The sequence below is a fragment of the Caulobacter sp. Root655 genome, assembly GCF_001427665.1.
GTDB lineage: Bacteria > Pseudomonadota > Alphaproteobacteria > Caulobacterales > Caulobacteraceae > Caulobacter.
Genome location: NZ_LMHC01000026.1, coordinates 56,186 through 111,627, shown reverse-complemented (window position 1 = coordinate 111,627; position 55,442 = coordinate 56,186). Strand labels below are relative to the sequence as shown.

Here is a 55,442-nt window from a genome sequence, read left to right as displayed (position 1 = left end):
TCGGCCCCAGGTCGGTGACCATCCGCACCCTCACCTGGACTTGGGCCGGAGCCTGGGCCGAGGCCGGCGCCGCGGCGGCCAGCGGCAGGGCGGCCAGCAGGCCCAGCAGGGTTCGGCGCGCCAGCATCGTCATCGTCGTTCTCCTCGCTCGCCAGGGCACGGCCCGCGAATCCAAGCAACTTAGCTTGTCGATGGCTGCGTTCCGAGGCATGATCGTTCAACCTTAGCGGGAGGCCTTCGATGGCCGAGATCACCGATCCGCCGCCCCAGGCCGTCCTCGACGACCTGGCCGCGCTCTCGCCCGTTCTCGACGCCATCCCGCGCAAGGTCGATGGCGACAACCTGCTGATCGGCACCTGGAACATCCGCGCCTTCGGCGACCTGACCAAGGCCTGGGCCAGCCAGCCGGGCGACACGCCGCGCCGCGACTTCCACGCCTGCGTGCTGATCGCCGAGGTCCTGTCCCGCTTCGACATCGTCGCGGTGCAGGAGGTCAAGGCCAATCTGCGCGCCCTGCGCCACACGCTCAAGAAGCTGGGTCCCGACTACGGTTTCGTCATGACCGACGTCACCCAGGGCGCGCCCGGCAACGGCGAGCGGCTGGCCTACATCTTCGACAGCCGGCGGGTGAAGCTGTCGGGCCTGGCCTGCGAACTGGTGGTGCCCGAGGACATCGACACGCCGTTCGCCACGCCGGTCAACGCCTTCCAGCGCCAGTTCGTCCGCACGCCCTACGCCGTCAGCTTCCAGGCCGGCGGTCAGACCGTGGTGCTGGTCACCCTGCACGTCATCTATGGCGACGCCAGCCAGGACCGGGTGGCGGAACTGACCGGCATCGCCAAATGGCTGCGCCGCTGGGCCGAGCAGGAGGACGATTTCGGCCACAACCTGATCTGCATGGGCGACTTCAACATCGACCGCCACGGCGACCCGCTCTGGCAGGCCTTCACCTCCACGGGCCTGACTCCCGCCCCCGACCTGCTGACCGTGCCGCGCACCCTGTCGTCGTCGCTCGAACACCCCGACCTCAAGAGCTTCTTCGACCAGATCGCCTGGTTCGAGACGGTGAAGAACAAGCCCTACCTGTCGCTGAACTACCGCCACGCCGGAGGGATCAACTTCCAGGGCGTGGTGCTGAAGTCCCTGAACCGCACCGAACTGTCCTGGCGGATGTCGGACCACTATCCGCTGTGGGTCGAGTTCGGGCTGTAGGGGTCCGTGACGGCCAGAGACTAAGAGGCGACGCGCTTCACGTCGGTGTGGATGAAGTCGTTTCCCTTGAACAGCAGGGGCTCTTCCAGGCTCTTGGCCAGGGCGTAGACGAAGACATCGCCGAAATTCAGCTCGGCGCGATGGCGCCCCTTACCGTAGATATTGCGAGCCTGACTGGCCAGCACCGCCTGTTCCGCGGAAACGGCGATAATGGAGACTCCCAACGCAGCAACATTCCGCTGCGCGGCAGACAACGGATCTGATGTTTCCATTCGCCGGGCGAAAACCTCGACCAACTCGACGAACGAGACAGCGGACAATTTCGGAGCCACGGCCGCCTTGATGAGATCGTAGAAGCGTTCGGCTTCAGGCTCGTCCAACGCGATAGCCGCCAGCGCGGAGGTATCGACAATCATCCAATCGGATTGCCATGGGCGTCGTAAAGCTCTTCGTCTTCAACCTGCTTCCAAGGCCTTGGATCATCCGTCTTTCGCCGAGCATCGAGCTCCTCGAAGAAAGCGCGCTTCTCGGCCTCGTATTCCTTGGATCCGATCAACGGACGCTCAAGTCGGGCGTGACGATCGACAACCAACTGATGAATGACCTCATCCACCGTTTCGCCGGTGGCTTCGGAAATTTCACGAGCGAGGCGCACGGTCTCCGCGCGATTGATCTCAATGCCCATTACGGCGTCCTTCTGGTCGCTTGAATATAGCGGAATCCCCCGGCGCAGGCTAGAAGGCCGCTCCATGAGCACCTCGCCCGCCCCCCAGAAGTCCATGGCCGACACGGCCCGCGAATTTGGCCTCAACGCCGAGGAGTACGCCGTCGTGCTCGACCGCCTGGGCCGCGAGCCCAACCTGGTCGAGCTGGGGGTGTTCTCGGTGATGTGGTCCGAGCACTGCTCGTACAAATCCTCGAAGAACCAGCTGAAGAAGTTCCCGATCACCGGTCCCCGGGTGATCTGCGGCCCCGGCGAGAACGCCGGCGTCATCGACATCAACGACGGCGACGCCATCATCTTCAAGATGGAGAGCCACAACCACCCCTCCTATATCGAACCCTACCAGGGCGCGGCGACGGGCGTGGGCGGCATCATGCGCGACGTCTTCACCATGGGCGCGCGGCCGATCGCCCTGCTCAACGCCCTGCGGTTCGGCGATCCCAGCCATCCCAAGACCAAGCGCCTGGTCGATGGCGTGGTGGCCGGCATCGCCGGCTACGGCAACTGCGTCGGCGTGCCCACCGTGGCCGGCGAGACCAATTTCCATCCCGGCTACAACGGCAACATCCTGGTCAACGCCATGTGCGTGGGCCTGGCCGACGCCGACAAGATCTTCTACTCGGCCGCCCCCGGGGCCGGCTTGTCGGTGGTGTATTTCGGCTCCAAGACCGGCCGCGACGGCATCCACGGCGCCACCATGTCGTCGGCCGAGTTCTCGGAGGATTCCGAGGAGAAGCGCCCCACCGTCCAGGTCGGCGACCCCTTCGCCGAGAAGCTGCTGATCGAGGCCACCCTGGAACTGATGGCCACCGGCGCCGTCGCCGCCATCCAGGACATGGGCGCGGCCGGCCTGACCTCGTCGTCGGTCGAGATGGCCGGCAAGGGCGGGGTCGGCATCGAGCTGAACATGGACATGGTCCCGCAGCGCGAAACCGGCATGACCGCCTATGAGATGATGCTGTCGGAAAGCCAGGAGCGCATGCTGGCCGTGCTGAAGCCCGGCCGCGAGCGCGACGGCCATGCGATCTTCGAAAAGTGGGGCCTGGACGCGGCGATCATCGGCGTCACCACCGACACCGGTCACCTGGTGCTGAAGCATCACGGCGAAACGGTCTGCGACGTGCCGCTGGCCCCGTTGTTCGACGACGCCCCGCTGTATGACCGCCCGTGGGTGCAGCCGACGCTGCATCCGCGCCTCGACCCCGGCAAGATCGCCGGCCCGGTCGACTGGAACGCCGCCGTGCTCAAGGTGGTGGGCAGCCCCGACATGGCCTCCAAGCGCTGGCTGTGGGAGCAGTACGACCGCCACGTGATGGCCGACACCCTGGAAGACAGCGCCACCGGCTGCGACGCCGGCATCGTGCGCATCCACGGCAAGGGCAAGGCCATCGCCGTGACCAGCGACGTCACCCCGCGCTATGTGCAGAACGACCCCTACGAGGGCGGCAAGCAGGCCGTGGCCGAGGCCTGGCGCAACCTGACGGCCGCCGGCTCGCTGCCGATCGCCATCACCGACAACCTCAACTTCGGCAGCCCCGAAAAGCCCGAGACCATGGGTCAGATCGTCCGCGCCACCGACGGCATGGCCGAGGCCTGCCGGGCGCTCGACTTCCCGGTCGTGAGCGGCAATGTCAGCCTCTACAACGAGACCAACGGCGTCGCCATTCCGCCGACCCCGACCGTCGGGGCGGTGGGCCTGATCGAGGATTACGACCTGCGCATGGGCTTCGGCAACGTGGCCGAAGGCGACAGCCTGGTCCTGATCGGCGAGTGCCACGGCGAACTGGGGGCCTCGATCTATCTGCGCGAGATCCTGGGTCGCGAGGACGGCGCTCCGCCGCCGGTCGACCTGGCCGTGGAGCGCAAGAACGGCGACTTCGTGCGCGGCCTGATCCCCACCGGCCTGGTGGCCGGCCTGCACGACCTGTCGGACGGCGGCCTGCTGATCGCGGCGGCCGACATCGCGCTGGCGTCCAAGGTGGGGATCACCCTGAACGCCAACAGCCATGCCCACGCCCACCCCTATCTGTTCGGCGAAGACCAGGCCCGCTACCTGGTCGCCACCCCCGACCCCGACGGCGTGCTGGCGGCGGCCAAGGAGGCCGGCGTCCACGCCAACCTGGCGGGCGTGGCGGGCGGCGACGACTTCGCCTCCTCGGGCCTGTTCAGCATTCCCCTGGAAACCCTGCGCGCGGCCCACGAGGCCTGGATGCCTGGCTTCATGAACGCCCCGGCCCAAGGACAATGACCATGCGCAAGACCTCGATCCTGGCGACCGCCAGCCTGGCCCTCGCGCTGCTGACGGCCTGCGCCCCGACCGCGCCCGGCCCGGCCCCCACGGCCCAGACCGCCGACGCCACCTGCGCGGCCCGTGGCGGGACGATGCAGCCGGTCGGCCGCCTGCAACGCCCGACCTGCGTCGTGCCCTATGCCGACGCCGACAAGATCTGCCGCGACAAGGCCGACTGCCAGGGCGCCTGCATCCTGGACGGCAATGTCGAGACCACCGGCGCGGTGGCCGGCACGTGCCAGAAGACCAACGTCCAGTTCGGCTGCTTCGCCAAGGTGGTGGACGGCAAGGCGACCGGCGCGATCTGTATCGACTGAGGCGCTGGGCTCAATTGATCGCACGAACCGATCAAGCTCATAAATCAGGTTGTCATCCCGGCCGCAGCGAAGCGGAGAGCCGGGACCCAGGGGCCGGCGCGTCGCGGTGGCCCTGGGTCCCGGACAGCCTCTACGAGGCTTCCGGGATGACAACGATGGGATTGGAGATCAATCGGGCGCGCCCCCGTCACCGCCCCGGTGACGCGGGCGGCGGCCCGTCGTCGTCGCCGAAGACCACGACCTCCGAATTGTTCGCGTCGGTCGACTCGTTGATGAAGCTGGGCGGCGTGTAGGCCTCCGCCCGCGACTTCGGAGGGACCGGCGCCGCGAGGACCGGCGGCTCGCCGCGCCGCCTGAACGCCAGCAGCAGCTTCCATAGCCAGGTCAAGATCATCGTTCCCTCCCCCAAGAGGCGTCGATCGTTTCGCCTTCAGGCGAAGGTGACGTTCTGCAGCGAGAACTGGAACGGCGTCGATTCCGCGCCCGGGCCGCCGCCGGTCATCACGATGTCGGCGCTGGCGACGCCGAGCAGCGAGATCTCGTTGTTGATCTCCGACACGATGGCCGTGTTCATCACCTCGCCCTGGACCACCTGCGAGGCCACGCCGATCCAGATCGTCGGCTTGAACTGGAACACCGCCTTCTGCTGCGGCGCGATCGTGGTCTCCTGGGCGTAGAGCTTGCCGCTCTTGTAGATCCCGGCGTTGATCGCTCCCTTCGGCAGGTTGTTGAGCACCTCGATCTCATTGGGACTCGCGGCCGGTCCGCTCTCGCGCAGGACATCGCCCGACGACTCCAGGACCATCGAGAACTGCTGGCCGTCGGCCGCGTCCTGCGGCGGCGTGAAATTGCCCCAGCTGTCGCTGGCCCCGACCTGGGTCGTCATCGGGTAGGTGAACGGATGGTTGTCGCCCTGGCCGCAGTTCTGGATGACCGTCCAGGCCACCGCCGTCTCACCGACACTGGTCGCCACGTTCTTGGCGAAGATCACGACCTCGCTGTTGTTGGCGTCGTTCGAGTGGTTGATGAAGTTCAGTTTGATGTCCATGCGCCCGCCCCCATGGCCCGGCGTCCTGCCGGGCGGCGGGAAAACCTACACTCAAAAGCCGAAACTTGGCCATGCACAATTGAAGGTGGATGCGGGTGGAGAACTGACGCTCAAGCCTCACACGGCGTCGAGGCGCACCCGCCGTCGCGCCTCGATCAGCGCCATCCGCTCGCGTGCCGGCGCCTGGGCGGCCGGTCCGGCGGCGACGGTGAAGCGGGTGTCGTCGATCTCCAGGCCCGTGCGCCGGTCGACCACCACCGGATCGGCCGGCAGGCCGCTGGCGACCTCGACCATCTGGCTGGCCAGCCCTTCGACGGCGAAGTGCCGGTTGCCGAACGCCATCAGGGCCGTCAGCACCGGTACGAAGTCGCGGCCCAGCGCCGTCAGCACGTACTCGTGACGCACGGGCCGCGCCTGATAGGGCTTACGCTCCAGGAACCCCGCCTCGACCAGGGCGGCCAGGCGTTTGCTGAGGATGTTGGGCGCCACGCCCAGGCTCTGCTCGAACTGGTCGAACCGGGACAGGCCGTGGAAGGCGTCGCGCAGGATCATCAGGCTCCAGGTGTCGCCCACGCGCTCCAGCGTGCGGCCCACCGGGCACTGTCCGGGATCGAAGGTGCGTCGGGTCATGAGCCCAATATAGGAGGCCGGCTAGCAAATCGAAAGTTAGTAACTTGCTATTTGCAAGCGACATACCATTTCTGCTCCACGACGGACCACGGGGCCCGCCAGCAAGGACGAGAAGACGATGAGCAAGCACAACATTCCCGGCGCGGCCCTGATCACCGGCGCCTCCTCCGGCATCGGCGCGACCTATGCCGACCGCCTGGCCCGGCGCGGCCACGACCTGGTGCTGGTGGCGCGCGACACCGCCCGCCTGGAAGCCCTGGCCGCCAAGCTGAAGGCCGAGACCGGCGTCAAGATCGACATCATCACCGCCGACCTGACCCAGAAGGCCGACCTGGCCCGGGTCGAGGCCCGCCTGCGCGACGACGCGACCATCGACATCCTGATCAACAACGCCGGGGTTTCCCTGGCGGGCGCCTTCGTCGATCAGGACGTGGAGCGGGTCGAGAGCATGATCCAGCTCAACATCGTCTCAGTGACCCGCCTGGCCCACGCCGCCGCCAAGGCCTTCGCGGCCCGCGACCGCGGCGCGATCGTCAACATCTCGTCGGTCGTCGGCCTGGCCCCCGAGCTGCAGATGGCCGTCTACGGCGCAACCAAGGCCTATGTCACCTATTTCACCCAGACCCTGCGCCTGCAGCTGAGCCCGAAGATCCATCTCCAGGCCGTGCTGCCGGGCGCGACCCGCACCGAGATCTGGGACCGTTCCGGCAGCGGCGGCGCCGAGGCGCTCGACCCCGGCATGCTGATGGAGGTCGACGACCTGGTCGACGCGGCCATCGCCGGCTTCGACCAGGGCGAACTGGTCACCATCCCGTCCCTGCCCGACCCGGCCGACTTCACCGCCTATGACGCAGCGCGGGCCAAGCTGCTGCCGAACATCTCGCGCAACCGCCCGGCCGAGCGCTACAAGGTGGGCGAGCCCGCCTAGAGCATTTTCGAGCGAAGTGGGTACCGGTTCGCGTGAAGAAAATGCGCGAAAACAAAGGACCTAGAGCGCCCGGCCTGGTGCAACCAGGTCGGGCGCTCTAGCCGAGAACGCGCATCGACGGGTTTGTCACGATACCGGCGCGCGGCGACACTATCTATCCGTTGAAGGGCAAGCGCCGAGGGGAACCCGCACCCCGCCTCGGCCGCTTGCCCGTCAGCCCGAGGAGACCGCCATGACCGCCATCGCCAACCTTGACGAATTCATCCTGGAAGAGACCGACGACGGGATCTTCCTCACCGTCACCGGTGACGACGAGAAGACGCTGAAGCTGCGGGTCACGCTGGATGACCTGGAGGAGATCGTCGAGGTGATCGACGAGGTGTTCGGACTGGAGGAGGACGAGGGCGAGGAGGCGGAGGAGAGCGCGGGCTAAACGTCCGCCTCGCGTCCACGGCAACGCGCGCCGGCGCCAAATGCAACTTGAATGCGCCCAGCCCCTGCCCATACGGTGAAGCCGTAGAGTAGGGGGCGACTGATCCGTGCGTGTTTCCAGACTTGTAGCGCGCCTGGGCGCGAAGGCGGGCCTGACCCTGGGCGTCCTCATGGCCGTCCTGGCGTTTCCCGCGGCGGCGCAGACGTCGTGGCAGAGGGCCGAGACGCCGCGCTTCACCATCTACAGCAGCAGCGACGAGAAGACGCTGCGCGAATACGCCGAGCGCATCGAGCTGCTCGACGCCGTCTTCTGGGAGGTCTACGGGCTGCAACGCCCCGCGCCGCCCGCCCGCAAGCTGCCGATCTACCTGGTCGGCGAGCCAAAGCAGCTGCGCCTGGTCTCACCCGGCCTGGCCGACAACGTGGTCGGCTTCTACTCGGCCGATCACTACGACATCTTCGCCATGGGGCTGTCGGACTCGGGCAACGACTACGTTCTGCTGCACGAATATATCCACCACCTGATGCTGCAGAACTTCCCGTTCGGCTATCCGGCATGGTTCGTCGAGGGCTATGCCGAGTACTTCATGAACTCGACGGTCAACGCGTCGTCGATCCAGGTGGGCCTGGTCACGGGCCGCCTGGGCAACCTTGTCGGCGACACCTGGCTTCCGATGGACGACGTGCTGTCCAAGCGGGTGAACGACATCCCGCAGGGCGCGCGCGGCGCCTTCTACGCCCAGTCGTGGCTGCTGACCCACTACATGATCAGCGACCCGCAACGCGCCGAACAGCTGAAGACCTATCTGACGGCGCTCGGCCAGGGCAAGGAGTCGGTCGACGCCATGCAGCAGGCGACCGGCCTGACCCCGGACGCCTGGAAGAAGCGGCTGCGGACCTATCTCAGCGGTCAGTTGCGCTACACCCAGCTCAAGCGCGCCGACTTCCCCAAGGCCAGCGTCGAGATCGTCAAGCTGCCACCGTCGGCGGACGACCTGCTGCTTGACGACCTGCACGTGAAGACGGGGGTGTCGCCGCAGTTCAAGGCGCCGCTGCTGGCCAAGATCCGGACCAAGAGCGCCCGCTACCCCGACGACGCGTTCGCGCAGATGGCGCTGGCGCGGGCCGAGGTGGCGCTGGGCGATCCCTTGATCGGCGCCGTGATCCTCAAGCGCCGCCTCGCCGCCAATCCCAAGGACGTCGAGGCCATGGCCCTGGAAGCCGACCGCCTGATGGCCCAGGGCGACGCCGCGCCCGCCCAGCGCCAGGCGCTGTACAATCAGGCGGGCGCCCTGCTGTCGACGGCCTACAAGCTTGATCCGGCGCGCTACCAGACCTTGCTCGACTTCGCGCGGAGCAAGTCAGGCGAGGCCAACTATCCGTCCGACAACACCCTACAGGCGCTGCTGATGGCCCTCAAGCTGGCGCCCCAGGTCGGCGAAATCCGCCTGCAGGCCGCCGACGGCCTGATGACCCGCGGTCGGAGCAAGGAGGCGGCCCAGGTCCTCATGCCGCTGGCCAACAGCCCGCACGGCGGCGCGGCGGCCAAGCAGGCGCAGGACATGCTGGTCAAGATCGCCGCCGCCAGCGGCGCCTCGGCGAAACCCTGACTACCGCCCCGCCCCCTTGCCGATCCCGTCCAGGTCGTCGTCCAGCGCCCGGGTCGCCGACACCACCGTGGCCACCGCCCGCTTGAAGAAGTCCTGCGGCATGGTGTCGAAGTCGTCGGTGGGCTGGTGGTATTCGGGGTGGTCCTCGACGCCGAAATAGACCCAAGGCACGCCGGCGGCGGCGAACGGGCCCTGGTCGGACTGCATCGTCCAATTGTTCTGCTGGCCGTCGGCGTCGGTGTCGTGGCCCAGCTTCAGGGTCACCAGGGCCGTCTTCGCCACGCCGTCCAGCACCGGCCTGAGATAGGGCTGCGGCCCCGCTCCGCTGACATAGAGTTCGCCCTTGGCGTTCTTGCTGATCATGTCGAAATTGACCGCCAGGCCGATCCTGGCCAGCGGAACGGGCGGGTCGGCGACGAAGGCCTTGGCGCCCCGCAACCCGCTCTCCTCGCCGTCGAAGGCGACGATCAGCACCGTGTGGCGGGGCGGGGCGGCCTTGAACGCCTCGGCCACCGCCAGCAGGCCCGCCACGCCCGAGGCGTTGTCGTCGGCCCCGTTATAGGTCTTGCCGTTCTTGACCCCCAGGTGGTCGTAGTGGGCGCAGACCACCAGCACCTTGTCGGAACTCGACGTGCCCTCGATGCGGGCCACCAGGTTGACGCCCTGGACCTGGGTCCCGTCCTTCCTGGCGAAGGTGAACGGCCGGTCGAACGTCGGGCCCTGCGGCTTCAGGCCGATCTGGATGAAGCGCTCCCGGATGTAGGCCCGCGCCTTGGCCCCGCCCGGGGTGGCGATGCCCCGCCCTTCCATGTCGTCGGCCGACAGCAGGCGGACGTCATCGACGGCGTGGACGCCGGGCGCGACGCCCTTCGTCGAGGCCGGGGCGGCGCAGGCCGCCGTCGAGCCAAGAAGGAGGATGGCGATGGGAACGAGAATCGAGCGCACGGGGACCTTTCACGAAAACACGGAGCGTTTTGTGCCGCGCCCCACGGTCGCCGGCAAGCGGAGCCGCCCCGCGAACCGTTTGGCGCGTATGCCCGTTCTTAAGGTTTACGCGGCATACCCAATGTCGAGAGATTCGGAGTCTTCCGCCGTGCCCATGTCCCCCGCCGACCTCGAAGCCCGCCTGCACGAGGCGTTTCCCGACGCCGAGATCGTGCTGACCGACCTGGCCGGCGACGGCGACCACTACAAGGCGCGCATCGTCTCGCCGGCCTTCCGGGGCCTGAGCCGGGTCAAGCAGCACCAGATGGTCAACCGGGCCCTGGCCGACGTGCTGGGCGGCACGCTGCACGCCCTGGCCCTCGAAACCGTCGCCCCCTCGGAATAGGCCCAATGCGCTATCGCCCCTTCGGCAACGCGGGCGTGGCGGTCTCGGCGATCTCGCTGAGGCTCGAGGACCAGCCGCGCCTGAAGGCGGGCGATTGGCGCAAGCTGGTCTATGCGGCGCTGGAAAACGGTATCAACAGCTTCGAATTCGACGGTGTGTCGCCGGCCCTGATGGAGGGCGCGGCCGAGGCCCTGGCCACCGTCGAGCGGCGGCTGCTGTTCATCGGCTGGCGGCTGCGCGCCCAGGGCGACCGCGCGCTGCGGGCCCAGGTCGTGCACGACATGATCGACCAGGCCCTGGACCGCACGGGCCTGGGCCATCTGGACATCGCCACCCTGGACGACCCCGACGGCGCCGACTTTCCGTCCGAGACCCTGGAACAGCTGACCGCCCTGCGCGGCGCGCGGCTGATCCGCCTGCTGGGCGTGTCCGGCGGGGGCGACAAGTTCGACGCCTATGCGGCCTCGGGTCTGTTCGACGCCATGGCCACGCCGTTCAACCTGGCGTCCGGCTGGATCGAGCGCAACCGGGTGCGCGCCGCCATGGGCCGCGAGATGGCGGTGGTCGGCCTGGATTTCTGGCCGCGGGCCCTGCGCGAGGAACGCCGCGGCTTCCTGCCCAGGCCGTCGCTGTGGCGTCGCCGCGCCGATCCGTTGGCCGATATCGGCGGCTACGACTTCCTGCACGACACCCACGGCTGGACCGCCCAGCAGATCTGCCTGGCCTACGCCCTGACCGAGCCGTCGCTGGCCACCGTGCAGATCACCGCCGAAACGCCCGCCGAACTGGAAGCCCTGGCCGCCATCGCCGAGCGCGACCTGCCGACCGGCTGCTCGGCCCAGATCGAAATGGCCCGCTTTTCGGCGCAGGAAGCCGAACGGAACAGGCGCCGGGCGTAGGCTCTCAAGTCGGCCGCTCCGACACCCCCTCACCGTTGTCATCCCGGAAAGCGCGTAGCGCTTGTCCGGGACCCAGGGGCGGCTGCACCGCGTCGGCCCAGTCACCTGGGTCCCGGACAGCCTCTACGAGGCTTCCGGGATGACAACGGTAAGGAGATGATCCCCCCATCCTCCCGCGTCCGCCGCACTTGACCCGGACCCCCATGGCGCCTAGCTGAGAGGCTACGCCAAGGATTTTCCCATGACCGCCCCCACCACCACCGACGTCGGCTCCTCCCCCGCGCTCGACTTCATCGCCAAGACCGTGGCCGACAACGCCGTGGTCCTGTTCATGAAGGGCGTGCCGGACCAGCCGCGTTGCGGCTTCTCGTCGATCAGCGTGCAGATCCTCGACCACCTGGGCGTCGAGTTCGTCGGCGTCGACGTGCTGCAGGACGACGAACTGCGCCAGGGCATCAAGACCTTCACCGACTGGCCGACCATTCCCCAGCTCTATGTGAAGGGCGAATTCATCGGCGGCAGCGACATCATCCGCGAGATGTTCCAGTCGGGCGAACTGAAGACCCTGCTGGCGGAGCAAGGCCTGATCGCGGCTTGAGCCGAGTCTTCCTTCCCGCTGCCGACGCGTTCCACCTGACCTTCGTCCCAACGGCGGCCGACATCGACGCCAACGGCCACGTCAACAACGTGGTCTATCTGGCCTGGGCCCAGGACCTGGCCATCGCCCATTGGGATGCCTGGGCTTCGCCCGAAGAGCGGGCCGGGTGGAGCTGGGTGGCCCGTCGCCACGAGATCGACTACCGCCGCGAACTGCTGCCGGGCGAGGTCGCCGTCGGCTACACCTGGGTGGGCCAGCTGAAGGGCCCGCGCTTCGAACGCTATGTCCGCATCGACGGCCCCGACGGCGAGATGTGCGCCCAGAGCCGCACCGACTGGGTGCTGATCGACGTCGCCGCCAAGCGCCCGGCCCGAGTGCCGGGGTGGATGATCGAACGGTTCACGCCGAAGGGTTGAACCGCTCGCCCCTAGCCCGCCGGCATCCTGTCGAATTTCGGGACGGCCGGATCCAGGTGATCCCAGGCATGGCCGCGCACGGCGTAGGTCACCGCCTGCGGCGTGTAGCGGCTGGGATCGTCCAGGCTGGCGGCATGCACCGTGAACAGCTCCGGCATGGCCGCGAACGTCAGATAGACCGGCGACCCGCAGGTGGGGCAGAAGGCGCGCGTCTTCACCGAGCCGCTGTCGCCGACGATGTCCCAATGCGTCGCCTCGCCTTCGAGCTTCACGCTCTCGCGGCTGGGAAAGCTCAGATAGGACCCGTGCCCCGTGCCGCTCTTGTGCTGGCAGTCGCGGCACTGGCAGTCGTTCATGAACATCGGTTCGGCGGAGATTTCGTAACGGATCGCGCCGCAGGCGCATCCGCCGGTAAAGGCCTCGCTCATGTCTTCTCTCTCGCGATAGGGGGTTGTGGCGCGTATCGACGTCTTCGATGCGCCTGGAGCACGATGATTTTGAACTGAACCTCCCACTCCCATTCCGTCTCCCCGGCGAAGGCCGGGGCCCAGATCCTAGGGCGGAGTATTCGGATCATGGTCCGATGCGACGGCTGAACCTGGGCCCCGGCCTTCGCCGAGGAGACGGGTCTAGATAGCGATTCCAGTGTGAATCATCATGCTCTACTGCAACTTGCTCGGGGCGACCTGTTCCGCGGCGATGGCGCCGATGCTCGGGACCACCTTCTTCCAGCCGTCGCCCATGGTCTTGAAGGCCGCGCCGTTTCGCGGAAGCACGAAGCCGGAGTGGACCAGGCGAAGGCGCGTGCCGTTCTCGACCCTGGAGAGGATCCAGGTGACGACCGTGTCGAGGCGCGAGCCGTAGCCGACATTGCCCTCGTCTCCGCCCTTCCAGGCATAGCTCAGACGTTCGTTCGGCGCCGCTTCCAGCACCCGGCAATGAATGACGCCGTCCCAGGCGCCGGCCGGGGTGGTCTGGAAGGTGAAGGCCTTGCCCTCGATGGGTTCGAACCCCGTCGGCGTCATCAGCCAGCGGCCGATCAGCTCGCCGGTGGTCAGCGCCTTCCAGATCGCCTCCGGTGAATGAGGGAAGACCTCGTCGACCGCGATGTCTTGCGTGTCGGATTTCAAGGCGGCGTCGGTCATGGGTCGATCTCCTTCAAGAGAGTTCTGAGGTCGGCGAACCGCTCGCGCCAGAAGACGCCGTAGTGGCTCATCCAGTCGACCAGCGGCGAGAGGCCCTCGGGCTGGGCGCGGTAATAGACGTTGCGGCCCTCGGGGCGCTCGGCGACCAGGCCGGCCTGCTTCAAGGACTTGAGGTGCTGGGAGATGGCGCCCTGGGTCACGCCGCTGCCCCGCGTCAGCTCGACCACGGTGATCTCGTCGGACATGACGACCCGCTCGAACACGGCGCGCCGCGTGGGATCGGCCAGGGTGCGCATGACGGCGGTGATGGTGGCGGCTTCGTTCATGGCCTATCAATTAGCACATGCTAATAGATTAGCAACGGCTAATTCGTTTCGAGCCGCGAACGCCGACACGAACGGCCTGCCGGTTCAGGCTCTAGGGATTGGCGGCCAGCGGATTGAGCACCGCCAGCCTGCCCCGCTCCGCCACGCCCAGTTCCTGATAGGTGAAGGTCAACGCCGCCTCGCCCGGCGTCGTCGCGTGGCAGGTCTCCAGCCGCTTGCGCGCGAAGGCGATCGTCGGCGGGACGCCCGTCCGATCGACATAGAAAGCGAAGTCCTCCTTGCGGACGCAGCCGCTCGAGGCCACGCGGATCGTCAGGCCCGTGGGTCCGGCGGTGACCGACCTCAGGGTCTCCAGCCCGGCCGCCTCTCCGCCCGGGCCCGCGACCAGCGACACCCCGCCCCGCCCCGCGCAGCCGCCCAGGGCCAGCGCCAGCCCGGTCGCCAGCAGTCCGCGTCGATCGAGGGTCATGTGGGCCTTGGCAAGGAGCGAAACTCGACCCTAGTTTGCGCAAGGCTTGGCCATGCGCAACCGACGAGGACCTGAGGGCTCCGTAAATTCGCTTCGATCGCCGCGACGGCGCTGGCCCTGGCCGCCGCCTCGCCCGGCCTCGCGAAGCCGAGTGGGGTCATCCCAAAAACGGCTGTCATCCCGGACAAGGCCCGAAGGGCCGCCGATCCGGGACCGCCGGAAGCGCGGCGCTCACGCGCCGGTCCCGGATCGGCGCGCTGCGCGCTTGTCCGGGATGACAGCGAGAGGGAGGTGATTGGAGCGGATCAGCCCTTGGCCAAACCCGCGCGCAGCCGGCCGGCCACGTCACCCAGGGTGATCCGCGACAGCGCGCCCTCGACCTCGAGCGAGACGTCCGGGCTCGCCACCCGGGCCAGGCCGGCGGTGAAGTCGGTGATGGCGGTGATGTGCTGGGCCAGCAGGTCGACCATGTGCAGTTCCTGCATCACCTTCATCCGCGCCTCGGGCGGGACGGCTTCCAGGATCTGGCCCAGGGCGCTGTCGAGGTGGCCGCACGACACGGCGGCGATCGACATCTCGGCCGACAGGGCCTCGAACACGGCGACCAGGCTGGCGGCCTCAGGTTTAAGTTGCGGTATCATCACGGCTTTCCCCCAAGCGTTTCAAACAGATAACGTCGGGGGCCTTTTCGTAGGGTTAAGATCGCCGGCCTAGCTCCACGGCCCTGGCCGGCGCCCGCCGCCCGTCGGCACGGCCGTGCCCGCCGCCGACCGCGTTCCCTGTGTCACGCCCAGTCGCAGCAGGGCCGCGATGCGGTTGTGGGTGGCCGGGTGGGTCGAGAACAGGTTGTCGGCGCCCTTGCCCGACAGTGGGTTGATGATGAACAGGTGGGCGGTGGCCGGGTTGCGCTCGGCCTCGTGGTTGACCGCGCCGCCCCGGGCATGGGCCTCGATCTTCTCCAGCGCCCGGGCCAGGGCGCGGCCGTCGCCGGCGATGTCGGCCCCGATCCGGTCGGCTTCGTACTCGCGCGAGCGGCTGATGGCCATCTGCACCAGCATGGCGGCGATCGGCGCGAGAATGGCCAGGGCGATTGTCCCGACCAGCCCGCCCGGCCGGTCCTCGTCGTCGCGCGAACCGCCGAAGAAGAAGGCGAAATTGGCCAGGGCCGAGATCGCGCCAGCGATCGTCGCCGTCACGGTCATGGTCAGGGTGTCGCGGTTCTTCACGTGGGCCAGTTCGTGGGCCATGACGCCGCGAATCTCGTCGCGGTCGAGCAGGCCCAGCAGGCCGGTGCTGGCGGCCACGGCGGCGTGGTCGGGGTCGCGGCCGGTGGCGAAGGCGTTGGGCTGGTCGCTGTCGATGACGGTGATGCGCGGACGCGGCAGGCCGGCGCGAATGGCCAGCGCCTCGACGTCCTGGACATAGGCGCGCACCCGGGGATCGGCGGCGTTGGCGTCGACCTCGACCGCGCCGTACATCCGCAGCACGATCTTGTCGGCGTTCCAGTAGGAGAACAGGTTCATCCCCAGCGCCAGCACCAGGGCGACCAGCATGCCGGTCGGGCCGCCGATCATGTAGCCGACCCCGACGAACAGCGCCGTCAGGCCGGCCAACAGGATGAAGGTCTTGAGGTGGTTCATGGTCCTATCGTCGGATCAGTCGAAGATGTCGAACAGGTCGAAGCGCTTCTTCTTGCCGTACTGGCCTCGGTGGCGGTCGTCGTCGTAACGGTCGTGCGAGCGTTCGGGGCTGGGGCGCTCGTCCTTGCGCTCCCGGGCCCGCTCGTAGTCGGGCAAACGCGGCGACTGGGCCTGGGGTTCGCCCCGCTCCATCGACATCAGCTTTTCCAGCTCGCCGCGGTCCAGCCACACGCCCCGGCATTGGGGGCACATGTCGAACTCCACGGTCGCGCGCTGCACGGCCTGCATGGAAGCATCGCAATTGGGGCACATCAGAAGCGGCATGGGCGGTCCCTGTCCAGTTGATGGACGGGTGTTCCCGAAGCTGAAGCCGGCGCGGAGGGGGGAGGGACAGCCGGACCCAGACATCGAGAACACCCGATGCGGTCCGACATCACGAGTGCTTGCAACACTCGCCAGAGGGGCCCGGCCCGCTCAATGAAATTAGGAAGCCGTCGTGGCGGTTTCAAGGCCCAAGTCCTCCCCCTGTGGGGGAGGCGATCACGAAGCGATCGGTGGGGGGAACTTGCCGAGGAGGGTCACTCCCCCCTCCGGCCCATTCGGGCCGCCTCCCCCACAGGGGGAGGACCTGAATACGAAAAAGGCCCCGGGTTTCCCCGGGGCCTTTCCGATCGTCTCGAGAAAACGCGTCTTACGAAGCGTAGAATTCGACGACGAGGTTCGGTTCCATCTTCACCGGGTACGGCACTTCCGACAGTTCCGGCACGCGGATGAAGTTCGCCGACAGGCCCTTGGCGTCGACGGTGATGTATTCGCAGAAATCACGCTCGGCCGAAGCGACGGCTTCCAGCACCAGCGCCATGTTGCGCGACTTTTCGCGGACGGCGACGACGTCGCCGATCTTGCAGCGGTAGCTGGCGATGTTGACGCGCTTGCCGTTCACGGTGACGTGGCCGTGGTTCACGAACTGGCGGGCGGCGAACACGGTCGGCACGAACTTGGCGCGGTAGACGATGGCGTCCAGGCGCGATTCCAGCAGGCCGACCAGGTTTTCAGCCGTGTTGCCCTTGCGGCGCGCGGCTTCTTCATAGGTGCGGCTGAACTGCTTTTCGGTCAGGTTACCGTAGTAACCCTTCAGCTTTTGCTTGGCGCGCAGCTGCAGGCCGAAGTCCGAGACTTTCTGCTTGCGGCGTTGGCCGTGCTGGCCGGGGCCGTAGGACCGCTGGTTGACCGGCGACTTCGGCCGACCCCAGAGGTTCTCGCCCATACGGCGATCGATCTTGTACTTGGCGCTATGGCGCTTGGACATAAGTCACTCTTTTAGCTCGATCCGGGCCGGCTCCCCCTGGGGGGTGCGATCTCAACGGCGGCGTCGCATCATTCCGTCATGTGGTTTTCCCACCGTCCGGCAAGCCGGCGGCGTGAAGGCGCGGTTTATGACGGAGGGGCGACGGGGAGTCAACGGCTGGCGGGTCGGCCAACCCATTTCACCCGTCCTGACGCGCGGCGTGGCGGATTCGCAGAATGGTGACGATGTCGGCCCCCGCCTGGTAGCGCAGAATATAGGGTGGGATAGTCGTCAATTCTCGAAGGCCGGCGCCCGCCATTCGCCCTCGATCAGGATGCTCGGCCAAGCTGTCGCCGGCCCGCTTGAGTCTTACCGCCATGCGTTGGGCCGCGAGCGGACTGAATTGACCGATATAGGTCCTGATGGTCGCCAAGTCGGATAAGGCGCGTCGCGTCCAGACTACTTGAACCACGACGCCGGCGCCGCCTGCTCGTCAGGAGTTCCCCAGGTGTCGAGCCAAGCTGAAACCTCCGCGTGGGACACCACGCGCCCAGCAGCCATGTCCGCAAGGCTCTCGGCGTCGGCAGCTGCCTCGGAGGCCGCGTCGATCTCATCGAAGATGGACGGTTCAGGCGTCATAACAAGAACATATCATGACCAAGGACAGAGAACAAAGGGGATGGCTGGAATGCTGCGTATGACAATTCAACTTCACTGTTTACAAACGTCTTACACGCAGCCAAGCTCTAGCCATGGTAGTGTTGAACACGCCCTTGAGCGTCAGGCTCTCCGAGGATGACTCCGCCTTCCTGGCTCAACTAGAGCTGGAAGGGGCGGTGACGTCCAGCGACAAGGTGCGCGGGCTGATCCGCCTAGCGCGGCTGCGTCATCAGCGACCAGAAACCTTCGCCGGCGCCCTGGCGGCCAGCCACGAGACCCTGGGCCCGGCCCTGCGCACGGTGCGCGAAGCCGAACAGACGACCGATCGACGCTCCGGCGTGGTGATCGGCCTGCTGACGGCGGTCGAGGAATTCCTGGCCCTCAGCCTGTCGACGCCCGCCGAGATGGCTGCCGCCGACGAGGGCGCGATGCTGCGCCACGAGGCCCGGCTGGTCGATTGCGCGGCCCGGATGACCGAACAGATGCTGCGCTGGGCCGTGACGCCCAGCGCCCCAGCCTACGATCCCGGCGTCGTCGCCCGGCGATTGCAGGCCCTGAACGACCTGATGACCCTGATCACCTCGGCGACGTCGCCGATCGCTTCGAAATGAGGAAACTCATGGCCGACACCCTGGGCGCCCGCGTGGGCCGTATCGTCGCCGGCGGGGCCCACGCCATCGTCGACGCCATCGAAGGCGTGCTGCCCGACGCCCTGGGCCAGCAAGCCCTGCGCGAGGTCGACCAGGCCGTCGACGAGGTTCGCGCCGAGCTGGGCAAGACCATCGCCGCCCGCCACCTGGCGTCCAAGCGCCTGACCGAGCAGAGCAGCCGCCACGACGAGCTGGCCGCCCAGATCGACCTGGCCCTGAGCCAGGGCCGCGAAGACCTGATCCGCGCCGCCCTGGAGCACCAGCTGGACATCGAGGCCCAGGTCCCGGTGCTGGAAGTCGCCGTCGCCCACGCCGCCGAGCGCCAGGCCGAGCTGGAGGGCTATCTCTCGGCCTTGCAGGCCACCCGCCGCGAGATGAGCGAGGACCTGCAAAGCCTGAACGCCACCCGCGCCGCACCACCGCCGCGCGAGGCCGCCGACCTGGACCGCGGCGCCAAGCTGTCGGAGCTGGACAAGCTGGCCCGACGCCACCGCGTGGAGGAGCGGCTGGCCGCCCTGCTCGCCCGCGTCGGCCAGCCGGGCTGATCGCGGATGCTGGCCTTCATCACCTCGGGCGACAACGTCCCGTTCTTCGCCGCCCTGCTGCTGATGCTGCTGATCGGCGCGGTCGAGGCCGTCGGCCTGGGCGGCGGCGCGGTGCTCGGCGACGGGATCGACGCGGACGCCGATCTCGACGGCCAAGCCTCGCTGCTCAACTGGCTCAACGTCGGCAAGCTGCCGTTGCTGATGCTGATCGTCGTCTTCCTGTTCAGCTTCGGCCTGGTCGGCCTGATCCTGCAGCAGTTGATCGCCGGGATCTTCGGCCGGCCGGGGCCCTGGTGGCTGTCCGTGCCGCTGGCCGTGGCCACCGCCCTGCCCTTCACGCGGCTGTTCGGCCGGGTCGTCGCCAAGATCCTGCCCACCGACGAGACTACCGCCGTGTCGCGCGAGACCCTGGTCGGTCGCCTCGCGGTCATCGTCACCGGCAAGGCCGAGGTCGGCAGCGCCGCCCAGGCCCGGGTCCGCGACGCCCACGGCCAGACCCACTACGTGATGATCGAGCCCGACGACGTGGGCGAGGTCTTCGATGAAGGCTCCAGCGTGATCATCGTCCGCCACGCCGGGGCCCGGTTCTTCGCCATCCACAACGTCAGCGCATCCCTGCGCGACCTGTAAATCCTTTCCAGTACGGGGGTACCATGAACATGCCTGCTCTGATCGAGATCGCCATCATCGCCGGCAGCGGCCTCGCCGCCCTGCTGATCCTGGGCCTGATCTTCGCCCGCCTCTACAAGCGCGCCTCCAAGGAGACCTCCTTCGTCCGCACCGGCTTTGGCGGCGAAAAGGTGGTGATGAATGGCGGGGCCCTGATCCTGCCGGTGCTGCACGAGACCATTCCGGTCAACATGAACACCCTGCGCCTGGCCGTGGAGCGCAAGAACGAGCAGGCCCTGATCACCAAGGACCGCATGCGGGTCGACGTGCTGGCCGAGTTCTATGTGCGGGTCCAGCCCAGCGCCGACGCCATCGCCTCGGCCGCCCAGACCCTGGGCATGCGCACCATGCATCCCGAGCAGCTGAAGGACCTGGTCGAGGGCAAGTTCGTCGACGCCCTGCGCTCGGTGGCCGCCGAGCTGACCATGACCGAGCTGCACGAACAGCGCACCCACTTCGTCCAGAAGGTGCAGCAGGTCTCCAGCGAGGACCTGCTGAAGAACGGGCTGGAGCTGGAAACCGTGTCGCTGACTGGTCTGGACCAGACCGCCATGGAATATTTCAACCCGTCGAACGCCTTCGACGCCGAGGGCCTGACCCGGCTGACCGAGGAGATCGAACTGCGCAAGAAGCTGCGCAACGACATCGAGCAGGACACCCAGGTGCAGATCCGCACCAAGAACCTCGAGGCCCAGCGCCGCACCCTGGAGATCAGCCGCGACGAGGAATACGCCAAGCTGGAGCAGGAGCGCGAGCTGGCCATCCGCCGCGCCGGCCAGGCCGCCGAGGTCTCGCAGCAGGAAGCCGAGAAGTCGCGCGAGGCCGAGGGCGCCAAGATCACCGCCCAGCAGCAGATCGAGACCGCCAAGATCGAAGCCGACCGGGCCGTCGCCCAGCAGCGCATCGCCATGGAGCAGGAGCTGAGCGAGCGCGAGATCGCCAAGGAACGCGCCGTCGACACCCAGAACATCGAGAAGGCCAAGGCCATCGAGCTGTCCGAACAGGATCGCGCCATCGCCGTGGCCGAGAAGTCGCGCGCGCAATCTGAAGCTCAAGCGGAAGCGGACAAGGCCCTGGCCCTGGCCGTGGCCGCCGAGGAGCAGGTCAAGACCGTCCGCGAACGCGAGGGCGCCGAGCGCCAGAAGATCATCGAGTTGATCGAGGCCACCAAGGAGGCCGAGCGCGAGGCGATCGGCGTCAAGGTCGCCGCCGAGGCCCAGAAGACCGCCGCCGCCGACCAGGCCGAGGCCCTGCGCGAGGAAGCCAAGGGCGCGGCCGACAAGACCCGCATCGAGGCCGAGGCCGCCGGTGAGGCCGTCCGCGTCGCCGCCGAGGCCGCCCGCGTGCGCTACGCCGTCGACGCCGCCGGCCAGAGGGCCCTGAACGAGGCGGCCAACCTGCTGTCGGCCGACCAGGTCGCCATGGCCATCCGCATCAAGCTGATCGAGAACCTCGACCGGATCATCGCCGAGTCGGTCAAGCCGCTGCAGGCCATCGACTCCATCCGCATCGTGCAGATGGAAGGCATGAACGGCGGCGCGGCCAACGACGGCGGTGGCTCCCCGAACGGCGGCGGCAACCTGGCCGACCAGGTGGTCAGCGGCGCCCTGCGCTATCGCGCCCAGGCCCCGCTGCTCGACCAGCTGATGGCCGAGGTCGGCCTGTCGGGCGGCGACATCAACGGCCTGACCGCCGTTCTGCGCGAGCCGGTGGCGACGACGGGCGAGACGGTGGTCGAAACCCTCCCCGCGCCGCGGCCGGCCCGCAAGGCCAAGAGCGTCGCCGCCGTGGTCGAACCGATCGAGATCGTCGCCGACGAGGACGCGGCGGAGGACGAGGAGGCGTAAGCCACCGCGTCAGCCCCGCAACGCGAACGCCCCCGTCACCTGCGTGGCGGGGGCGTTTTCGTGTGCGGCTATTGAAGGTCGAGCGTTCTTACAGGCGGGTTCTTTCGACGCTCGATCCGTCGGCGCCATTCGATCAGCCGCCACAGCGCGAAGAGCGCGACCAAGATCGAGGAAATCACCGCAGGCCCGAACCACCAGGGGGTGGCATTGCCTGGGGATCTGTCCCGCAGAACATAGAAAATCAGGAATGCACCCGCAATCGCGCAGCTCAGGCGCACCAGCCTTCCCTTGGTGCTTCCGCCGCGAGCGATCCACTCCAGCGACCTCTCGCGTCGGCTGAAGTACCAGTTATCATCGAGCAGCTTCACCGTGCATCCCTCGCCTAGCGCGCGAAGCCTAGAGCCTTTGCGCGTGCCACGCCACGTGGTCGCCGATGAACGTCGCGATGAAGAAGTAGCTGTGGTCGTAGCCTTCCTGGCGGCGGACGGTGACCTTGAGGCGGGCCTCGGCGCCGGCTTCTTCCAGCCGTTCGGGCTTCAGCTGACTGTCCAGGAAGCTGTCGGCCAGGCCCTGGTCGACCAGGATTTCGTCGAAGTCCGCACCAGCCCCGTCCTCGATCAGGGCGACGGCGTCGTGGGCCCGCCAGGTGGAACGGTCGGGGCCGAGATAGGCGCCCAACGCCTTGTCGCCCCACGGGCAGTTCGATGGCGAGACGATCGGCGAAAACGCGCTGACCGACCTGAACAACTCCGGGTTCTTCAGGGCGAGGGTCAGGGCCCCGTGGCCGCCCATCGAGTGGCCGAAAATCCCGCGCCGGGCGCCGTCCAGCGGGAAGGCGCCGTCGACGGCCTCCAGCAGATCCTTGGTGACGTAGGAATACATCTGGAAGTGCGGCGCCCACGGCTCTTGGGTGGCGTCGACATAGAAGCCGGCCCCCTGCCCCAGGTCATAGGCCGGATCGTCGGCCACGGCGTTGCCTTCCAGATCGGGGCCTCGCGGGCTGGTGTCGGGCGCGACGATGGCCAGGCCATGGGCCACCGCATGGGCGTAGACGCCCGACTTGGTGGTGAAATTGTCCTCGGTGCAGGTCAGGCCCGACAGCCAGACGAGGTAGGGGAACGGCCCCTCGCCGTCCGGCGTCCAGACGGTGAACTTCATCGGCGTGCCGGTGGCGGCGCTGTCGTGCCGGCAATAGCGCAGGGTTCCGCCCTGGGTGCGGTGGGTGGCGAGGGTTTCGACCATTTCAAGCTCCTCCCCTCCCCCTTGCGGGGAGGGGTTGGGGGTGGGGGAGCCAGCGCCGAGCCGACACCCCCTATCCGACCGCTTCGCGGCCACCTTTCCCCGCAAGGGGGAAAGGGATCAAATCAGAACGTCACCACCGTCCGGATGCTCTCGCCCCGGTGCATCAGGTCGAACGCCTCGTTGATGCGCTCCAGCGGCAGGACGTGGGTGATCATCGGGTCGATCTGGATCTTGCCGTCCATGTACCAGTCGACGATCTTCGGGGTGTCGGTGCGGCCGCGCGCGCCGCCGAAGGCCGTGCCCTTCCAGACCCGGCCGGTGACCAGCTGGAACGGCCGGGTGGCGATCTCCTTGCCGGCCTCGGCCACGCCGATGATGATGCTCTGACCCCAGCCGCGATGGCAGGCCTCCAGCGCCTGGCGCATCACCGTGGTGTTGCCGGTGCAGTCGAAGGTGTAGTCAGCGCCGCCGTCGGTCAGGGCCACCAGGTGGGCGACGATGTCGCCGTCGATGTCCTTGGGGTTGACGAAGTGGGTCATGCCGAACTTGCGGCCCCATTCTTCGCGGTCGGGATTGAGGTCGACGCCGATGATCTTGTCGGCCCCCACCAGCTTCAGCCCCTGCAGCACGTTGAGGCCGATGCCGCCCAGGCCGAACACCACGGCGTTGGCGCCCGGCTCGACCTTGGCGGTGTTGACCACCGCGCCCACCCCGGTGGTCACGCCGCAGCCGCAGTAGCAGGCCGACTTGAACGGCGCGTCCTTGCGGATCCGGGCCACCGCGATCTCGGGCAGCACCGTGTAGTTCGAGAAGGTCGAGCAGCCCATGTAGTGGTGGATGGTCTGGCCCTTGTAGGAGAAGCGGCTGGTGCCGTCCGGCATCAGCCCCTTGCCCTGGGTGGCGCGGATCGCCGTGCAGAGGTTGGTCTTGCCGCTGAGGCAGCTTTTGCACTGCCGGCATTCGGGCGTGTAGAGCGGAATCACGTGGTCGCCGACCGCCAGGCTGGTGACGCCGGGGCCGACCTCGACCACCACGCCCGCGCCCTCGTGGCCGAGGATCGAGGGGAACAGGCCCTCGCTGTCCAGACCGTCCAGGGTGTAGGCGTCGGTGTGGCAGACGCCGGTGGCCTTGATCTCGATCAGCACCTCGCCGTGGCGGGGGCCTTCCAGGTCGACCTCGACGATCTCCAGCGGCTGCTTGGCGGCGAAGGCGACGGCGGCGCGGGTCTTCATGGTCGGGTCTCCTGGTCAGCGAGTCGGGCCGGACTTTGCCTTTGAGGCGTGACGGGGTCGAGCCCCTACTGTTTCCCTCTCCCCTTGCGGGGTCGGACTTGACTGGGGACAGGCGCATGCGCCTGTCCCCGACCGACACCCTGGTTAGACCTTCTCCACCGCCTTGAACCGGAACCGGCCGTCCAACAGCTCCGGCTTCGGCAAATAGGTCCGCAGGTACAGCGCGAACGGCCCGGCCTTGGGCGCGGGCAGCCAGTTGGCCGAGCGTTCGCCACCGGGGTCGGCGCGGCCGATCCACAGGTTCAGCGAACCGTCGGCCTCGCGCTTCAGCCCGGCCGTGCGGTCGCCGATGGCGTAGCGGTTCAGCGGGTTGTCGGTGAAGAAATACTGGCCGTCGGCCGTGGCCTCGTACATCGCCAGCGACCAGAAGCCGTCGAGCGGCAGTTGGGCCGGCAGGCTCAGGCGATAGAGGCCGTCGCCGGTGAACAGCCCCGCTCCGTTGTCGCCGGCCGCCTTCATGTACATGGCCTCGGCCACCGGCAGGGCGCCCAGACCGGCCAGGGCGACGATGGCGCGGTAGATGTAGTCCTGGCCGTAGTCGCCGAGGTTGGCGCGCGGATAGGCCCAGCCCTGGACGAAGCTCTGGCGGCCCAGGGCGAACTTGGTGATCAGTTGGGCCCTGTCGGCCCCGGCCTTGGCCTGGTCGGCGTCGAACGGTCCCGCGCCCAGGAAGGCGGAGGTCCGACGCAAGATCCGCAGGTCGCTGGCCGGCGCGGGCTCGGCCGCCAGCAGTTGGCGAGCGGCAGCGAAATAGGCGGCCGGATCGGCGTCGCGCGCGGCGTAGGCCGGCGGCGCGGCGGCCTTGGGAGCGGTCAGGACGAAACCGTCCTGGACCTTGTGCGCCGCCGGCAGGTCGGCCGCGTCGGCGACCAGGGTGCGGATCAGCAGCCAGGCGTGCGGGGTGGCGATACGCACCGGGTTGGGACCGCGCGCGGCCTGGCCCGGTCCGACCAGGGTGAAGGTCCCGCCCTCGCCGCCCACGGTGCGCAGGCCCAGCACGGCGTTGTTGTTGGTGAACATGTCCATCACCGCCGCCGACCAGTAGCGCGCCCCGGTGGCCGGCACGGTCAGGGTCGCGGGCCCTTGGCTCAGATCGAGGAAGGCGATGGAATAGAGGGTGTCGTTGTTGGGCGTGGTCACCGCCCGGAACGTGTGGTCGGACAGCACCCGCCCGTGGTTGAGCCTGTTGATCGCCGCGCCCGGCGTCTTGAGCACCCGGGCCCGGGTGGTGGCCATCTCGATCAGCGGCAGGGCGTAGAACCAGGCGTCGCGGGCCGCGTCGGGGTCCGCCCCAGCGGCCAAGGCCGGTGTCCCCACCAGGCCCAGCGCGCCGGCGGTCAGCATCAGTTGTCGACGGTTCATGCCGTTTCCCCCAACGTTTGTTTGACAGGAGAAGACGACGGATGGGGACGGGCCGCAAGGGGCGGCGACGCCGTGCGTCCTTCGAGGCTCGGCTACGCCTCGCGCCTCAGGATGAGGAATTCAGCAACAAAGCTCCTCTTCCTGAGACGCCCGCATAGCGGGCCTCGAAGGACGCAGAGCCTCTCGGCCTAACCTTCCACTTCCGGCTTGCCAGCCTTCGCCGCCTTCTGCGCCGCCAGCTTGGCCAGCACCCTGCCCCGGCCCCGGGACAGCGCGGTGACCACGCCGCGGAAGGTGCGCACCTCCTGCTCGGTCAGCCTGGCCCGGGCCAACGGGGCGCGCAGGTTGCGGACCATCGACGGTTTCTTCTCGGGCGGATGGTAGAAGCCGGCGGCCTCCAGTTCGTCCTCCAGCTGGCCGTACAGGCCGATCAGACTGGACTGGTCGGCCGGCGGCTCGACGTTCTGCTCGAACTTCACCCAGGGGCGGTCGTCGACCGTCATCTTCCATTCGTAGGCGTTGATCGACACGGCCTGGGCCAGGTTCAGCGAGCGAAAGCGCTCGTCGATCGGGATGGAGATGATCGCCTGGCACAGGGCGATGTCGTCGGTCTCCAGCCCGGCCCGCTCGCCGCCGAACAGCAAGCCGACCGCGAAGCCCTGGGCCACCTCGTCCGACAGCTGGGCGGCGGCCTCGCGCGGGGTGACCACCGGCAGGCGGGTCTCGCGCGGGCGAGCCGTGGTGGCGAACACCAGCTTCAGGTCGGCGATCGCCGCTTCCAGCGTGTCGAACACCTTGGCGTTGTCGAGCGGCCAGTTGGCGCCCGAGGCGCTGGGCCAGGCGCGCTCCTGCGGCCAGCCGTCGCGCGGCTTGACCAGGCGCAGATCCTCGAGGCCGAAATTGGCCATCACCCGGGCGACCGCGCCGATGTTTTCGGCCAGTTGCGGCTGGTTGAGGATCACGCAGGGCGGGGGAAAGTTCGAGCTCATCGCTCCCTTTGCCGCCGGTAGGCCGCGCGGTGCAAGCCCCACAATGCCACGTCGCGCGTTTAGCCACGGTCCAGCTCGTTCCTCAGAGACCGCCCGCATGTCGTTCCGAGCCGCCGCCATCGCCCTGGCCCTGCTGCTCGCCGGTTGCGGCGAACCGCCGATGCTGGGCCAGGAGGACCCGCTGCTCGACCGCGAGAAACTGACCGTCCAGTTGCAGCAGGTCGCCGACCGCGCGGTCCCGGGAACCCTGGGCGTGGCGATCGAGGACCTGAGCACCAGCCAGATCATCTCGTTCAACGGCGAGCGGCGCTTTCCCTTGCAGGGCGCGTCCAAGGCGCCCCTCGGGGCGGCGGTGCTGGCCGAGGTCGACGCCAGGCGGCTGAAGCTGGACCAAGTGCTGACCATCGAGGACGTCGACCTGTCGCCGCCCCACAGCCCGATCGCCGACGTCTGGCCGGGCCGCAAGGACTACACCGTCGCCGAATTGCTCGAGCGGGCGGTCGGCGATGGCGACAACACCGCCGCCGACGTGCTGATGGAGGCGGTCGGCGGCCCGGGGGCGGTGACGGCCTGGCTGCAGGGCCGCAAGGTCAAACCTGTCGACATCGACCGCTACGAGCGCCAGCTGCAGCCGGAAATGTTCGGCCTGGCCTCGTTCCGCGCCGGCTGGAAGGGCGAGGCCGCCTATCGCGCCGCCCTGGAGGCCGTTCCCGCCGAGACCCGGCGCCGCGCCACCCTGGCCTATCTGGCCGATCCGAAGGACACCGCCACGCCGCTTGGCGCGGTGCGGTTCCTGGAGGCGCTGAACCAGGGCGAGTTGCTGTCGCCGGCCTCGACCCGACGCCTGGTGAAGGTCATGATCGCCAGCCCCAGCGCGCCCGGCCGTCTGCGCGCCGCCCTGCCCGACGGCGCGCGCCTGGCGCATAGAAGCGGCACGGCCCGCGCCGACCTGGGCTTCACCCCGGCGGTCAACGACATCGGCGTCTACAGGCTCAAGGACGGCCGAAAGTTCGCCGTGGCGGTGTTCCTGTCGGGGTCGTCGCTGAACGAAGCCGACCAGGACCGGGTGATCGCCGACGTCGGGCGCATCGTGATCAAGGCCGCGCAATAGGGGGAGCGGATCTCACGCTCAGGTCATGCGCGGCAGCCACATCCCCATCGCGGCGTCGAAAATGCCGATGCCGACCCCGGCGGCGAGCACGAACAGCGCGCCGGCCATCATCAGCTTTCCCGGCGGTCCGGAACGATCCCGGGCGCGCAGGTAGACCTCAAGCACGGCGAGCGGCACGAGGTAGCAGCCGAACGCCCAGAACCGCACGAACGGTCCGTCGAAGTCCTTGCCGATGCCGACCGGTCCCTGGTTCAGGAGGATCCACAGCATCAGCCCGACCCGGAAGAACCACACCCCGCTAACCAGGACGAAGGTCCGCAGGGCCCAGCGGCGATGGACGTCGATCCGGCGGGCCATCGCATGGCGCCAGGCCAGCACGGCGCAGGCCAGGATCAGCACCCCGTTCAGGCTGATGCCAATCCGCATCAGGGGGCCGCCGGCCGTTCCCCGGGTCCAGACCATGTAGAGCCCGGCCAGGCTGATGACGATCGCGGTCAGGATGTAGAGGCGGCCGTTCCAGCGGTGGAAGGGCCGCGCCCGGGCCCGGAGCCAGGGGATCAGTTGCAGCGGTCCGCCGACGGTGATGACCACCGCCAGCAGGAGGTGCGCGCCCAGCACCACGTTGCCGACCGTCCCGCCCCGCACGTAGCCGCCGACCAGAACCTCGTTCCAGCGCTCGAAATTCCCTTGGAGCGCCGCCCCGCCGTAGAAGGACACCACATAGGCCACGAAGGCCCACTGTCCGACCACGGCGACCAGGAACCAGAAGACGGCCGACGCCCCCAGGACCTTGTCCGCCGTCAATTTCGAACGTTCCGCCAAAGCCGTCGTCGCCGTCATTCCGGTTCCCCAAAGCCCTTGCCGGGAAGGGATATCCCGCACAGGTTCGAGGGCCCATGACGGCCGTGACCAGAAAACATGGCTTTCGGTTTCAAGAGGACGAAACCATGCCCGAGCCCACCGTCTCCGCGGGGTACGTCAACAACCTGATGCAGTACGCCCTGTCGCGGGGCGCCGGCGCGGAGGCCCTCGCCGCGCGGTCGGGCATAGGGCCGGGCGACCTGAAGGACCCCGACAGCCGCATCCCGCTAGCCAGCTACGTCGCGCTGATGCGGGCCGCCAAGGCGCTGTGCGGGGAGCCCGCGCTGGCGCTCCGCCTGGGGGCCACCAACGATTTCAAGGAATTGTCCGTCGTCGGACTGATCTGCTACGCCGCCCCGACCATGGGCGAGGCGCTGATGGAGCTGAACCGCTACGGCCGCCTGGTCGCCGAGGTCGACGTTCCGGTGAAGGGCGGCCGGTTTCAATTGGCGCGGCAAGATGGCGAGCTGTGGATGGTCGACATGCGCGCCGACCCCAACAGCTTTCCGGAGATGACGGAATCGACCTGGTCGCGGTTCATTTCCGAGACCCGTCGCCATTTCCCCGACGCGCCCTTCGCCAAGGCGGTGCACGTCACCCATCAGGCTCCGGAACACGCCGCCGAGTACGAGCGCGTCCTGGGGGTCCCGGTGACGTTCGGCAGCGACCGGAACGCCATCATGATTGACGCTTCCTGGCTGGGCATCCCGCTGCACAACCCAAGCCGCTACGCGTTCGGCGTCCTCAGCGACCACGCCGACAAGCTGCTGAAGAGCCTCGAGAACGCCCAGACCCTGCGCGGGCGGGTGGAAGGCCTGCTGATCCCCATGCTGCACAAGGGCGACGCCGGCATGGCAAGCGTGGCCAGGCAACTGGGTCTCAGCCGCACGTCGCTCTATCGTCGCCTGAAGCAGGAAGATGTCAGCTACGACCTGCTGGTCGACGACCTGCGCCACCGCATGGCCCTGCACTATCTGAGTGGCGATAAGACCTCGGTGAACGAGACCGCCTATCTGGTCGGCTTCTCCGACCCGAGTTCGTTCTCCCGGGCGTTCAAGCGCTGGACGGGGGCCAGTCCGCGGAACCGGAAAGCGCTCTAACCCCCGTTCACCACCCTCACCTCCGGCGCCCCCGCGACCATCCGCCCGACGACCCGGGCGGCGCCGAACCCGGCGTCCACGACCTGGCGCAGGACGGCCGCCGCGTCCTCGGGGGCGACCGCGATCAGCAGGCCGCCGCTGGTCTGCGGATCGGCCAGCAGGTCGCGCCGCCAGTCCGGCGCGGCGGCGGGCATCTGGACGGCCGCGCCATAGCTGGCCCAGTTGCGAACAGCGGCGCCGGTACGCACCCCGGCCCTGGCCAGGGCCTCGACCTCGGTCAACAGCGCGGGCGCGCCGGCGTCGAGCTCGGCCGCCAGCCCAGCGCCGCGACACATTTCCAGCAAGTGGCCCAGCAGGCCGAAGCCAGTGACGTCGGTGACCGCATGGACTCCCGCGACGTCGCCCAGCACCGCCCCGACCGTGTTCAGCTGGGTGGTGGTGGCGATCAGGGCCGCATAGCCCTCGTGCGACAGGCGCTGTTGCTTGAACGCCGCGCTCAGCACCCCGACGCCCAGCGCCTTGGTCAGGATCAGCACGTCGCCGGCCCGCGCGCCCCGGTTGGACAGCACCCGGTCGGGGTGGACCAGGCCCAGGGCGACCAGGCCGTAGATCGGCTCGACGCTGTCGATGGAGTGGCCGCCGGCGATCGGCACGCCCGCCGCCGCGCACACCGAGGCCCCACCGGCCAGGATCGCGCCGATCGTCTCGACCGGCAGCTTGTCGATGGGCATGCCGACGATCGCCAGGGCGAAGATCGGCGTCGCCCCCATCGCATAGACGTCGGACAGGGCGTTGGTCGCGGCGATGCGCCCGAAGTCGCGGGGGTCGTCGACCACCGGCATGAAGAAGTCGGTGGTGGCGACCAGGGCCTGCTGGTCGTTCAGCCGCCAGACGGCCGCGTCGTCCGAGGTTTCGGTCCCGACCATCAGGTTGGGAAACAGGCCGGCGGCCGGCGACTGGGCGAGGATGTCGCGCAGCACGGCGGGCGACAGCTTGCAGCCGCAGCCGCCGCCATGGGCCAGGGAGGTCAGTCGAACGGGATCGGACAAGCGGACAGCTCCTGGAACATCGCCGTGGGACCTTACGATTCCCCGGCGGGTCGCGCATAGTCGCCACCCAGAAAAGCAGCGATGACGAGACCCGGCAGGATGACGATCGACCCATGGCGGACGCCTGACCGGACATGAAGCCGCTCCAGGTCCTGGCGACCGCCGATCCCGCCGCCCTGGCGGCCTTTGACCAGATCATCGACGTGCGCAGTCCAGGGGAGTACGCCCAGGACCACCTGCCCGGCGCGATCAACCTGCCGGTGCTCGACGACGCCCAGCGCGCCGAGGTGGGAACGATCTACGTCCAGGAGTCGCGGCTGCGGGCCAACCGGATCGGCGCGGCCCACGTGGCGCGCAACATCGCCCGCCACCTGGAGACCAGCCTGGCCGACAAGCCCGAGGGCTTCCGGCCCCTGGTCTATTGCTGGCGCGGCGGGCAGAGGTCCAACGCCATGGCCACCATTCTGCAGCGGGTCGGCTGGCCGACGACGGTCCTGAACGGCGGCTACAGGACCTATCGCCGCTGGGTGCAGGCCAGGCTCTACGACGTCCCTTGCGACCTCGACCTGGTCCTGCTCGACGGCGACACCGGCTCGGCCAAGACGGCAATCCTGAGCGACCTGGCTCGCCAGGGCGTGCAGACCGTCGACCTGGAAGGCCTGGCCTGTCATCGCGGCTCGCTGTTCGGGGCGGTGCCCGGGCAGCCGCAGCCCGGCCAGAAGCTGTTCGAAAGCCAACTGGTCGCGACCCTCGACGCGCTCGACCCCGCCCGGCCAGTGGTGGTCGAGGCCGAGTCCAGCAAGATCGGCAACCGGGTCGTGCCGCCGATGCTGTGGGAGGCGATGCGCCGCGCGCCCCGGATCGAGGTCACCGCCCCCCTGCCTGAGCGGGCCCGCTACCTGGTCGAAGCCTATGGCGATATCGCCGACCAGCGCGAGGCGCTGCTGGCGATCCTGGAACGCCTGCCGGTCCATCCCAGTCAGAAGCGGCTCGCCGCCTGGCGCGCCCTGGTCGACCAGGGCGCGCTGACCGCGCTGGCCGAGGCGCTGATGGCCCTCCACTACGACCCCGCCTATGCCCGCGAGCGTCGCAAATCGGGGCGGGAGCCCCTGGCGACCCTGGCTCTGGACCGGTTGGATCCCTCGGCCCTGGGCCGGGCGGCGGCCGAGATCGCCGAGATCGTCGCCACCCGCCCTCCCTCTGAATGGCCCGGGCCATGACGGTCGAAACCTACGACTACATCGTCGTCGGGGCCGGGTCGGCCGGCTGCGTCCTGGCCAACCGCCTGTCGGCCGATCCGCGCCGCCGCGTGCTGGTGCTGGAGGCCGGCGGCCGCGACGACTGGATCTGGTTCCACATCCCGGTCGGCTACCTGTTCGCGATCGGCAATCCCCGCTCGGACTGGATGTTCAGGACCGAACCCGTGCCGGGCCTCGACGGGCGAAGCCTGGCCTATCCCCGGGGCAAGGTGATCGGCGGGTCGTCGGCCATCAACGCCATGATCTACATGCGCGGCCAGGCGGCCGACTATGACGGCTGGCGCCGGCGGGGCCTGGCCGGTTGGGGCTGGGACGACGTCCTGCCGCTGTTCATGGCCCAGGAAGACCACATCGCGCCGCCGTCGCCCCTCCACCGCTCGGGCGGGGAATGGCGGGTGGAGCATCCGCGCATGCGCTGGCGGGTGCTGGACGCCTTCGCCGAGGCGGCGGCGCTGGAGGGCATCCCCGCCAGCCCCGACTTCAACGGCGGCGACAATTTCGGGGCCGGCTACTTCCAGGTCAACCAGCGGGCCGGCCTGCGCTGGAGCGCGGCGCGAGGCTTCCTCAAGCCGGTGCTGTCGCGGCCCAATCTCGACCTCAAGACCGGGGCGCTGGCCACCCGCGTGATCATCGAGGACGGTCGCGCCGTCGGCGTCGCCTGGACCGAGAACGGCCAGGCTCGCGAGGCCCGGTGTCGCGGCGAGGTCGTGCTGACGGCCGGGGCCGTCAGCACGCCGCACCTGCTGGAGCTGTCGGGGATCGGTGACGGAGCCGTGCTGTCGCCCCTGGGACTGCCGACGCTTCGTCACCTGCCAGGTGTGGGCGAGAACCTGCAGGACCACCTGCAGATCCGTCCGGTCTACCGGGTCAGCGGCGTGCCGACCCTCAACGCCCTCTACGCCTCGCTGTGGCGCAGGCCGCTGATGGCGCTGGAATACGCCCTGACGCGGCGCGGTCCGATGTCGATGGCCCCGTCGCACATGGGGGCGTTCGCGCGCAGCAGCCCGGAACACCGGACGCCCAACGTGCAGTTCCATGTCCAGCCGCTGTCGCTGGACCGGTTCGGCGAGCCCCTGCATGCCTTTCCCGCCATCACCATCAGCGTCTGCAACCTGCGCCCCACCAGTCGCGGCGCGATCCATGCCCGCGCCCCTGATCCCACCGTCGCGCCGCGCATCCAGCCCAACTACCTGTCCACCAACGAGGACGAGCGGGTGGCGATCGATTCGATGCGGCTGGTCCGCCGCGTCGTCGCCCAGCCGCCCCTGGCCCGCTATGGGCCGGAAGAGATGGCGCCGGGCCTGGCCACCGACGACGACGCCGGACTGCTGGCCGCCGCCCGCCAGTTGGCGACCACCATCTTCCACCCGGTCGGCACGGCCAGGATGGGCCTGGCCGACGACCCGATGGCGGTGGTCGACGCCCGCCTGCGAGTGTTCGGGGTCGAGGGGCTGCGGGTCGCCGACGCCTCGGTGATGCCCGCGATCACCTCGGGCAACACCAACACCCCGACCCTGATGATCGCCGAGAAGGCGGCGCGGATGATCATCGAGGATGGGCGGTGAGCGGGGCTAGAGCCGAAAAACCTCTGTCATCCCGGACGAGCGCGCAGCGCGAAGATCCGGGACCGGCGCGTGAACTCAGAGCTTCCGGCGGTCCCGGATCCGCGCTTCGCTTGTCCGGGATGACAGGTTTGTTTGCTCGAAAGGCTTGGCGAGCGTCCGCCCCCTACTCCACCCCGCCGACCACCACCGTCCCGCGCTTCATCCGCACCCGCGCCAGGGCCTCGAGCAACTGGGCCGGCCGCATCGGCTTGGCCAGATGCAGGTCGGCGCCCACCGCCTTGGCGGCGGCGATGTGTTCTTCCATGGCGTTGGCGGTCAGCATGATCAGCAGGACGGGCGGCGCGCCGGCCGCGGCTTCGCGCTCGCGGATCAGGCGGGTGGCGGTCAGGCCGTCCATCACCGGCATCTGCATGTCCATCAAGACGGCGTCGAACGCGCCGGGCTGGAAGACGTCCAGCGCCGCCTGGCCGTCCTCGACCATGGTCAGCACGACCTCATAGGGCCGGAGCACGATCTCGACGACCTTCTGGTTGGTCGGGTGGTCCTCGGCGACCAGCACTCGCAAGCCTGCCAGCGAGACGTCCTCCTCGTCGCCGACGTCGTCGTCCTCCAGCGCCTGGACCCGCGGCAGCGGCAGGTCGACCTGGAAGATCGCGCCGCGGCCGACCACGGCGCGGGCGTCGATCCGGCCGCCCATCATCTCGGCCAAGGCTGCGCAGATCGACAGGCCCAGCCCCGTGCCCCCGAACTGCCGGGTGATCGACTGGTCGGCCTGGACGAAGCGCTTGAACAGGCGCCGGCGCACGGTGTCGTCGAAGCCGACCCCGGTGTCGCTGACCGCGAAACTCAGGCCATCCTCGGTGGGTTCGACCGTCAGGCCGATGGCGCCCACGGCCGTGAACTTCACGGCATTGGCCAGCAGGTTGTTGAGGATCTGACTGATCCGCCCGGCGTCGCCCAGATAGGTTCCCTCGACGCCCGGCTGCAGCGACCAGCTGAAATCCAGGCCCTTGGCCTCGGCCGTGGCCCGGTGCAGCTCGGCGACCCCGCCCACCAGCCGCGTCAGGTCGAACGGCGCGGCGGACAGCTGGAACTGGCCGGCCTCGATCTTGGAGACGTCGAGAATGTCGCCCAGCACCTGCTCCAGCAGCCGACCCGACGAGGTGACCAGGGCGGCCAGCTCACGGCGGCGCTCGGGATCGGACTCCTCGGCCAGGCGGTCGCCGATGGCCAGCACCCCGTTCAGCGGCGTCCGCAGCTCGTGGCTCATATTGGCCAGGAACACCGACTTGGCCTGGTTGGCGCGCTCCAGCTCGATGGTGCGTTCGGCGACCCGGTCCTCCAGCGAGCGCAGGAGCTCGATATTGCTGTCGCGCTGGCTGCGCAAGGTGCGGGCCAGGGCTCCGATCTCGTCGGTGCGGGCCTCGATCGGCGCGGCCTCGGCGACGTTGCCGGTGCGATGGGCGTCGGCCAGCACGCCCAGCGGCCGCTCCACGGTGATCCGCATCACCCGGTAGAGCAGCGCCACCTGGACCACGACGCCCAGCACCCCGAACAGCAGCACCCAGGACGCCGTCTTGACCGCCGACCACACCAGGGTGTCCGACGGAAAGCTCATCAGGAAATACCAGTCCGGCTCCTTGAGCCGGCCATAGGCGATCACCCGGTCCTTGTTGCGGATGGCGCCGACGTCGTCGCCGCGCACCCGGATCTGGCGGACGATGTCGGCCACGCCCTCGCGGGCCTGGGCGCGCACCAGGGTCTGGGAGTCGACCACGCCGTTGTTGGCCAGGCCCGGCGCGGCGATCAGCTCGCCGTCCGACGAAACGATCATGTTGCGGCCGCCCGGCAGGGCGTCCTCGACGGCCCGCAGCAGGTAGGAGTCCAGCGACAGGCTGGTGCCCCAGGCCCCCAGCTGCCTTCCATGATAGTCGAAGGGCGTCATGCAGGCCGAGTTCAGGCCCCGGCCGCTAGGGTCGGAGATCAGCTTGCGCAGCTTGGTGCACTTCATCACCCGCTGGCGGTTCTGCTCCGGCAGGGTCAGCAGGGTCATCTCCTCGCCGCTGATGTCCAGGGTCGGCGGGGCGCCGTGGCGATAGTACATCAGCCGGTCGGCGCGCTTGGGCCCGAACATCACCAGCCGGGTCTCGGGCGTGAAGAAGTAGAAATTGTCGTAGCGGTTCAGCTCCGCCTCGCCGGTGTGGGACACCACCTGGGCGGCGGCCAGGAACAACGCCTTCTCCCGCCGGGTCAGCCGGTCGGCGTCGCGCAGATAGCCGCCGACGCCATAGGTGTAGTCGCCGTCGGCCACTCCGCCGTCATACAGCCTGTCGGCCGTGCGCCGGGTGCCGTCGCCATGCTTGGGGAACTGGGCCTCGAACTCGGCGTCCACCGTGCGCGGATCGATCGCCGCCAGCCGGCGGGCCAGGGAGTCGGAGGCAGCCTCGTGCACCTTGACCAGGTCGGAGAACAGGCGGTCCTCGGTCTTGACCCGCTCGCCGACATATTCGGCCAGGTGGCGGATCTGGACGTCGGCGGCGCCGCGCTGCACGAAGACGAAGGTCACGGCCGTGGCCACGCCGGTCACCGCGATCGACAGGATCGCGACGATCGCCAGCAGTCGCCGGGCGAGCGGCGATGTGACCTCGGTGATGGCTCTGCGGCTCTCCACCCGTGTTCGTACCCTACGAAGCCTCAACAAGCGTTTACGCGGGAATTCAACGCGCAAGACGCCGAAAGCAGCCGCGCGCCCGCCTCGCCTTCCCCCCCGGCTCGCAACAGTCTATAGGCACGCCGTCCGCGCCGCTCCTTGGCCCTGTGCGCCAAAGAGTCACAGGCGCGCCACCGCGAGAGGAAAGACCCCGCAATGGCCAAGATCAAAGTCGCCAACCCCGTCGTCGACATGGACGGCGATGAAATGACCCGGATCATCTGGAAGCTCATCAAGGATAAGCTGATCTTCCCGTACCTGGACCTGGAGCTCGACTATTTCGACCTCAGCGTCGAGAACCGCGACGCCACCAACGACCAGGTCACGATCGACGCGGCCGAGGCGACCAAGAAGCACGGCGTGGCCGTCAAGTGCGCCACCATCACCCCCGACGAACAGCGCGTCACCGAGTTCAATCTCAAGAAGATGTGGAAGTCGCCGAACGGCACGATCCGCAACATCCTGGGCGGCGTGATCTTCCGTGAACCGATCATCTGCCAGAACGTGCCGCGCCTGGTGCCGGGCTGGACCCAGCCGATCATCGTCGGCCGCCACGCGTTCGGCGACCAGTACAAGGCCACCGACTTCCTGTTCCCGGGCAAGGGCACGCTGTCGATCAAGTTCGTCGGCGAAGACGGCGAGACCATCGAACACGAAGTGTTCAAGGCGCCGGGCGCCGGCGTCGCCATGGGCATGTACAACCTCGACGAGTCGATCCGCGATTTCGCCCACGCCTCGTTCGCCTATGGCCTGAACCGCAACTATCCGGTCTACCTGTCGACCAAGAACACGATCCTCAAATACTACGACGGTCGCTTCAAGGACATCTTCCAGGAGATCTACGACGCCGAGTACGCCGAGCGCTTCAAGGCCGCCGGCCTGCACTACGAGCACCGCCTGATCGACGACATGGTGGCCTCGGCCCTCAAGTGGTCGGGCGGCTATGTCTGGGCCTGCAAGAACTACGACGGTGACGTGCAGTCGGACATCGTCGCCCAGGGCTTCGGTTCGCTGGGCCTGATGACCTCGGTGCTGATGACCCCGGACGGCAAGACGGTGGAAGCCGAGGCCGCCCACGGCACCGTCACCCGCCACTACCGCCAGCACCAGAAGGGCGAGAGCACCTCGACCAACTCGATCGCCTCGATCTTCGCCTGGACCCGTGGCCTGGCCCACCGCGCCAAGCTTGACGACAACGCCGAACTGGCCGCCTTCGCCCACACCCTGGAGAAGGTCTGCGTCGACACCGTCGAAAGCGGCTTCATGACCAAGGACCTGGCCCTGCTGGTCGGCGACAAGCAGTCGTGGCTGACCACCGAAGGCTTCCTCGACAAGATCGACGAGAACCTGAAGAAGGCGATGGCGGTCTAACCGACTCTACCCTTTCGAAACCACACGACGCCTCTCCCGCAAGGGAGAGGCGTTTTGCGTTCTGGGTTCCGATGACTTTTCGGAGCCCCTCATCGGCTCGGTGTCGGGCGGCGACGGCAATGACGGTGTCACGCTCGATGGCGCGACGGTCGGCGGATCGCTGAGCGGTGACGCCACCTTGCGTTGGTGGGGGCGTCGTGGCCTGTGCGACATAGTGACCACGCCCTTGCCGACACGCGATGTCCGAGCCCTAGCGGGGGGCTCGGCGGCGACTGCGGGCCCGACAGCCCGGCCGAAACGAACTTTCCCTTACCCGGACAGGGCTGGCGGCTCTCGCTGGCAGAACGCGGTTACGCTACCAAGACGTCACCCGGAAAGGTTTTCAGGGGCGAACAAACTCAATCGTGCGGCGAGTCGTCACACCTCACCCCGACCCAAATTAACCTCTCGTTAACAAATAAGGTTCCAACACTCACGTGTATTTCCAGGCACTCAAGATTGTCAGCGCGATAGGTGGGCCATGTTTAGAAAATATCTTTTTGTTTTCGCCCTTACATCTCTCTCGGCATTGAGCGCTGCGTCAATTTCCAATGCCGCCACAGCGACGAGTTCTTTTCAAGTAAACTTGACCATTCAAGGCGAATGCAAGGTGCAGTCGGCTTCGAACGTGGATTTCGGCTTGCACGGCGTCATCGACAGCAACATCGACACCACCAACGCGATCGGCGTCCAGTGCACCAACTCCACGCCCTATACGGTGGCGCTGGGCGCCGGCGCGGGCACCGGCGCCACGGTCGGCAGCCGCAAGATGACCAGCGCCGCCAACGACACCGTGACCTACACGCTCTATCGCGACGCCAGCCGGTCCCAGATCTGGGGCGTCACCCAGAACGTCGACACCGAGGCCGCCACCGGCAACGGCGCGGTCCAGACCTACACCGCCTATGGGCGCGTCGCCGCCCAGTCCACTCCCGCCATGGGCGCCTATAGCGACCTCGTGTCGGTGACGATCACCTACTGATGCGTGGCGGGGCCGCCCTCGCCATCCTGCTGGCCGCCACGCTCGCCGCGGTCCCCGTCTCCCATGCGGCCCACGCCTCCACCCTGCGCGTCAGCCCGGTCGGCCTGGACCTTCCCCCCGGCCAGAACGCCGCCACGCTCAACCTGTTCAACGACGACTCCGCGCCGCTGAACGTGCAGGTGCGGGTGTTTCGCTGGAGCCAGCGAGACGGCAAGGACGTGCTGGAACCCGCGACCGGCGTGGTCGTCAGTCCGCCCATCGCCAAGGTGGCGCCCGGCGCGGCGCGCACCGTGCGTGTCGTCCGGCTGGATCCCAAACTGCCCGAGCGGCAGGAAGCCTATCGCCTGATCGTCGATGAACTGCCCCCGCCGCTGGGCGAAGGCGCCCGGTCGGTCACCCTGCTGATGCGCCACTCCATTCCGTTGTTCTTCGCCGCGTCCGGCGACCGCGCCAAGATCGAATGGCGCCTGATCCAGTCCGAAGGCGGCCCGGCCCTGCTGGCCAGCAACACGGGCGCCCGGCACCTGCGGATCGCCAACCTGCGCATCCGCGACGCGACCGGCGCCGTGCTGGCCGAACGCAAGGGCCTGGTCGGCTACGCCCTGCCCGGTTCGAAGATGACCTGGCCCACCGGCGCCTTCCAGGCCGCGCCGGGCCTGCGCCTCACCGCCGACACGGACGCGGGTCCGATCGATGCGCCGCTCCCTGGCGATTGAGGCGGCGGTGCTGATCATGGCCGCCGCCACCCTCCGATCTCCCGCCCTCGCCCAGGACGTTCCACCGCCCTCGCGCTCTGCCCCGACGGCGATCACCCAGGATTTGCAGCTGGAGGTCTGGATCAACGGACACGGCACGGGCCTGGTGGCGGCCGTCACCCGCGACGCCGACGGTCGATTGTCGATGAGCGCCGACGAGATGCGGGCCGTCGGCCTGTCGCCGCCCCCCCCACCCCAGGGACGTCCCGGCCCCGTCGACCTGTCGGCCTTGCCGGGCCTGCGCGCCACCTATGACGAGGACGGCCAGCGACTGCTGGTCGAAGCCGCGGCCGATACGCTGCGGGCCCAGCGCTTTGACCTGGGTCCGCCGGGACTCGACGGCCTGAACGCCCGCCAGGACTTCGGCGCGGTGCTGAACTACGCGGTTTCCGCCGACGGCGGACAGGGCGAGGCCGGCGGCAAGGCGGAGCTGGGCTCGCTGGGCGTCGCGCTGGACGCCAGGCTCTTCGGCCGCTTCGGCGCCATCACCTCCGCCTTCTCGGGCATCCACGTCTCGGGTCACAGCGACCTGGTTCGCCTCGACACCGCCTGGAACTGGTACTCCCCCCGCCGTGCCCTCGACATCCGGGCCGGCGACTTCATCAATGCGGGCTTTTCCTGGACCCGTCCCATCCGCATGGCCGGGCTGCAGGTCCGGCGCGACTTCTCCACCCGCCCCGACCTGATCACCATGCCCTCGCCGCGCCTGTCAGCCAGCGCCGCCGCGCCCTCGATCCTCGACCTCTACGTCAACGACATACCGGTGTTGTCGCGCCGGGTCGGGGCCGGACCGATCGAGATCGACGGCCTGCCGCCGACCCGGGGCTTCAGCGAGGCGCGCCTGGTGCTGCGCGACGCGGCGGGACGCCAGACCACGGTGACCGCGCCGTTCTTCACCACGCCGTTGCTGCTGCGCCGGGGCTTCGTGGACTACGCCGCCGAGGTGGGGTTCGCCCGCCGCTACTTCGGCCTGCGTTCCAACGCCTACGCCAACCCGCTGCTGGCCGCCGGCAGCGTGCGCTACGGCCTGCTGGACAGCCTGACGCTGGAGGGCCACGCCGAGGGCGGCGCGGGCCTGGCCAATCTGGGCGCGGGCCTCGCCGTCCAGCTGGGCGGTCTCGGCGTGGCGGGCGTCTCGACCTCGGCCAGCCGGGAGAAGGATCGCCAGGGCGCCTTGACCTCGGTCGTCTTCGACAGCCGGTTCGCCGGCCTCTACGTCTCGGCCATGGCGATGCGGGCGACGTCGGGCTATCGCGACCTGGCCTCCGCCACCGCGATCCAGTCCTGGCGTGACGTCCGGGGGGACGCCGACACGCCGCCGCGCGAGGTCAACCAGGTCACCCTCTCCGCCCCCATCGACCTGACGCCCTACCGGCGCGGCGGCGATCCGGCGACATTCAGCCTGAGCTATTCGGACCAGGAGACCCAGGCCGGCATGACCCGCGCCGTGTGGACGGGCTCGCTGCGCCAGACCCTGGGCCGCGGCCTGACCCTCTACGCCTCGGGCTACGCCTCGCGCGGCGAACGCCGTGACACCGGAGCCTTCTTCGGCCTGGCGATTCCACTGGGCGGGGCCACCTCGGCGACGATCGGGGCCGAGGCCCAGGGCGGCGACGCCATCGGCTTCGTCGAGGCCAGCAAGGCCGAAAACCAGAGCCAGGGCTCCAGCGCCTGGCGCCTGCGGATGGAGCAGGGCGCGCGGTCCCGGATCGAGGCCCAGGGCGCCTATCGCGGCCGCACGTTCCGCGTGGCGGGCGCGGCCCAGAACATCGACGGCGCCACCCGGGCCCAGGTCCAGATCGACGGCGCCCTGGCCTGGCTGGGCGGAGCCCCCGCCCTGGCCAACCGCCTGGACGGGTCGTTCGCCATGGTCGATGTCGGCGCGCCGGGCGTGCCGGTGCTGTTCCAGAACCAGAAGATCGGCCAGAGCGGCCGCGACGGCCGGCTGGTGGTGCGCAACCTCTCGGCCTTCGACGACAACAAGATCGCCATCGACCCGCGGATGCTGGCGCTGGACCTGGAAGCCGCCGACACCGAAAAGCTGGTCGTGCCGATCGACGGCGGCGGCGTTCTGGTCCGCTTCGGCGTGGCCAAGAGCCCGCCCTCGGCCCTGGTGACCCTGCGCCTGGCCGACGGCGGTTATGTTCCGGCCGGCGCCGAGGCCGCCCGGTCCGGCGCGAGCGAGCGCACCATCGTCGGCTATGACGGCCAGGTCTTCCTGACCGACCTTCACGCCACCAATGACCTGACGGTCTATCTCGAGGACGGCGTCACCTGCGCCGTCCGTTTCACCTTTTCTCCCGGTCCGAAGGGAGGTCCCGGTGTCGTGGAAGCGCTCTGTCGCTAAGATCCTGATCCTGCTGGTCCTCGGCCTGGGGATCGGCGCGTCCGGCTGGCTGGCCGTTCCGACGTCGGCCCAGGCCGCCACTTGCAGCGTAAGCGTCGGCAACGGCAGCTTCGGCACGAACATCAGCCCCCTGACCGCCGGCACGGTCGACACCACGGCCACCCTGAACTTCAGCTGTTCAGGCCTGACCCCCGCCATCCCGGTCACGCTTTGCCCGAACCTGGACGGCGGTTCCGGGGGCGGCGACGGTTCGGGCGGGCGACTGCTGAAACTGTCGCCTGGCGTCACCCTGCCGTTCCAGATCTATCAGGACAGCGGCCGTTCCCAGCCCTGGGGATCGACCGTGCAGCCGGTGTTCGGCACGCCCCCGACCATCACCGCCACCCCCGGGCTGGGCGGCACGATCAACGTCTCGCGCACGCTCTATGGGCGCATCTGGATCCAGACGACCACCGCGCCCGGAACCTATTCCAGCGACTTCGTGGGCGAGACCTTCCTTTGGGGCCTGAATCTCCTGAGTTGCTCGGGCGTGACGGTGGGCTCGACCGTGACGCCGGCCCTGTTCACCTTCAGCGCGACCCTGGTCCCCGACTGCCAGGTCACCGCCGGCAATGTGGATTTCGGAACCTCGGGCGTGCTCAGCGCGGCCAAGGACGCCCAAGGGTCGCTGGGCGTCACCTGCACGTCCGGCTCCCCCTACAGCGTCGGCCTGAACAACGGTCTGACCGGAACCGGCCCCACCCTGCGCAAGATGAAGAAAGGGGCGGAGACCGTGACCTACGGCCTCTACAAGAACGCCGCCCGCGACCAGCCGTGGGGCGACCTCGCCCAGGGGGCAGGCTTCGTGTGGAGCGGCAGCGGCACGGGCGGATCCCAGCCCTTCACCGTCTATGGCCGCGCGCCGGCCCAGACGACGCCCTCCCCCGGCGCCTATGCCGACACCGTCGTCGCCACCGTCACCTACTGACGAGGCGGCCTCCGACAACGGTTTTGGGCGAACGACCTTGCGGCGGCCCCGCGAACCGCCTTCTATGCGGCGTTAACTCTGCGGCGGGGGCGCGCGATGACCATTCAGAAGCGATTGTGGGACCTCGTGGTCCTGGCCATCGTCGTGTTCGCCACCGCCTTCGCCACCGCGCCCTGGTTCGCCTTTCGCGCCCTCAAGGCCGCCGCCCAGTACGAGGACGTGCAGGCGATCAGCGAGCTGGTCGACTTCCCCGCCGTGCGCCGCAGCCTGACCGCCCAGTTGAACGAGACCGCGCCCGCCGCGGCGCCCGCCGAGCCGCCGTCGATCTGGCGCGATCCCCTGAACGTCTTCAAGCGCGCCATCGAGCCGATCGCCCCGCCCGAGCCCAAGGTCGACCGCTATCTGACGGTGGCCGGCCTGTCGGCCCTGACCCGCGGCTATGCGCCCGGCGCGGCCCCGCCGCCCGCCAGGCCGGCGACGGCGACCGACAGGGTCAAGGCCGCCGTCGCCGGGCCGCATCCCACCATCGCCTATTGGGACCCCAACCGGGTGCGCATCGCGATCAAGCGTCCCGGTCGGCCGGCCCAGGCGACCGTCTTCACCTTCCGACGCGGCAAGCTGTTCGAGTGGCGGCTGGTGCATGTGCGCCTGCCGGCCGACGAGCGCTAGCTTGAGCGCTACGCTGGACCGCTCGCCGTCGCCAATGGTATCGACAGGCGGCCCTTCCGGGCGGAGACCGCCGCGCTTGCGCCCTACCCCGTTAAACCCGTGACCGACCTTTTGCTCGACGTGCCCCAGCGGGTGCTGCCGTTCTTCATGCTGGTGGCGGCCGGCGTCGTCCTGGCGCGGCTGCGCCTGTTCGACGCGCGGATGTCCACCGGACTGTCGACCTATGTCTACTGGATCGGCTTTCCCGCCCTGCTCATCCACTCGCTGTCGCGGGTCGGCGCGCCCGACCGGGCCCTGGCCCTGGGCCTGACCGCCTATGGCGCCTGCGCCCTGCTGGTGGTGGCCCTGATGGTCACGGTCGGCCTCGCCCTGCGCTGGACGCGCGAGGAGCGGGCCGGCGCCGCCTTGGCGGGCGGCCTGGGCAACAGCGCGTTCCTGGGCCTGCCGATCGTCGTCTCCGTGCTCGGCCCCGAGACCGCGCGGCTGTCGGCCGGGGTGGTGGCGGTGGACTTCGTGGTCGTCGCCGCCGTCGGCGTCGGCCTGCTGGGCTGGGCCGGCGGCCGCTCGACCTGGCGCTCGCTGATGCAGGCCCTGCGCAACCCGATCGTGCTGGCGGCGATCACCGGCACGGCCCTGGCCTTGCTGGGACTGTCCCTGCCCGGCATGCTCGACCGGGCGGTGGCCGCCGCGGCCGCCTCGGGCAGCCCCGTGGCCCTGGTCGCCCTGGGCGTCGCCCTGGGCCTGACCGGCGAGCCGATCGCCGGCGAACCCTGCGAGCCCGCGCCCGAAGAGCCCGCCCCGACCCCGCGCTGGGGTCCGATCATCCTGGCCGCCGTCGCCAAGCTGGCGATCCTGCCGGCCGCCGCCTGGATCGCCACCGGCCTGGTCGACGCGCCGCTGGGCTTCCGCCTGGGCGCGACCCTGATGGCCGCCACCCCGACCGCGGTCAACGTCTTCATCCAGACCAAGGCCCACAGCGTCTTCGAGCGCGGCGGAGCCCGGACCGTGGCCCTGACCACGGCCGTGTCCTGCCTCACCTTGTCGGCCGTCGCGGTGCTGCTGGCGCGGATGGCGGTCTAGGCTCGACGCACGATCGGGGACAGGCGCATGCGCCTGTCCCCACTCATCGCCTCATCCCGCCGCCGCCGCCGCCGCCCGCACCTGCGCCAAGGTCAGGTCCACCAGCAGCTCGCCGTCGCGAAACACCGGAACCAGGGCGTTCTCCCCGCCGTCGAGCGGCGCGAACCGCGCGCCGTCGACCGCCACCGTCTTCCAGCCGTCCGATCCGCGCGTCAGCCCCAGCAGCCCGCGCTTGGAGCGCTTGCCCGCGTCGGTGACCGGGTCCTTGAAGACGTCGCGCCACACCCCGTCCACCTCGACGGCGCTGGCCTTGTAGGCGAAGCGCTGGGTGTCGCGGTCCAGCTTCTGCAGCAGCGCCCCGCCCATGCCGAAGGCGATGTTCTCGGCGCTGAAGCCGTCGGCGATGGTGCGGTCGAGGATGGCCTGGATACTCTCCGGATTGACCCCGTCGCCCTGGATCACCCGCACGGTGTTGAGCACCTTGTAGCCCTTGCCGTTCAGCGTGGTCCCGAACCGCTCGGCGAGCAGGGCCAGGGTCTTGGCCACCACGGTGACCGGGTCTCCGCTGTCGGGCCGCACCACCAGGGTCGCGCCGCTGTCGATCACTTGCTGGCGCAGGGTCTCGCCCCACAGGTGCTCGATCGCCGCGTAGAGGTCGTAGCTGTCGGAGACCACGGCATAGGTCGCGCCCGGCTTGCCGAACCGCGCGATCATGTTGGCGTAGGCGTCGACCTCGTGCTCGCGGCCCCAGCTGGTGATCGTGCTGTGCTCGGCGGCGGGGATGCTGAACCCAGCCATCGGCTCGCCGTAGAACCGCCGGCCCGCGACGATCGCCGACAGGGTGTCGCTGCCTTGGAAGCTGACCAGGTGGGCCAGCCCGCCCAGGGCGGCGGAGGCCTCGCTGGATACGCCGCGCGCCCCGAAATCGTGCAGCTTGAACGGCAGTTGACCCTCGACGTCGTCGGCGGTCTTTTCCAGCGCCGCCTTGATCGCCTGGCGGACGCTCCAGCTGATCGTCGCCACCGTCACCGGGTACCAGACCCGCAGCAGCGCGGTCTCGACATAGCTGGTCAGCCAGAAGAAGTCGGGATCGTTGTTGACCACGGTCATCATCGCGTTGTGGGTCGGAATGACGCTGCCCTCGGCCACCGCGCGGATCTCGATCGGCAGCCGGCCGCCGTGGCGCGCGACCAGCAGGTCCCACCCGACGCGATTGAACGGCAGGCCGTGGGCGGTCAGCAGTTCCTCCGCCTCATCGACATGCGCGGTCGTCACGGGGGTCAGGAACTCGGACTTCAGGATCGCCTGCAGGCCGAAGAACAGCGTGGCGTCATGGGCCCCGCCCCGGCTCTCGACATAGGAGAACACCCGCGTCGCGCCCGACGGGTACTGCAGATGGTGGCTGGTCTTGTAGCTGTCGGTGTTGAGGATCGGGTTGATCATGACGGAAGCTCCTTCACGTCGCTAAAGGGCGCCACGGGGTCTGTCCCCTTGGCCCGGGAAATACCTGCGGTCAGGCCGCACCGAGGAAGTGCTCGAGGATGTGGAAGTGGTCCTCGAACAGAGCGCCGCGCATCCGGCGAGCCTCGGCCACCGGCGTCCAGCGGGCGCGGGCCGCGTCGTCGCCGCCACGCACGGCCGGCAGAGGTCCGGCCGGGAACTCGAAGTGGAAAGCGTGGGTGATGGTGCGGCCACGCAGCGAACGGTCGGGGTGGTCGAACACGCCCTGGGCCTTCAGCCCGCCGCGCAGCACCGGCGCGGGCAGTTTCAGCCGGGTCTCTTCGCGCAGCTCGCGAAGGGCGGCGTCCAGCACAGTCTCGCGCGGATTGACGAAACCGCCCGGCAGCGCCCACAGCCCCTTGCCCGGCTGGGCCTTGCGCTTGACCAGCAGCACGTGGCCGGAGTGGACGACCACGGCGTCGGCGGTGACGAAGGTCGGCGCGTAGGGCGCGACAGACCACGCGGCCTTGTAGGCCTCGACATGGGCGAACTCGTCGGCCACCCGGCCATAGGCCTCGGTGGTGCGGAAGGCCTGGATCATGCCCAGCACCGGCCCCGGCACGTTGGCCTCCAGCAGGCGCAGCGCACCGGGATCGTCGGCGAACAGGTGGCGGCGCAGGTCGGTCGCCGACAGCATGGCGGTCTGATCGACGTCGATCAGCGCCCATTGCGGAAAGGCCCGCAAGTAATAGCTGGAGGCGTCCTTCTCGTGGCCGATCAGCGCGACGCTGGCGTTCACCGCCCCGCCGTCCTCGGCGATAGCGCCGGCGACGCTGTCCTGGACGTCCGCGATCCAGGCGGTCTCGTTGTAGAGGTGGTCGACCAACGGGCGGAGGATCAGCCGGCCGGCGTCGGGGCCGAGCGCGGCGCGGATCATCACGGCGCGTTCTTCGAAGGTCCAGGGATTGCGAGCGCTGCGGGGGGCCTGCGCCGAGCCGATCAGCACGATCACGCGGGGCGCTTCGTCGAGCGCACGGCGGATCACCGATAGATGTCCCAGGTGAAAGGGCTCGAACCGCCCGACATAGGCGACGTAGGCGTAACGCATCATGAGGCTCCCTCATGCTATGGGCGTCCGGTCTCCCCGGACACGGTCAAGCTAGAAGAATCCGGAAGGCGATGCAACCGTGGATCGCGCCGCGCGCAGGCGATAAGGCGTCAAGCCCGTGAGCGCGGCGATCGCCCGCGTCATGTGGGCCTGGTCGGCGAAACCGCAGTCGCCGGCCGTCTGGGCCAGGCTGAGGGCCGGGTCGTCCAGGGCGGCCAGGGCGCGATGCGCCCGCGCCGTCGCCCGGAACCGCGCCGCCGTCACCCCGAACTGTTGCTGGAAGCCGCGTGCGACGCTGCCAGGATGCAGCCCCGTCGCGCGCGCCCAAGCGGCGATTGGCAGGTCGGGGTCGGCCAAAAGCTGGCGAGCCAGGACGTCGGGCCAATCCTCGTCGACCAGCGCGGCGGCTTGAAATCCTTCGGCCAGGGCCTGAACCGCCTCGTGGGCGTCGTTGGCCGCCAAGCGCGCCAGCAGGTCGGGGTCGGAGAACCGGCCGCGCGTCACGCCGACAACGCCCGGCGGCAAGGGCAGCACCAGCACCTGGGCGCCGCGTCGGTCGATCTCGTCCAGATGACTTTCGAAAGCCCGGTGCAGGATCAGGTCGCCGACGGTTACGCGGTGCCGGCCGGTGTCGCCCGCCTCGACATAGCCGCCCGCCAGCACCACGGCGGCGAAGCCGACGTCGTGGCGGTGGCGCGGCAGGCGCTCGCCCGGCGGATGCGAGAGCCGCCCCGACTCGACGGCGCGGACGGAAGCGTGGCGAACAGGCAGTTGGCGGCCCCGGGGCGGATGTGAATTCGGTTCAAGACCGTCGTTCGGCCGCGATGATAGGCAGACGGTCTTCGTCGCGCAAAGGCCGTCCATGTTCCTGCCCCTGCTTTTGTCCTCCGCCGCCGTCCCCGCGATCTGCGCCGCCGACACGCCGCCCGCCGCCGTGTTCGCCGCCAACCGGCGCGCGGTGCTGGGTGGGGGCGCGGCGGACAAGGAGGCCGAGGGGGCGACCCTGGTCGTGCGGCGGGCCTATGCCGGCCAGGGCCTGACCGGCGAGGTCGAGACGACCAGCGACACCGCCACCGGCCTGTTCGTCGAGCGCTACCGGCAGGGCCCGACGACCGGCGCCAGCGCCTTCGACGGCAAGATGGCCTGGATGCAGGACCTGTCCGGCGCCGTCACGCCCCAGGCCGGCGGCGACCGCCCGGCCGTCGCCGTCAACCAGGCCTATCGCAACGCCGACCTGTGGTGGCGCGCCGACGCCGGCGGGGCCCGCATCGATTCCCTGGGCGTCGAGCCCGAGGGTCGCCGCGTGAAGGTGACGCCCGCCGGCGGCAAGCCCTTCGAGGCCTGGTTCGATTGCACGACCGCCCATCTGGCCCGCGTGCGCGAGACCCAGGGCTTCATGACCTTCGACTTCCGCTATGCCGACTATGTCCGGCAGGCCGGTCGCGCCCTGCCGAAGGTCGCCACGATCGACGACGGCGGCGGCGAGGCCAGCCGGCAGACCCTGACCCTGGTCTCGGCGACGCGGGAAGGGGCCCGTCCCGCGTCGGCCTACGCCCTGGCCAAGGGCGCGCCTCGGGACTGGACCCTGCCGGCCGAGGGGCGGATCACCGTGCCGTTCCGGCTGGCCAACAACCACATCTTCGTCGACGTGAAGGTGGACGGCAAAGGCCCCTTCCCGTTCCTGGTCGACACCGGCGGGCACGGCATCCTGACCTCGCCGACCGTCGCCGCCCTCGACCTGAAATCGGAGGGCTCCATGACCTCCGGCGGGGCTGGTGACGCGCCGCCGTCCAGCGGCTACGTCCAGGTGCGCCGCCTGGACCTGGGCGGCCTGACCTTCCGTGACCAGACGATGCTGAAACTCGACTTCAGCCCCAAGCCGGTCGAGGGCTTCCAGGTCGGCGGCATGCTGGGCTTCGAGATGTTCCGCCGTTTCGTGACCATCATCGACTACGACAGGAACGAACTGACCCTGATCGATCCCGCGCGGTTCACCCAGGCCGATCGGGCCCGGGCCGGAGTGGCCGTGCCGTTCGTGTTCTACGACCACATGCCGCAGGTGGTCGGGCGGTTGGGCGAGCTGTCGGCCCGCTACAACATCGACACCGGGTCGCGTAGCGAGGTGACCATCGCCCGGCCGTTCGTCGAGCGCGCCCGGCTGCGCGAGGTCTATCCGAACGGCGTGGCGGCGGTCGACGGCTGGGGCGTGGGCGGACCCTCGCGGTCATATGTGATCCGCGCCACGTCGCTGAGCCTGGGCGAGGTCACGATCGCCGCGCCGGTGGCGGGCCTGGCGACCCAGGGCAAGGGCGTGTTCACCGACGAGAACTTCGAAGGCAATATCGGCAGCGGCCTGCTGAAGCGCTTCGTGGTCACCTTCGACTATGACCGGCAGCTGATGTACCTGCGCCGGATCGCGCCGCCGCCGGTCGATGCCGGAACCTTCGACCGTTGCGGGTGCTGGCTGAACCTTGCCGACGCCGGCTTCGAGATCAAGGACATCGCCCCGGGCGGCCCAGCCCAGGCGGCGGGCCTGAAGGTCGGCGACCTGGTCACGGCGATCGACGGCGCCCCGGCCGGTACCGTGTCGCTCTCGGACGCCCGGGCGGCGATGCGCGTCGTGGCGGTCGGCCGGCCGATCCGGATCGACTACCGTCGGGACGGCGTGACGGGCGAGGTGATGCTGACGCCTCGGGATCAGGTTCCGGCGCGTTAGCAGAGCATTCGCCGGCTAGTTTGGCCCCAACAAAATCCGCTCATCCCGGCGAATGCCGGGACCCAAGGTGATTGTCCTGACGGAGCTCTGAGCTAGGAACCGCACACGCCGCTTGGGTCCCGGCTTTCGCCGGGATGAGCGGAGGGTTGGGTCAGCCCCCGAACGACCTTCAGGGCCGTCCGGAGACCGGAAACCTCAGCCCGCCAGCGCCGCCCTGATGGCGTCCAGGCCTTCCTGGGCCTTGGAGCCGTCGGGCGCGCCGCCCTGGGCGAAGTCGGCCTTGCCGCCGGCTCCCTGCCCGCCCATGGCCAGCACGGCGGCCTTGGCCAGGTCGGCGGCGCTGAACCTGCCGACGAGGTCGGCGGTCACGGCGACGGTGACGGCGGCCTTACCGTCGGTGGTGCCGACCAGGGCGACGACGCCGCTGGTCAGCTGCTTCTTGAACTCCTCGGCCACGCCGCGCAGTTCCTTGCCGCCGACGCCGTCGAGGACGCGGGCGATCAGGGCGGTGCCGTTGACGTCTTCCGGACCGGACGCGGCGCCGGAACCGCCGCCGCCCAGGGCCAGCTGCTTCTTGGCGTCGGCCAGCTCCTTCTCGAGGCGCTTGCGGTCGGCGATCAGGGCGTCGACGCGGGCCCCGACCTCGGCCACGGGGGTCTTGAACTGGTCGGCCAGGGCCTTGGCGACGCCGGCCTGGTCGAGCAGGAAGCGGCGGGCCGCCTCGCCGGTCAGGGCTTCGATGCGGCGGATGCCGGCGGCGACGCCCTGCTCGGAGACGATCTTGAACAGGGCGATGTCGCCGGTGCGGGCCACGTGGGTGCCGCCGCACAGCTCGACTGAATAGGCCTTGGCTTCGTCGGTCAGCGACTTGCCCAGGGTCAGCACCCGGACGCTGTCGCCGTACTTCTCACCGAACAGCGCCACGGCGCCGGCCTCGATGGCTTCCTGCGGGGCCATCTCCCGGGTCTCGGCCGGAACGTTCTGGCGGATCACTTCATTGACCTCGGCCTCGATGCGCTCGATCTCGTCGGCGGTCAGCGGGCCGCCGTGGCTGAAGTCGAAGCGCATGCGCTCGCCGTCGACCATCTGGCCCTTCTGGGCGACGTGCGGACCCAGCACGTGGTGCAGGGCGGCATGGACCAGGTGGGCCGCCGAGTGGTTGGCGCGGGTGGTGGTGCGCTTGGCGGCGTCGACGCCGGCCACGACCTGGTCGCCGACCTTCAGCGGCCCGGCCAGTTCGACCTTGTGGACATAGAGTTCACCGGCCTGCTTCTGGGTGTCGAGCACGCGGCTTTCGGCGCCGTTCGCCTCGATCACGCCGGTGTCGCCGGCCTGGCCGCCGCTCTCGGCATAGAAGCTGGTGCGGTCGAGCAGGACCTCGGCGCTCGCGCCGGAGGCGGCGGAGTCGACTTCCGCGCCGTCAACCAGGATGGCCTTCACCACGCCGGTGGTTTCGGTGTTGTCGTAGCCGACGAAATTGGTCGGGCCGGTGCGTTCCTTGATCCCGAACCAGGCGGCGGCCGCGCCGGTCTGGCCGGAGCCGGCCCAGTTGGCGCGGGCCATCGTCCGCTGGCGGTCCATGGCCACGTCGAAGCCGTCGGTATCGACGGTGATGCCTCGGGCGCGCACGGCGTCCTGGGTCAGGTCGAGCGGGAAGCCGTAGGTGTCGTAGAGCTTGAAGGCGGTCTCGCCGTCCAGCACGCCGCCGGCCGACAGGTTGGCGGTCGCGTCGTCGAGCAGGCCCATGCCGCGGCCCAGGGTGACGCGGAAGCGTTCCTCCTCCTGGCGCAGGGTCTCGACGATCGAGGCCTCCGCGCGGCGCAGCTCGGGATAGGCCTGGCCCATCTCGGCCACCAGGGTCGGGGCCAGGCGGTGCATCAAGGGCTCGTTGGCGCCCAGCAGATAGGCGTGGCGCATGGCCCGGCGCATGATCCGGCGCAGCACGTAGCCGCGGCCTTCGTTCGAAGGCGTGACGCCGTCGGCCAGCAGGAACGAGGACGAGCGCAGGTGGTCGGCGATCACCCGGTGCGACGGGGCCTGGTCGCCTTCGGCCTTGACGCCGGTCAGCTCGACGCTGGCGGCGATCAGCGCCTTGAACAGGTCGATGTCGTAGTTGTCGTGCACGCCTTGCAGGACGGCGGCGACGCGCTCCAGGCCCATGCCGGTGTCGATCGACGGCTTGGGCAGCGACACGCGCTCGCCGCCGGCCATCTGCTCGAACTGCATGAACACCAGGTTCCAGATCTCGATGAACCGGTCGCCGTCTTCATCGGGGCTGCCCGGAGGGCCACCGGGAATGCCTTCGCCGTGGTCGAAGAAGATCTCCGAGCACGGGCCGCACGGGCCGGTGTCGCCCATCGACCAGAAGTTATCGTTGGTGGCGATGCGGATGATGCGGTCGTCGGACAGGCCGGCGATCTTCTTCCAGAGATCGGCCGCCTCGGTGTCGGTGTGATAGACCGTGACCAGCAGCTTGTCCTTGGGCAGGGCGAAGTCGCGGGTCAGCAGGGTCCAGGCGTGGGTGATCGCCTGTTCCTTGAAATAGTCGCCGAACGAGAAGTTGCCGAGCATCTCGAAGAAGGTGTGGTGACGGGCGGTGTAGCCGACATTGTCCAGGTCGTTGTGCTTGCCACCGGCCCGGACGCACTTCTGCGACGAGGTCGCGCGCGGGTGCGGCGGGGTCTCGGCGCCGGTGAACGCGTTCTTGAACGGCACCATGCCCGCGTTGACGAACAGCAGGGTCGGATCGTTCTGCGGCACCAGCGGCGCCGAGGGCGTGATGGCGTGATCGGCCGCGCCGAAATAGTTCAGGAAGGTGCTGCGGATGTCGTTGAGGCTGGGCAGGCTGGTCATCGGCGTCTCGGGTGTTCGGTACGGGGTTCCGGTTGAACCGGAAGTCGGCGCTGCATAGCGCGGTTTCAAGCGGAGTGGAAACCAAGTCGGCGTTCGGCGGGTCTGCGGCGGCGGTGTTGGGCTGATAAGTTCTCTCCCCGTGGGAGAGGTGTCGCCGCAGGCGACGAAGAGGGGATGGTGGCTGGACGTGGCCCGCATCTAGAATCGACGGCGTGGACTCCCCCCACCGGTCGCTGCGCGACCGCCTCCCCCAGAGGGGGAGGATTTGGGCGGCTGGCTCGGCGATCCCCCTCCGTCACCCCGGACCTTGTCCGGAGCGCCACCTCCCCCTGAGGGGGAGGATTGGAGGAGAAACGAAATCGGACGCCTGGCATGGGGTCCAGGCGTCCGGGGATCGCGGCCGGCCGAGGCGGTATTACGCGGCGGGCTATGAGGCGGGGTCGCCCGCTGCGGGCGGCGGCCGCGAAACCTGTGTCAGGCGGAGGTCCGGATGGAGCCTAGGCCTATTCGTCGTCCTCGGGGCCCCCGACCAGCAGCTCTTCCTCGATCTTCTGGGAAGACTTGCGGACAGCCGTCTCGATCTCGGCGGCCAGATCCTTGTTGGCCTTGAGGAACTCGCGGACGTTGTCGCGGCCCTGTCCGATGCGCTGGCTGTTGTAGGAGAACCACGAGCCGGCCTTGTCGATCACCCCGGCCTTGACGCCCAGGTCGATGATCTCGCCCAGCTTGGAAATGCCCTCGCCGTACATGATGTCGAACTCGACCTCGCGGAACGGCGGGGCGACCTTGTTCTTGACCACCTTGACCCGGACGTTGTTGCCGATGATCTCGTCGCGGTTCTTGATCGAACCGGTGCGGCGGATGTCGAGGCGAACCGAGGCGTAGAACTTCAGGGCGTTGCCGCCGGTGGTGGTTTCCGGGCTGCCGTACATCACCCCGATCTTGTGGCGGATCTGGTTGATGAAGATGACGATGGTGTTGGTCTTGTTGATCGAGCCGGTCAGCTTGCGCAGCGCCTGGCTCATCAGGCGGGCCTGCAAACCGGGCAGGCTGTCGCCCATCTCGCCCTCGATTTCGGCCTTGGGCGTCAGGGCCGCCACCGAGTCGATGACGACCACGTCGACGGCGCCCGAACGCACCAGGGTGTCGGTGATCTCAAGCGCCTGTTCGCCGTTGTCGGGCTGCGAGACCAGCAGGTTGTCGAGATTGACCCCCAGCTTGAAGGCGTAGCCCGGATCCAGCGCATGCTCGGCGTCGACGAAGGCGGCGGTGCCGCCGGCCTTCTGGACCTCGGCCACCACGTGCAGGGCCAAGGTCGTCTTGCCCGAGCTTTCCGGACCGTAGATCTCGATCACCCGCCCCTTGGGCAGGCCACCGATGCCCAGGGCGATGTCGAGGCCGAGAGAGCCGGTGGAGACCGACTCCATCTCGACCTTGCCCTTTTCGCCGAGCTTCATCACCGAGCCCTTGCCGAACGCCCGGTCGATCTGCGCCAGCGCCGCTTCGAGAGCCCGCTGCTTGTCGCCGTCTTCTTTACCCACGAGTTTCAAAGCCGCCTGATTGCTCATTGGAGATCCGCCCTTATCCCATGATTCCGACCGTCAGATCGGAGGTTCGCGACCGGCGCGCCCATCCGTCTGTGGAATGATTAACGAGTACACGCTTTGTTCCATGTTCACAAGATGTTCTTTTCTTGCCTATCCGAAGCGTTGAAACGGTTATGGCGTCGAGATACGTCAAAATAGGTCGCACCATTTCCGGCGCTCGCGACATTTCCCCGCGCCCCTCCCGCGCTCCCCGGGGGCGCTTTCGCCGCCCGGCTCAACCGGTCCTTAACGACGCCCCGCCATGCTGCCTGCGTCTTGGGGGACTTCCGTCTTGTCGCTAGATCCGCGCCGCCTTCTGGGCCTGGCCTTCGCCAGCGCCGACCTGTTGCTGGAGGTCGAGACCGGCCAGGTGATCCTGGCGCTCGGCGCGGCCCAGCGGATCATGGGCCAGGACGAGCGCACCCTGATGGGGCGAGCCTGGCGCGACCTGTTCACGCCCATCGACCGGCCGCTGGTCGATTCGGTGACCACCGCCCTGAGCGACGGCTTCCGGCGCGGTCCCATCACCGTGCGGATGGCCGGCGAGCCACCGCGCCATGTCAGCCTGACCCTGCGCGCCCTGCCCGAGAACGGCGGCCGGATCTCGGTGTCGGTCACCTCCGCGCAGGCCCCCACGGCCGGGCTGGACGCCGACGGCCTGCGCGGCCGCGAGAACTTCGAGGACATCGCCCGCGGCCTGTTCGAGGCCGCCCGCGTCACCGGCCTGGAGCTGGAACTGGCGATGATCGACTTCGCCGGCCTGGGATCGGTGCGCGAACAGCTGTCGCCGCGCGAGGTCCAGGCCCTGGACATCCGGCTGGCCGGCGCGGTGCGGGCCGAGTCGCACGCCGGCGGCATGGCCACCCGCCTGTCGCCCGACCGCTTCGCCCTGGTGCGGACCCGCGACGACCACAGCGAGGACATGGCCCAGCGCTTGACCCGGGCCACCGCGATCCAGGCCTCGGCCCACGTGGTGCCGCTGGACGGCGGGACCTCGGCCCGCGGCCTGCGCGCCCTGCGCTACGCCCTGGACGACTTCCTGCGCGAGGGGCTGAAGGACACCCCGCCCCTGACCCTGTCGGAGGCCATGAACCGCTCGGTCAAGCGCACCCTGTCGCGAGCCGGCGCCCTGGGCGTGGCGGTCAGCCAGCGGCGCTTCACCCTGGCCTACCAGCCGGTGGTCGACCTGGCGACGGGCCTGGCCCACCACCACGAGGCCTTGGTGCGCTTCGAGGACGGCGGCAGCCCGTTCCAGTTGATCCGCATGGCCGAGGAGTTCGACCTGATCGAGGAGCTGGACCACGCCATCGCCGAGC

57 protein-coding genes (2 of these 57 running past the window's edge) are annotated in these 55,442 nt (G+C 69.1%); 27 read left to right on the top strand and 30 right to left on the bottom strand.

Going from position 1 to position 55,442, the window contains the following annotated elements; translation table 11 throughout:
• Nucleotides 1-133, bottom strand: the start of a protein-coding gene (locus ASD79_RS21285) for a peptidylprolyl isomerase (RefSeq protein ID WP_235524553.1). Its footprint begins 494 nt before the window's first position; the window shows 133 of its 627 coding nt (coding positions 1-133); it begins with the start codon at nt 131-133; its stop codon lies off the left edge, out of view.
• Nucleotides 134-240: 107 nt separating this feature from the next.
• Between ASD79_RS21285 and ASD79_RS21280 the strand changes: the two genes are divergently transcribed.
• Entirely contained in the window at nt 241-1,212 is a 972-nt protein-coding gene (locus ASD79_RS21280; protein WP_056725397.1) for an endonuclease/exonuclease/phosphatase family protein, read from the top strand.
• Nucleotides 1,213-1,232: 20 nt separating this feature from the next.
• Here the strand turns inward: ASD79_RS21280 and ASD79_RS21275 are convergent, their stop codons facing one another.
• Together ASD79_RS21275 and ASD79_RS23560 are read right to left on the bottom strand one after the other, a co-directional pair.
• The gene (locus ASD79_RS21275; protein ID WP_056725396.1) at nt 1,233-1,628 is read right to left on the bottom strand and encodes a type II toxin-antitoxin system VapC family toxin; all 396 of its coding nucleotides are present in this window, start codon (nt 1,626-1,628) and stop codon (nt 1,233-1,235) included.
• A complete protein-coding gene (locus tag ASD79_RS23560; RefSeq protein ID WP_082585062.1) occupies nt 1,625-1,897 on the bottom strand; it encodes a type II toxin-antitoxin system VapB family antitoxin in 273 nt (90 codons plus the stop codon). The genes ASD79_RS21275 and ASD79_RS23560 overlap by 4 nt, the downstream gene beginning before the upstream one ends.
• Nucleotides 1,898-1,961: 64 nt before the next feature.
• Between ASD79_RS23560 and purL the strand changes: the two genes are divergently transcribed.
• Complete coding sequence (gene purL / locus ASD79_RS21265; protein WP_056725394.1) at nt 1,962-4,184, top strand: phosphoribosylformylglycinamidine synthase subunit PurL; 2,223 nt, start codon at nt 1,962-1,964, stop codon at nt 4,182-4,184.
• Nucleotides 4,185-4,186: 2 nt separating this feature from the next.
• Nucleotides 4,187-4,543: a hypothetical protein gene (locus ASD79_RS21260; protein ID WP_056725387.1), complete on the top strand. Its 357-nt coding sequence runs from the start codon at nt 4,187-4,189 to the stop codon at nt 4,541-4,543.
• A gap of 187 nt (nt 4,544-4,730) precedes the next feature.
• Here ASD79_RS21260 and ASD79_RS21255 read toward each other — a convergent pair whose 3' ends face one another.
• The 3 genes from ASD79_RS21255 to ASD79_RS21245 form a co-directional block, all read right to left on the bottom strand.
• Nucleotides 4,731-4,937: a hypothetical protein gene (locus ASD79_RS21255; RefSeq protein WP_056725380.1), complete on the bottom strand. Its 207-nt coding sequence runs from the start codon at nt 4,935-4,937 to the stop codon at nt 4,731-4,733.
• A 36-nt stretch (nt 4,938-4,973) separates the two neighbouring features.
• Nucleotides 4,974-5,591 carry a hypothetical protein gene (locus tag ASD79_RS21250; RefSeq protein ID WP_056725377.1) on the bottom strand — a complete coding sequence of 206 codons (618 nt, stop codon included), beginning with the start codon at nt 5,589-5,591 and terminating at the stop codon, nt 4,974-4,976.
• Between the two features lie 117 nt (nt 5,592-5,708).
• Nucleotides 5,709-6,221, bottom strand: a complete 513-nt coding sequence (locus ASD79_RS21245) for a helix-turn-helix domain-containing protein (protein ID WP_056725375.1) — start codon at nt 6,219-6,221, stop codon at nt 5,709-5,711.
• 118 nt (nt 6,222-6,339) lie between these two features.
• Between ASD79_RS21245 and ASD79_RS21240 the strand changes: the two genes are divergently transcribed.
• The 3 genes from ASD79_RS21240 to ASD79_RS21230 all read left to right on the top strand — a co-directional run bounded on the left by ASD79_RS21240 (nt 6,340) and on the right by ASD79_RS21230 (nt 9,191).
• Nucleotides 6,340-7,149, top strand: coding sequence for an SDR family oxidoreductase (locus ASD79_RS21240; protein ID WP_056725373.1), 810 nt, complete (start codon nt 6,340-6,342; stop codon nt 7,147-7,149).
• 232 nt (nt 7,150-7,381) lie between these two features.
• On the top strand, nt 7,382-7,582 hold the full coding sequence (locus ASD79_RS21235; protein WP_056725370.1) for a hypothetical protein: 201 nt from the start codon (nt 7,382-7,384) through the stop codon (nt 7,580-7,582).
• A 106-nt stretch (nt 7,583-7,688) separates the two neighbouring features.
• Complete coding sequence (locus ASD79_RS21230) at nt 7,689-9,191, top strand: lipopolysaccharide assembly protein LapB (protein ID WP_156400617.1); 1,503 nt, start codon at nt 7,689-7,691, stop codon at nt 9,189-9,191.
• Here the strand turns inward: ASD79_RS21230 and ASD79_RS21225 are convergent, their stop codons facing one another.
• Nucleotides 9,192-10,136, bottom strand: coding sequence for a M20/M25/M40 family metallo-hydrolase (locus ASD79_RS21225; protein ID WP_082585057.1), 945 nt, complete (start codon nt 10,134-10,136; stop codon nt 9,192-9,194). It abuts the gene before it with no gap.
• 148 nt (nt 10,137-10,284) lie between these two features.
• On the opposite strand from ASD79_RS21225, the gene ASD79_RS21220 reads away from it, so the two are divergent.
• The 4 genes from ASD79_RS21220 (at nt 10,285) to ASD79_RS21205 (ending at nt 12,434) form a co-directional block, all read left to right on the top strand.
• Entirely contained in the window at nt 10,285-10,521 is a 237-nt protein-coding gene (locus ASD79_RS21220; RefSeq protein ID WP_056725365.1) for a BolA family protein, read from the top strand.
• 5 nt (nt 10,522-10,526) lie between these two features.
• Entirely contained in the window at nt 10,527-11,420 is an 894-nt protein-coding gene (locus tag ASD79_RS21215; protein ID WP_056725364.1) for an aldo/keto reductase, read from the top strand.
• A 241-nt stretch (nt 11,421-11,661) separates the two neighbouring features.
• A complete protein-coding gene (gene grxD / locus ASD79_RS21210) occupies nt 11,662-12,018 on the top strand; it encodes a Grx4 family monothiol glutaredoxin (protein WP_056725363.1) in 357 nt (118 codons plus the stop codon).
• Nucleotides 12,015-12,434, top strand: a complete 420-nt coding sequence (locus ASD79_RS21205) for a thioesterase family protein (RefSeq protein ID WP_056725362.1) — start codon at nt 12,015-12,017, stop codon at nt 12,432-12,434. The genes grxD and ASD79_RS21205 overlap by 4 nt, the downstream gene beginning before the upstream one ends.
• Before the next feature lie 11 nt (nt 12,435-12,445).
• On the opposite strand, the gene ASD79_RS21200 is transcribed toward ASD79_RS21205, so the two are convergent.
• The 10 genes from ASD79_RS21200 to ASD79_RS21155 all read right to left on the bottom strand — a co-directional run bounded on the left by ASD79_RS21200 (nt 12,446) and on the right by ASD79_RS21155 (nt 17,941).
• On the bottom strand, nt 12,446-12,862 hold the full coding sequence (locus ASD79_RS21200; protein ID WP_056725361.1) for a GFA family protein: 417 nt from the start codon (nt 12,860-12,862) through the stop codon (nt 12,446-12,448).
• Between the two features lie 234 nt (nt 12,863-13,096).
• On the bottom strand, nt 13,097-13,579 hold the full coding sequence (locus ASD79_RS21195; RefSeq protein WP_056725360.1) for an SRPBCC domain-containing protein: 483 nt from the start codon (nt 13,577-13,579) through the stop codon (nt 13,097-13,099).
• Entirely contained in the window at nt 13,576-13,905 is a 330-nt protein-coding gene (locus ASD79_RS21190; protein ID WP_007676221.1) for a helix-turn-helix transcriptional regulator, read from the bottom strand. The genes ASD79_RS21195 and ASD79_RS21190 overlap by 4 nt, the downstream gene beginning before the upstream one ends.
• Before the next feature lie 91 nt (nt 13,906-13,996).
• On the bottom strand, nt 13,997-14,374 hold the full coding sequence (locus tag ASD79_RS21185) for a hypothetical protein (protein WP_056725358.1): 378 nt from the start codon (nt 14,372-14,374) through the stop codon (nt 13,997-13,999).
• Between the two features lie 305 nt (nt 14,375-14,679).
• Nucleotides 14,680-15,015: a hypothetical protein gene (locus ASD79_RS21180; RefSeq protein ID WP_056725356.1), complete on the bottom strand. Its 336-nt coding sequence runs from the start codon at nt 15,013-15,015 to the stop codon at nt 14,680-14,682.
• Between the two features lie 69 nt (nt 15,016-15,084).
• On the bottom strand, nt 15,085-16,014 hold the full coding sequence (htpX, locus tag ASD79_RS21175; RefSeq protein WP_056725352.1) for a zinc metalloprotease HtpX: 930 nt from the start codon (nt 16,012-16,014) through the stop codon (nt 15,085-15,087).
• A gap of 15 nt (nt 16,015-16,029) precedes the next feature.
• The gene (locus ASD79_RS21170) at nt 16,030-16,338 is read right to left on the bottom strand and encodes a zf-TFIIB domain-containing protein (RefSeq protein WP_056725348.1); all 309 of its coding nucleotides are present in this window, start codon (nt 16,336-16,338) and stop codon (nt 16,030-16,032) included.
• 367 nt (nt 16,339-16,705) lie between these two features.
• Nucleotides 16,706-17,323 carry a 30S ribosomal protein S4 gene (rpsD, locus tag ASD79_RS21165; RefSeq protein WP_056725347.1) on the bottom strand — a complete coding sequence of 206 codons (618 nt, stop codon included), beginning with the start codon at nt 17,321-17,323 and terminating at the stop codon, nt 16,706-16,708.
• 178 nt (nt 17,324-17,501) lie between these two features.
• Nucleotides 17,502-17,774, bottom strand: coding sequence for a type II toxin-antitoxin system RelE/ParE family toxin (locus ASD79_RS21160; RefSeq protein ID WP_056725345.1), 273 nt, complete (start codon nt 17,772-17,774; stop codon nt 17,502-17,504).
• A complete protein-coding gene (locus tag ASD79_RS21155; protein WP_056725343.1) occupies nt 17,762-17,941 on the bottom strand; it encodes a hypothetical protein in 180 nt (59 codons plus the stop codon). Before ASD79_RS21155 ends, ASD79_RS21160 begins: the two co-directional genes overlap by 13 nt.
• Nucleotides 17,942-18,075: 134 nt before the next feature.
• On the opposite strand from ASD79_RS21155, the gene ASD79_RS21150 reads away from it, so the two are divergent.
• The 4 genes from ASD79_RS21150 to ASD79_RS21135 are packed head-to-tail and all read left to right on the top strand — an operon-like array spanning nt 18,076 to nt 21,673.
• Entirely contained in the window at nt 18,076-18,573 is a 498-nt protein-coding gene (locus ASD79_RS21150) for a hypothetical protein (protein WP_235524551.1), read from the top strand.
• 8 nt (nt 18,574-18,581) lie between these two features.
• Nucleotides 18,582-19,157 carry a PspA/IM30 family protein gene (locus tag ASD79_RS21145; RefSeq protein ID WP_056725340.1) on the top strand — a complete coding sequence of 192 codons (576 nt, stop codon included), beginning with the start codon at nt 18,582-18,584 and terminating at the stop codon, nt 19,155-19,157.
• Nucleotides 19,158-19,163: 6 nt separating this feature from the next.
• The gene (locus ASD79_RS21140; protein WP_056725338.1) at nt 19,164-19,787 is read left to right on the top strand and encodes a YqiJ family protein; all 624 of its coding nucleotides are present in this window, start codon (nt 19,164-19,166) and stop codon (nt 19,785-19,787) included.
• Between the two features lie 23 nt (nt 19,788-19,810).
• Nucleotides 19,811-21,673, top strand: coding sequence for a flotillin family protein (locus ASD79_RS21135; protein WP_056725337.1), 1,863 nt, complete (start codon nt 19,811-19,813; stop codon nt 21,671-21,673).
• Between the two features lie 68 nt (nt 21,674-21,741).
• On the opposite strand, the gene ASD79_RS24135 is transcribed toward ASD79_RS21135, so the two are convergent.
• The 5 genes from ASD79_RS24135 to ASD79_RS21115 form a co-directional block, all read right to left on the bottom strand.
• Nucleotides 21,742-22,041, bottom strand: coding sequence for a hypothetical protein (locus ASD79_RS24135; protein WP_156400616.1), 300 nt, complete (start codon nt 22,039-22,041; stop codon nt 21,742-21,744).
• A gap of 28 nt (nt 22,042-22,069) precedes the next feature.
• On the bottom strand, nt 22,070-22,915 hold the full coding sequence (fghA, locus tag ASD79_RS21130) for an S-formylglutathione hydrolase (protein ID WP_056725336.1): 846 nt from the start codon (nt 22,913-22,915) through the stop codon (nt 22,070-22,072).
• Between the two features lie 122 nt (nt 22,916-23,037).
• Nucleotides 23,038-24,147, bottom strand: coding sequence for an S-(hydroxymethyl)glutathione dehydrogenase/class III alcohol dehydrogenase (locus ASD79_RS21125; protein WP_056725335.1), 1,110 nt, complete (start codon nt 24,145-24,147; stop codon nt 23,038-23,040).
• Between the two features lie 144 nt (nt 24,148-24,291).
• On the bottom strand, nt 24,292-25,569 hold the full coding sequence (locus ASD79_RS21120; RefSeq protein ID WP_056725334.1) for a DUF1254 domain-containing protein: 1,278 nt from the start codon (nt 25,567-25,569) through the stop codon (nt 24,292-24,294).
• A 188-nt stretch (nt 25,570-25,757) separates the two neighbouring features.
• Complete coding sequence (locus ASD79_RS21115) at nt 25,758-26,558, bottom strand: RNA methyltransferase (RefSeq protein WP_056725329.1); 801 nt, start codon at nt 26,556-26,558, stop codon at nt 25,758-25,760.
• A 97-nt stretch (nt 26,559-26,655) separates the two neighbouring features.
• Between ASD79_RS21115 and bla the strand changes: the two genes are divergently transcribed.
• Complete coding sequence (gene bla, locus ASD79_RS21110; protein WP_056725327.1) at nt 26,656-27,669, top strand: class A beta-lactamase; 1,014 nt, start codon at nt 26,656-26,658, stop codon at nt 27,667-27,669.
• Nucleotides 27,670-27,687: 18 nt separating this feature from the next.
• Here bla and ASD79_RS21105 read toward each other — a convergent pair whose 3' ends face one another.
• Nucleotides 27,688-28,509, bottom strand: coding sequence for a DUF2306 domain-containing protein (locus ASD79_RS21105; protein ID WP_056725325.1), 822 nt, complete (start codon nt 28,507-28,509; stop codon nt 27,688-27,690).
• A gap of 107 nt (nt 28,510-28,616) precedes the next feature.
• Between ASD79_RS21105 and ASD79_RS21100 the strand changes: the two genes are divergently transcribed.
• Complete coding sequence (locus ASD79_RS21100; protein ID WP_056725323.1) at nt 28,617-29,630, top strand: AraC family transcriptional regulator; 1,014 nt, start codon at nt 28,617-28,619, stop codon at nt 29,628-29,630.
• On the opposite strand, the gene selD is transcribed toward ASD79_RS21100, so the two are convergent.
• On the bottom strand, nt 29,627-30,679 hold the full coding sequence (gene selD, locus ASD79_RS21095) for a selenide, water dikinase SelD (protein ID WP_056725321.1): 1,053 nt from the start codon (nt 30,677-30,679) through the stop codon (nt 29,627-29,629). The two genes, ASD79_RS21100 and selD, sit on opposite strands and share 4 nt — an antisense overlap.
• A gap of 134 nt (nt 30,680-30,813) precedes the next feature.
• Between selD and mnmH the strand changes: the two genes are divergently transcribed.
• The gene (gene mnmH / locus ASD79_RS21090) at nt 30,814-31,899 is read left to right on the top strand and encodes a tRNA 2-selenouridine(34) synthase MnmH (protein ID WP_056725319.1); all 1,086 of its coding nucleotides are present in this window, start codon (nt 30,814-30,816) and stop codon (nt 31,897-31,899) included.
• Nucleotides 31,896-33,503: a GMC family oxidoreductase gene (locus ASD79_RS21085; protein ID WP_082585061.1), complete on the top strand. Its 1,608-nt coding sequence runs from the start codon at nt 31,896-31,898 to the stop codon at nt 33,501-33,503. Before mnmH ends, ASD79_RS21085 begins: the two co-directional genes overlap by 4 nt.
• 163 nt (nt 33,504-33,666) lie before the next feature.
• Here ASD79_RS21085 and ASD79_RS21080 read toward each other — a convergent pair whose 3' ends face one another.
• The gene (locus ASD79_RS21080; protein ID WP_082585056.1) at nt 33,667-36,174 is read right to left on the bottom strand and encodes an ATP-binding protein; all 2,508 of its coding nucleotides are present in this window, start codon (nt 36,172-36,174) and stop codon (nt 33,667-33,669) included.
• Between the two features lie 195 nt (nt 36,175-36,369).
• On the opposite strand from ASD79_RS21080, the gene ASD79_RS21075 reads away from it, so the two are divergent.
• From ASD79_RS21075 to ASD79_RS21045, 7 genes are all read left to right on the top strand, one after another.
• Entirely contained in the window at nt 36,370-37,584 is a 1,215-nt protein-coding gene (locus ASD79_RS21075) for an NADP-dependent isocitrate dehydrogenase (protein ID WP_056725312.1), read from the top strand.
• 520 nt (nt 37,585-38,104) lie between these two features.
• Nucleotides 38,105-38,605, top strand: a complete 501-nt coding sequence (locus ASD79_RS21070; protein WP_082585055.1) for a spore coat U domain-containing protein — start codon at nt 38,105-38,107, stop codon at nt 38,603-38,605.
• On the top strand, nt 38,605-39,321 hold the full coding sequence (locus ASD79_RS21065) for a molecular chaperone (protein ID WP_056725308.1): 717 nt from the start codon (nt 38,605-38,607) through the stop codon (nt 39,319-39,321). The genes ASD79_RS21070 and ASD79_RS21065 overlap by 1 nt, the downstream gene beginning before the upstream one ends.
• Entirely contained in the window at nt 39,299-41,707 is a 2,409-nt protein-coding gene (locus tag ASD79_RS21060; protein ID WP_056725306.1) for a fimbria/pilus outer membrane usher protein, read from the top strand. The genes ASD79_RS21065 and ASD79_RS21060 overlap by 23 nt, the downstream gene beginning before the upstream one ends.
• Nucleotides 41,682-42,674, top strand: coding sequence for a spore coat U domain-containing protein (locus tag ASD79_RS21055; RefSeq protein ID WP_056725304.1), 993 nt, complete (start codon nt 41,682-41,684; stop codon nt 42,672-42,674). The genes ASD79_RS21060 and ASD79_RS21055 overlap by 26 nt, the downstream gene beginning before the upstream one ends.
• A gap of 96 nt (nt 42,675-42,770) precedes the next feature.
• Nucleotides 42,771-43,343, top strand: a complete 573-nt coding sequence (locus ASD79_RS21050; RefSeq protein WP_056725302.1) for a DUF2939 domain-containing protein — start codon at nt 42,771-42,773, stop codon at nt 43,341-43,343.
• A gap of 99 nt (nt 43,344-43,442) precedes the next feature.
• Nucleotides 43,443-44,423, top strand: a complete 981-nt coding sequence (locus ASD79_RS21045; RefSeq protein ID WP_082585054.1) for an AEC family transporter — start codon at nt 43,443-43,445, stop codon at nt 44,421-44,423.
• 51 nt (nt 44,424-44,474) lie between these two features.
• On the opposite strand, the gene ASD79_RS21040 is transcribed toward ASD79_RS21045, so the two are convergent.
• The 3 genes from ASD79_RS21040 to ASD79_RS21030 all read right to left on the bottom strand — a co-directional run bounded on the left by ASD79_RS21040 (nt 44,475) and on the right by ASD79_RS21030 (nt 47,835).
• Nucleotides 44,475-45,866, bottom strand: a complete 1,392-nt coding sequence (locus ASD79_RS21040) for a nicotinate phosphoribosyltransferase (protein ID WP_056725300.1) — start codon at nt 45,864-45,866, stop codon at nt 44,475-44,477.
• A gap of 70 nt (nt 45,867-45,936) precedes the next feature.
• Nucleotides 45,937-46,971: a bifunctional nicotinamide-nucleotide adenylyltransferase/Nudix hydroxylase gene (locus tag ASD79_RS21035; protein WP_056725545.1), complete on the bottom strand. Its 1,035-nt coding sequence runs from the start codon at nt 46,969-46,971 to the stop codon at nt 45,937-45,939.
• Nucleotides 46,972-47,022: 51 nt separating this feature from the next.
• Nucleotides 47,023-47,835 (bottom strand): AraC family transcriptional regulator, encoded by an 813-nt coding sequence (locus ASD79_RS21030; RefSeq protein WP_056725298.1) that lies wholly within the window; start codon nt 47,833-47,835, stop codon nt 47,023-47,025.
• Here ASD79_RS21030 and ASD79_RS21025 point away from each other — a divergent pair.
• On the top strand, nt 47,834-49,687 hold the full coding sequence (locus tag ASD79_RS21025; protein WP_056725296.1) for an aspartyl protease family protein: 1,854 nt from the start codon (nt 47,834-47,836) through the stop codon (nt 49,685-49,687). The genes ASD79_RS21030 and ASD79_RS21025 overlap by 2 nt on opposite strands.
• 195 nt (nt 49,688-49,882) lie before the next feature.
• Here the strand turns inward: ASD79_RS21025 and alaS are convergent, their stop codons facing one another.
• Both alaS and recA read right to left on the bottom strand, forming a co-directional pair.
• Nucleotides 49,883-52,531, bottom strand: a complete 2,649-nt coding sequence (gene alaS, locus ASD79_RS21020; protein ID WP_056725543.1) for an alanine--tRNA ligase — start codon at nt 52,529-52,531, stop codon at nt 49,883-49,885.
• A gap of 512 nt (nt 52,532-53,043) precedes the next feature.
• Nucleotides 53,044-54,108 (bottom strand): recombinase RecA, encoded by a 1,065-nt coding sequence (recA, locus tag ASD79_RS21015; RefSeq protein ID WP_056725292.1) that lies wholly within the window; start codon nt 54,106-54,108, stop codon nt 53,044-53,046.
• Nucleotides 54,109-54,388: 280 nt separating this feature from the next.
• On the opposite strand from recA, the gene ASD79_RS21010 reads away from it, so the two are divergent.
• Nucleotides 54,389-55,442, top strand: partial view of an EAL domain-containing protein gene (locus ASD79_RS21010; RefSeq protein WP_056725290.1) — the 5' portion only. The gene runs 581 nt beyond the window's last position; only the first 1,054 of its 1,635 coding nucleotides appear in the window; it begins with the start codon at nt 54,389-54,391; its stop codon lies off the right edge, out of view.

Bases quoted from the DNA above. Each gene is read 5' to 3' on its own strand.
- ASD79_RS21280 (WP_056725397.1), top strand. From the start codon at position 241: ATGGCCGAGATCACCGATCCGCCGCCCCAGGCCGTCCTCGACGACCTG.
- ASD79_RS21275 (WP_056725396.1), bottom strand. From the start codon at position 1,628: ATGATTGTCGATACCTCCGCGCTGGCGGCTATCGCGTTGGACGAGCCT.
- ASD79_RS23560 (WP_082585062.1), bottom strand. From the start codon at position 1,897: ATGGGCATTGAGATCAATCGCGCGGAGACCGTGCGCCTCGCTCGTGAA.
- purL (WP_056725394.1), top strand. From the start codon at position 1,962: ATGAGCACCTCGCCCGCCCCCCAGAAGTCCATGGCCGACACGGCCCGC.
- ASD79_RS21260 (WP_056725387.1), top strand. From the start codon at position 4,187: ATGCGCAAGACCTCGATCCTGGCGACCGCCAGCCTGGCCCTCGCGCTG.
- ASD79_RS21255 (WP_056725380.1), bottom strand. From the start codon at position 4,937: ATGATCTTGACCTGGCTATGGAAGCTGCTGCTGGCGTTCAGGCGGCGC.
- ASD79_RS21250 (WP_056725377.1), bottom strand. From the start codon at position 5,591: ATGGACATCAAACTGAACTTCATCAACCACTCGAACGACGCCAACAAC.
- ASD79_RS21245 (WP_056725375.1), bottom strand. From the start codon at position 6,221: ATGACCCGACGCACCTTCGATCCCGGACAGTGCCCGGTGGGCCGCACG.
- ASD79_RS21240 (WP_056725373.1), top strand. From the start codon at position 6,340: ATGAGCAAGCACAACATTCCCGGCGCGGCCCTGATCACCGGCGCCTCC.
- ASD79_RS21235 (WP_056725370.1), top strand. From the start codon at position 7,382: ATGACCGCCATCGCCAACCTTGACGAATTCATCCTGGAAGAGACCGAC.
- ASD79_RS21215 (WP_056725364.1), top strand. From the start codon at position 10,527: ATGCGCTATCGCCCCTTCGGCAACGCGGGCGTGGCGGTCTCGGCGATC.
- grxD (WP_056725363.1), top strand. From the start codon at position 11,662: ATGACCGCCCCCACCACCACCGACGTCGGCTCCTCCCCCGCGCTCGAC.
- ASD79_RS21200 (WP_056725361.1), bottom strand. From the start codon at position 12,862: ATGAGCGAGGCCTTTACCGGCGGATGCGCCTGCGGCGCGATCCGTTAC.
- ASD79_RS21195 (WP_056725360.1), bottom strand. From the start codon at position 13,579: ATGACCGACGCCGCCTTGAAATCCGACACGCAAGACATCGCGGTCGAC.
- ASD79_RS21190 (WP_007676221.1), bottom strand. From the start codon at position 13,905: ATGAACGAAGCCGCCACCATCACCGCCGTCATGCGCACCCTGGCCGAT.
- ASD79_RS21185 (WP_056725358.1), bottom strand. From the start codon at position 14,374: ATGACCCTCGATCGACGCGGACTGCTGGCGACCGGGCTGGCGCTGGCC.
- ASD79_RS21180 (WP_056725356.1), bottom strand. From the start codon at position 15,015: ATGATACCGCAACTTAAACCTGAGGCCGCCAGCCTGGTCGCCGTGTTC.
- htpX (WP_056725352.1), bottom strand. From the start codon at position 16,014: ATGAACCACCTCAAGACCTTCATCCTGTTGGCCGGCCTGACGGCGCTG.
- ASD79_RS21170 (WP_056725348.1), bottom strand. From the start codon at position 16,338: ATGCCGCTTCTGATGTGCCCCAATTGCGATGCTTCCATGCAGGCCGTG.
- rpsD (WP_056725347.1), bottom strand. From the start codon at position 17,323: ATGTCCAAGCGCCATAGCGCCAAGTACAAGATCGATCGCCGTATGGGC.
- ASD79_RS21155 (WP_056725343.1), bottom strand. From the start codon at position 17,941: ATGACGCCTGAACCGTCCATCTTCGATGAGATCGACGCGGCCTCCGAG.
- ASD79_RS21145 (WP_056725340.1), top strand. From the start codon at position 18,582: ATGGCCGACACCCTGGGCGCCCGCGTGGGCCGTATCGTCGCCGGCGGG.
- ASD79_RS21140 (WP_056725338.1), top strand. From the start codon at position 19,164: ATGCTGGCCTTCATCACCTCGGGCGACAACGTCCCGTTCTTCGCCGCC.
- ASD79_RS21135 (WP_056725337.1), top strand. From the start codon at position 19,811: ATGAACATGCCTGCTCTGATCGAGATCGCCATCATCGCCGGCAGCGGC.
- fghA (WP_056725336.1), bottom strand. From the start codon at position 22,915: ATGGTCGAAACCCTCGCCACCCACCGCACCCAGGGCGGAACCCTGCGC.
- ASD79_RS21125 (WP_056725335.1), bottom strand. From the start codon at position 24,147: ATGAAGACCCGCGCCGCCGTCGCCTTCGCCGCCAAGCAGCCGCTGGAG.
- ASD79_RS21120 (WP_056725334.1), bottom strand. From the start codon at position 25,569: ATGAACCGTCGACAACTGATGCTGACCGCCGGCGCGCTGGGCCTGGTG.
- ASD79_RS21115 (WP_056725329.1), bottom strand. From the start codon at position 26,558: ATGAGCTCGAACTTTCCCCCGCCCTGCGTGATCCTCAACCAGCCGCAA.
- bla (WP_056725327.1), top strand. From the start codon at position 26,656: ATGTCGTTCCGAGCCGCCGCCATCGCCCTGGCCCTGCTGCTCGCCGGT.
- ASD79_RS21105 (WP_056725325.1), bottom strand. From the start codon at position 28,509: ATGACGGCGACGACGGCTTTGGCGGAACGTTCGAAATTGACGGCGGAC.
- ASD79_RS21100 (WP_056725323.1), top strand. From the start codon at position 28,617: ATGCCCGAGCCCACCGTCTCCGCGGGGTACGTCAACAACCTGATGCAG.
- mnmH (WP_056725319.1), top strand. From the start codon at position 30,814: ATGAAGCCGCTCCAGGTCCTGGCGACCGCCGATCCCGCCGCCCTGGCG.
- ASD79_RS21085 (WP_082585061.1), top strand. From the start codon at position 31,896: ATGACGGTCGAAACCTACGACTACATCGTCGTCGGGGCCGGGTCGGCC.
- ASD79_RS21075 (WP_056725312.1), top strand. From the start codon at position 36,370: ATGGCCAAGATCAAAGTCGCCAACCCCGTCGTCGACATGGACGGCGAT.
- ASD79_RS21070 (WP_082585055.1), top strand. From the start codon at position 38,105: ATGTTTAGAAAATATCTTTTTGTTTTCGCCCTTACATCTCTCTCGGCA.
- ASD79_RS21065 (WP_056725308.1), top strand. From the start codon at position 38,605: ATGCGTGGCGGGGCCGCCCTCGCCATCCTGCTGGCCGCCACGCTCGCC.
- ASD79_RS21060 (WP_056725306.1), top strand. From the start codon at position 39,299: ATGCGCCGCTCCCTGGCGATTGAGGCGGCGGTGCTGATCATGGCCGCC.
- ASD79_RS21050 (WP_056725302.1), top strand. From the start codon at position 42,771: ATGACCATTCAGAAGCGATTGTGGGACCTCGTGGTCCTGGCCATCGTC.
- ASD79_RS21040 (WP_056725300.1), bottom strand. From the start codon at position 45,866: ATGATCAACCCGATCCTCAACACCGACAGCTACAAGACCAGCCACCAT.
- ASD79_RS21035 (WP_056725545.1), bottom strand. From the start codon at position 46,971: ATGCGTTACGCCTACGTCGCCTATGTCGGGCGGTTCGAGCCCTTTCAC.
- ASD79_RS21025 (WP_056725296.1), top strand. From the start codon at position 47,834: ATGTTCCTGCCCCTGCTTTTGTCCTCCGCCGCCGTCCCCGCGATCTGC.
- ASD79_RS21030 (WP_056725298.1), bottom strand. From the start codon at position 47,835: ATGGACGGCCTTTGCGCGACGAAGACCGTCTGCCTATCATCGCGGCCG.
- recA (WP_056725292.1), bottom strand. From the start codon at position 54,108: ATGAGCAATCAGGCGGCTTTGAAACTCGTGGGTAAAGAAGACGGCGAC.